Origin of the sequence: Cronobacter sp. EKM101R, assembly GCF_963888145.1 — a bacterium.
Classification (GTDB): domain Bacteria; phylum Pseudomonadota; class Gammaproteobacteria; order Enterobacterales; family Enterobacteriaceae; genus Cronobacter; species Cronobacter turicensis.
Genome location: NZ_CAWPHW010000007.1, coordinates 1 through 57671, shown reverse-complemented (window position 1 = coordinate 57671; position 57671 = coordinate 1). Strand labels below are relative to the sequence as shown.

Annotated in this window: 48 protein-coding genes and 1 riboswitch (1 of these 49 running past the window's edge); of the genes, 26 read left to right on the top strand and 22 right to left on the bottom strand. The window is 58.2% G+C overall.

The annotated features are described in order from the left end of the window. The 3 genes in view from rhaD to rhaB are tightly spaced (at most 9 nt apart) and all read right to left on the bottom strand, a layout consistent with a single transcriptional unit that may run on beyond the window. Positions 1–563 carry the 5' portion of a rhamnulose-1-phosphate aldolase gene (gene rhaD / locus AACV31_RS07135; protein ID WP_075197803.1) on the bottom strand. The gene continues 262 nt to the left of window position 1, outside the view, so 563 of the gene's 825 nt are visible here — the first part of the coding sequence; the start codon lies at positions 561–563; its stop codon lies off the left edge, out of view. A gap of 9 nt (positions 564–572) precedes the next feature. After that, positions 573–1829, bottom strand: coding sequence for an L-rhamnose isomerase (locus AACV31_RS07130; protein WP_165156640.1), 1257 nt, complete (start codon positions 1827–1829; stop codon positions 573–575). After that, entirely contained in the window at positions 1826–3298 is a 1473-nt protein-coding gene (rhaB, locus tag AACV31_RS07125; RefSeq protein ID WP_165156642.1) for a rhamnulokinase, read from the bottom strand. Before rhaB ends, AACV31_RS07130 begins: the two co-directional genes overlap by 4 nt. A 300-nt stretch (positions 3299–3598) precedes the next feature. Here rhaB and rhaS point away from each other — a divergent pair, with 300 nt between their 5' ends. Together rhaS and rhaR are read left to right on the top strand one after the other, a co-directional pair. Continuing rightward, positions 3599–4435 (top strand): HTH-type transcriptional activator RhaS, encoded by an 837-nt coding sequence (rhaS, locus tag AACV31_RS07120; protein ID WP_165156644.1) that lies wholly within the window; start codon positions 3599–3601, stop codon positions 4433–4435. Positions 4436–4506: 71 nt separating this feature from the next. Next, positions 4507–5358 (top strand): HTH-type transcriptional activator RhaR, encoded by an 852-nt coding sequence (gene rhaR, locus AACV31_RS07115; RefSeq protein WP_165156646.1) that lies wholly within the window; start codon positions 4507–4509, stop codon positions 5356–5358. On the opposite strand, the gene rhaT is transcribed toward rhaR, so the two are convergent. Beyond that, complete coding sequence (gene rhaT / locus AACV31_RS07110; protein WP_075197799.1) at positions 5355–6392, bottom strand: L-rhamnose/proton symporter RhaT; 1038 nt, start codon at positions 6390–6392, stop codon at positions 5355–5357. The two genes, rhaR and rhaT, sit on opposite strands and share 4 nt — an antisense overlap. Positions 6393–6764: 372 nt before the next feature. On the opposite strand from rhaT, the gene sodA reads away from it, so the two are divergent. Both sodA and yiiM read left to right on the top strand, forming a co-directional pair. Continuing rightward, a complete protein-coding gene (sodA, locus tag AACV31_RS07105; protein WP_032807625.1) occupies positions 6765–7385 on the top strand; it encodes a superoxide dismutase [Mn] in 621 nt (206 codons plus the stop codon). A gap of 70 nt (positions 7386–7455) precedes the next feature. Next, the gene (gene yiiM, locus AACV31_RS07100) at positions 7456–8133 is read left to right on the top strand and encodes a 6-hydroxyaminopurine reductase (RefSeq protein WP_165156648.1); all 678 of its coding nucleotides are present in this window, start codon (positions 7456–7458) and stop codon (positions 8131–8133) included. A gap of 196 nt (positions 8134–8329) precedes the next feature. On the opposite strand, the gene lldD is transcribed toward yiiM, so the two are convergent. From lldD to lldP, 3 genes are read right to left on the bottom strand one after another with little or no spacing between them, the layout of a single operon-like run. Further along, on the bottom strand, positions 8330–9535 hold the full coding sequence (gene lldD / locus AACV31_RS07095; RefSeq protein ID WP_007766168.1) for an FMN-dependent L-lactate dehydrogenase LldD: 1206 nt from the start codon (positions 9533–9535) through the stop codon (positions 8330–8332). Next, positions 9532–10320 (bottom strand): transcriptional regulator LldR, encoded by a 789-nt coding sequence (lldR, locus tag AACV31_RS07090; RefSeq protein ID WP_165156650.1) that lies wholly within the window; start codon positions 10318–10320, stop codon positions 9532–9534. Before lldR ends, lldD begins: the two co-directional genes overlap by 4 nt. Then, a complete protein-coding gene (gene lldP, locus AACV31_RS07085) occupies positions 10317–11972 on the bottom strand; it encodes an L-lactate permease (protein WP_165156652.1) in 1656 nt (551 codons plus the stop codon). The genes lldR and lldP overlap by 4 nt, the downstream gene beginning before the upstream one ends. A gap of 403 nt (positions 11973–12375) precedes the next feature. Here lldP and AACV31_RS07080 point away from each other — a divergent pair, with 403 nt between their 5' ends. Together AACV31_RS07080 and AACV31_RS07075 are read left to right on the top strand one after the other, a co-directional pair. Continuing rightward, the gene (locus tag AACV31_RS07080; protein ID WP_165156654.1) at positions 12376–12696 is read left to right on the top strand and encodes a type II toxin-antitoxin system RelE/ParE family toxin; all 321 of its coding nucleotides are present in this window, start codon (positions 12376–12378) and stop codon (positions 12694–12696) included. Continuing rightward, complete coding sequence (locus AACV31_RS07075; protein ID WP_165156656.1) at positions 12686–12970, top strand: helix-turn-helix domain-containing protein; 285 nt, start codon at positions 12686–12688, stop codon at positions 12968–12970. Before AACV31_RS07080 ends, AACV31_RS07075 begins: the two co-directional genes overlap by 11 nt. Positions 12971–12999: 29 nt before the next feature. Here the strand turns inward: AACV31_RS07075 and AACV31_RS07070 are convergent, their stop codons facing one another. From AACV31_RS07070 to AACV31_RS07060, 3 genes are all read right to left on the bottom strand, one after another. Beyond that, a complete protein-coding gene (locus tag AACV31_RS07070) occupies positions 13000–13362 on the bottom strand; it encodes a YibL family ribosome-associated protein (protein WP_007766184.1) in 363 nt (120 codons plus the stop codon). A 129-nt stretch (positions 13363–13491) separates the two neighbouring features. After that, positions 13492–15009: a glycerol kinase GlpK gene (gene glpK / locus AACV31_RS07065; RefSeq protein WP_165156658.1), complete on the bottom strand. Its 1518-nt coding sequence runs from the start codon at positions 15007–15009 to the stop codon at positions 13492–13494. Between the two features lie 18 nt (positions 15010–15027). Next, positions 15028–15876 (bottom strand): MIP/aquaporin family protein, encoded by an 849-nt coding sequence (locus AACV31_RS07060; RefSeq protein ID WP_007766188.1) that lies wholly within the window; start codon positions 15874–15876, stop codon positions 15028–15030. 435 nt (positions 15877–16311) lie between these two features. Here AACV31_RS07060 and zapB point away from each other — a divergent pair, with 435 nt between their 5' ends. Beyond that, on the top strand, positions 16312–16551 hold the full coding sequence (zapB, locus tag AACV31_RS07055) for a septal ring assembly protein ZapB (protein WP_007766190.1): 240 nt from the start codon (positions 16312–16314) through the stop codon (positions 16549–16551). A 50-nt stretch (positions 16552–16601) separates the two neighbouring features. On the opposite strand, the gene rraA is transcribed toward zapB, so the two are convergent. From rraA to priA, 7 genes are all read right to left on the bottom strand, one after another. After that, positions 16602–17087, bottom strand: coding sequence for a ribonuclease E activity regulator RraA (gene rraA / locus AACV31_RS07050; RefSeq protein WP_012814843.1), 486 nt, complete (start codon positions 17085–17087; stop codon positions 16602–16604). A 92-nt stretch (positions 17088–17179) separates the two neighbouring features. Further along, positions 17180–18112 carry a 1,4-dihydroxy-2-naphthoate polyprenyltransferase gene (gene menA / locus AACV31_RS07045; RefSeq protein WP_161589974.1) on the bottom strand — a complete coding sequence of 311 codons (933 nt, stop codon included), beginning with the start codon at positions 18110–18112 and terminating at the stop codon, positions 17180–17182. 178 nt (positions 18113–18290) lie between these two features. Beyond that, on the bottom strand, positions 18291–19625 hold the full coding sequence (gene hslU, locus AACV31_RS07040; RefSeq protein ID WP_012814845.1) for an HslU--HslV peptidase ATPase subunit: 1335 nt from the start codon (positions 19623–19625) through the stop codon (positions 18291–18293). A 9-nt stretch (positions 19626–19634) separates the two neighbouring features. Continuing rightward, the gene (hslV, locus tag AACV31_RS07035) at positions 19635–20165 is read right to left on the bottom strand and encodes an ATP-dependent protease subunit HslV (protein ID WP_007704206.1); all 531 of its coding nucleotides are present in this window, start codon (positions 20163–20165) and stop codon (positions 19635–19637) included. Positions 20166–20255: 90 nt separating this feature from the next. Next, positions 20256–21281, bottom strand: coding sequence for a cell division protein FtsN (ftsN, locus tag AACV31_RS07030; RefSeq protein ID WP_075197795.1), 1026 nt, complete (start codon positions 21279–21281; stop codon positions 20256–20258). Between the two features lie 86 nt (positions 21282–21367). Then, complete coding sequence (gene cytR, locus AACV31_RS07025) at positions 21368–22402, bottom strand: DNA-binding transcriptional regulator CytR (protein ID WP_165156660.1); 1035 nt, start codon at positions 22400–22402, stop codon at positions 21368–21370. Between the two features lie 158 nt (positions 22403–22560). Then, complete coding sequence (gene priA, locus AACV31_RS07020; protein WP_105537464.1) at positions 22561–24756, bottom strand: primosomal protein N'; 2196 nt, start codon at positions 24754–24756, stop codon at positions 22561–22563. A 203-nt stretch (positions 24757–24959) separates the two neighbouring features. On the opposite strand from priA, the gene rpmE reads away from it, so the two are divergent. Continuing rightward, the gene (gene rpmE, locus AACV31_RS07015; protein ID WP_004385728.1) at positions 24960–25172 is read left to right on the top strand and encodes a 50S ribosomal protein L31; all 213 of its coding nucleotides are present in this window, start codon (positions 24960–24962) and stop codon (positions 25170–25172) included. A gap of 92 nt (positions 25173–25264) precedes the next feature. Here the strand turns inward: rpmE and metJ are convergent, their stop codons facing one another. Then, entirely contained in the window at positions 25265–25582 is a 318-nt protein-coding gene (metJ, locus tag AACV31_RS07010) for a met regulon transcriptional regulator MetJ (protein WP_004385727.1), read from the bottom strand. A 281-nt stretch (positions 25583–25863) separates the two neighbouring features. Here metJ and metB point away from each other — a divergent pair, with 281 nt between their 5' ends. From metB to AACV31_RS06965, 9 genes are all read left to right on the top strand, one after another. Further along, positions 25864–27018: a cystathionine gamma-synthase gene (gene metB, locus AACV31_RS07005; RefSeq protein WP_007766213.1), complete on the top strand. Its 1155-nt coding sequence runs from the start codon at positions 25864–25866 to the stop codon at positions 27016–27018. Positions 27019–27027: 9 nt separating this feature from the next. Further along, positions 27028–29460, top strand: coding sequence for a bifunctional aspartate kinase/homoserine dehydrogenase II (locus AACV31_RS07000; RefSeq protein ID WP_165156662.1), 2433 nt, complete (start codon positions 27028–27030; stop codon positions 29458–29460). Between the two features lie 334 nt (positions 29461–29794). After that, the gene (metF, locus tag AACV31_RS06995) at positions 29795–30700 is read left to right on the top strand and encodes a methylenetetrahydrofolate reductase (RefSeq protein WP_012814851.1); all 906 of its coding nucleotides are present in this window, start codon (positions 29795–29797) and stop codon (positions 30698–30700) included. 346 nt (positions 30701–31046) lie between these two features. Next, on the top strand, positions 31047–32336 hold the full coding sequence (locus tag AACV31_RS06990; protein ID WP_165156664.1) for a methyl-accepting chemotaxis protein: 1290 nt from the start codon (positions 31047–31049) through the stop codon (positions 32334–32336). A 273-nt stretch (positions 32337–32609) separates the two neighbouring features. After that, complete coding sequence (mqo, locus tag AACV31_RS06985; protein WP_105596883.1) at positions 32610–34268, top strand: malate dehydrogenase (quinone); 1659 nt, start codon at positions 32610–32612, stop codon at positions 34266–34268. A 658-nt stretch (positions 34269–34926) separates the two neighbouring features. Further along, a complete protein-coding gene (locus tag AACV31_RS06980) occupies positions 34927–35484 on the top strand; it encodes a fimbrial protein (protein WP_075197789.1) in 558 nt (185 codons plus the stop codon). Positions 35485–35538: 54 nt separating this feature from the next. Further along, a complete protein-coding gene (locus tag AACV31_RS06975) occupies positions 35539–36237 on the top strand; it encodes a fimbrial biogenesis chaperone (protein ID WP_165156666.1) in 699 nt (232 codons plus the stop codon). 45 nt (positions 36238–36282) lie between these two features. Then, positions 36283–38952, top strand: a complete 2670-nt coding sequence (locus tag AACV31_RS06970; protein WP_075197787.1) for a fimbria/pilus outer membrane usher protein — start codon at positions 36283–36285, stop codon at positions 38950–38952. A 108-nt stretch (positions 38953–39060) separates the two neighbouring features. Beyond that, positions 39061–40152, top strand: coding sequence for a fimbrial protein (locus tag AACV31_RS06965; protein WP_165156680.1), 1092 nt, complete (start codon positions 39061–39063; stop codon positions 40150–40152). Positions 40153–40220: 68 nt separating this feature from the next. On the opposite strand, the gene ppc is transcribed toward AACV31_RS06965, so the two are convergent. Next, entirely contained in the window at positions 40221–42872 is a 2652-nt protein-coding gene (ppc, locus tag AACV31_RS06960) for a phosphoenolpyruvate carboxylase (protein ID WP_075197785.1), read from the bottom strand. 712 nt (positions 42873–43584) lie between these two features. Continuing rightward, on the bottom strand, positions 43585–44736 hold the full coding sequence (argE, locus tag AACV31_RS06955; protein ID WP_161589983.1) for an acetylornithine deacetylase: 1152 nt from the start codon (positions 44734–44736) through the stop codon (positions 43585–43587). 180 nt (positions 44737–44916) lie between these two features. On the opposite strand from argE, the gene argC reads away from it, so the two are divergent. The 5 genes from argC to oxyR all read left to right on the top strand — a co-directional run bounded on the left by argC (position 44917) and on the right by oxyR (position 50749). Next, positions 44917–45921 (top strand): N-acetyl-gamma-glutamyl-phosphate reductase, encoded by a 1005-nt coding sequence (gene argC, locus AACV31_RS06950; RefSeq protein ID WP_165156668.1) that lies wholly within the window; start codon positions 44917–44919, stop codon positions 45919–45921. A 14-nt stretch (positions 45922–45935) separates the two neighbouring features. Then, positions 45936–46712: an acetylglutamate kinase gene (argB, locus tag AACV31_RS06945; RefSeq protein ID WP_105537472.1), complete on the top strand. Its 777-nt coding sequence runs from the start codon at positions 45936–45938 to the stop codon at positions 46710–46712. A 26-nt stretch (positions 46713–46738) separates the two neighbouring features. Continuing rightward, positions 46739–47956: an argininosuccinate synthase gene (locus tag AACV31_RS06940; protein WP_004386940.1), complete on the top strand. Its 1218-nt coding sequence runs from the start codon at positions 46739–46741 to the stop codon at positions 47954–47956. Positions 47957–48164: 208 nt separating this feature from the next. Beyond that, positions 48165–49538: an argininosuccinate lyase gene (gene argH, locus AACV31_RS06935; RefSeq protein ID WP_007766270.1), complete on the top strand. Its 1374-nt coding sequence runs from the start codon at positions 48165–48167 to the stop codon at positions 49536–49538. Positions 49539–49831: 293 nt separating this feature from the next. Next, a complete protein-coding gene (gene oxyR / locus AACV31_RS06930; protein WP_007766273.1) occupies positions 49832–50749 on the top strand; it encodes a DNA-binding transcriptional regulator OxyR in 918 nt (305 codons plus the stop codon). Here oxyR and sthA read toward each other — a convergent pair. Further along, entirely contained in the window at positions 50732–52132 is a 1401-nt protein-coding gene (sthA, locus tag AACV31_RS06925) for a Si-specific NAD(P)(+) transhydrogenase (protein WP_007766278.1), read from the bottom strand. The genes oxyR and sthA overlap by 18 nt on opposite strands. Positions 52133–52325: 193 nt before the next feature. Between sthA and fabR the strand changes: the two genes are divergently transcribed. Both fabR and AACV31_RS06915 read left to right on the top strand, forming a co-directional pair. Beyond that, positions 52326–52964: an HTH-type transcriptional repressor FabR gene (fabR, locus tag AACV31_RS06920; protein WP_007779290.1), complete on the top strand. Its 639-nt coding sequence runs from the start codon at positions 52326–52328 to the stop codon at positions 52962–52964. A 10-nt stretch (positions 52965–52974) separates the two neighbouring features. Next, positions 52975–53334, top strand: a complete 360-nt coding sequence (locus tag AACV31_RS06915; protein ID WP_007766281.1) for a YijD family membrane protein — start codon at positions 52975–52977, stop codon at positions 53332–53334. Between the two features lie 26 nt (positions 53335–53360). On the opposite strand, the gene trmA is transcribed toward AACV31_RS06915, so the two are convergent. Next, positions 53361–54464: a tRNA (uridine(54)-C5)-methyltransferase TrmA gene (gene trmA / locus AACV31_RS06910; protein WP_165156670.1), complete on the bottom strand. Its 1104-nt coding sequence runs from the start codon at positions 54462–54464 to the stop codon at positions 53361–53363. Positions 54465–54582: 118 nt separating this feature from the next. Beyond that, a riboswitch (cobalamin riboswitch) is annotated at positions 54583–54767 on the top strand. A 70-nt stretch (positions 54768–54837) separates the two neighbouring features. Here trmA and btuB point away from each other — a divergent pair. Beyond that, positions 54838–56688 (top strand): TonB-dependent vitamin B12 receptor BtuB, encoded by a 1851-nt coding sequence (gene btuB / locus AACV31_RS06905; RefSeq protein WP_165156682.1) that lies wholly within the window; start codon positions 54838–54840, stop codon positions 56686–56688. Continuing rightward, positions 56633–57484, top strand: a complete 852-nt coding sequence (gene murI, locus AACV31_RS06900; RefSeq protein ID WP_032805105.1) for a glutamate racemase — start codon at positions 56633–56635, stop codon at positions 57482–57484. Before btuB ends, murI begins: the two co-directional genes overlap by 56 nt. The last annotated feature ends 187 nt before the right edge of the window (positions 57485–57671 follow it).

Sequence of the window (57671 nt, the reverse complement as noted above, 5' to 3'; positions counted from 1 at the left end):
GGCACCATCCATGGCACGATGCCGATGCCGTCCGGGAACACCACCAGACACTCGGTGCTGCCCTCCCACAACAGGCGCGTAAAGCGCGCTTCATCGAGCTCCAGCACGAAACTCAACGCAATCAGGTTGGTGGCGTGGCAGTGCATGATCACCCGGTCCTTGTCGCCGGAGACGGCTTTGCGCACCGCGTGCGACTGAAAATGCGACGCCAGCTCAGACGTCGGCAGGCCGCCATTGGCGAGCCCCCAGTGAATGTGGTACGCCATACCGTCATCGGTGATTTGCAGCAGCACCAGCGTGTCTGCCGGGTCGAGCTGCACGTTGCGGAAAAACTTCCCGGAACCGGTCACGAGAAACCAGCAGCCCGCGAGCTCTGTACGCGGCTGGCTCAGCTCCACGCTGCGCGGGGCCGGGTAGAATTCGTCGCGGTAAGGCTCCACGTCGGCCGCGTCAAGGCGCAGGCTCACGTTGCCGCCGTTACGTTCGTCCCAGCCTTTCAGCCACATATCGCTGGTGGCTTTAACCATTCCCTGAACAAACCAGGAAGAAAGAATGCGTTGCATGAGTGCTCCTTAGCGCGTGCTTAAAACGTGTTGTTCATAATGACGGACGGCGGAGAGCCACGCCGCGTCGGCCGGAGTGTCGTGGCGCTCGCAGTACATTTCCCAGACGGCCTGCCACGGCAGCGATTTCTGCTCTTCGAGCAGCGCCAGACGGGCGGTGTAATCGCCGTCAAGCTCCAGCTGACGCAGTTGCGCGGTCGGCTCCAGCAGCGCGCGCAGCAGCGCTTTTTTCATGTTGCGGGTGCCAATCACCCACGCCGCGATGCGGTTGATGGAGGCATCGAAGAAATCGAGGCCGATATGCACGCGGTCAAACAGATCATGGCGAATGATCTCCCCGGCGATGGCCTGCGTTTCATCATCCAGCAGTACGACATGATCGCTGTCCCAGCGCACCGGACGGCTCACATGCAGCAGCAGACGCGGCACGTAAAGTATCGCGGCGGAGATTTTGTCGGAGATAACTTCGGTCGGGTGGAAATGCCCGGCGTCGAGGCACAGCGCGGTCTGGCGACTGGCGGCATAGCCCAGGTAAAACTCGTTAGAGCCGACGGTGTAGCTCTCAGCGCCAATGCCGAACAGCTTGCTCTCTACCGCGTCGATGTGGTGCGCCGGGTTGAGTTTCTCGCGGATAACGTCATCCAGCGCGGCGAGCAGACGGCGTCGCGGCGCCAGGCGGTCCACCGGCGTATCTTTCATGCCGTCCGGGATCCAGATGTTCATGACCGACGGCGTGCCGAGCTGTTCGCCGAACGACGCCGACACGCGGCGGCTCGCCTGACAGTGTTCAATCCAGAACTGGTGAATTTCCGGGTTAGGGTGCGAGAGCGTAAAGCCGTCGGCGCTCAGCGGGTGCGAGAAGCAGGACGGGTTAAAATCGAGCCCCAGCTGGCGCTCGCGCGCCCACGTCACCCAGTTCGCGAAGTGCGCCGGTTTGATTTCATTGCGGGCGACCGGCGTGTCGGATTCCAGATAGATGGCGTGCAGGTTGAGGCGTTTGGGGCCGGGGATCAGGCGCAGCGCCTGGTCGAGATCGGCGCGCAACTCTTCGGCGTTGCGCGCCTTGCCCGGGTAGTTGCCGGTCGCCTGAATGCCGCCGGTGAGTTGCCCCTGCGGGTTTTCAAACCCGGCCACATCGTCGCCCTGCCAGCAGTGCATGGAAACCGGCAGGCGATCAAGCTGGCGCAGCGCGGCTTCGGCATCGACGCCAACGGCGGCGAAGCGTTGCTTCGCCAGTTCCCATGCCTGGTGAATATGAGTGGTCATGCGTAAAGCTCCTTCCTGGTTTGACGACCCGGCGATAACCGCGCCGCCTGGCGCGCTATCTCGCTGTCAGTCTGAGGTTGAAAAGGGGTCAGCGTCTGGCTGGCGGTCACGACGCGGCGAAACGCGTCGACATCGGCAATCTCATCCAGCGCCATCAACTGGCAGCCGATGTTGCCGAGCGTGGAGGCTTCCACCGGGCCCGCCAGCACCGGGATGCCGCAGGCATCGGCGCAGAGCTGGTTCAACAGCGGGTTCTGGCTGCCGCCGCCGACGATGTGCAGCACCGTAAACGGACGCCCGCGCAGGGCGGTCAGTTCTTCCAGCACGCGGGCGTAAAGCAGCGCCAGGCTGTCAAAGATGCAGCGCGCCAGTTCTGCCGCGCTTTGCGGCGCAGGCTGGCCGCGCTCAAGGCAGGCGGCCTGAATTTCGCGGCTCATGTTTTCGGGGTTGATAAAACGGTCATCGTTGGGGTTCACGACAAAGCGGCAGGGCGCAAGCGCGCGCGCCTCGTCGATAAGCGCGGGCAGGTCGTTAACCTGTTGCTCCTGGCAGACGCGCTGCAACAGCCACAGGCCCATGATGTTCTTCAGCACCCGGTAGCGCCCTTCAGCGCCGCCTTCGTTGGTGATATTGGCCGCGAGCGCACGGTCGTCGGTGTACGGCGTTTTGCTCTCAAAACCCATCAGCGACCAGGTGCCGGAGGATAGCCAGGCCGCGTCCGGCGTCGCCAGCGGCGCGGCGATCACGGCGCTGGCGGTGTCATGCGTCGCCACGGATACCACCGGCACCTCCACGCCCTGCGCGCTGCGCCAGTGGCCGATGACGTTGCCCGGATGCGTCGGCGCGCCGAGCCAGTGGTGCGGCACGCCCGCCCAGTCGAGCAGCGTCTCGTCCCAGTTATCGGTATTGATGTTGATAAGCTGCGTGGTGGTCGCGTTGGTGTAATCCCAGTTCAGCGCGCCGGTCAGCCGGTAGCAGAGGTAATCGGGGATGAGCAGCGCGTGCGCCACGCGCCCGACCAGCTCCGGCTGCTGTTCCACCAGCGCGCGAAACTGATAGAGAGTATTGAACGGCAGGAACTGGATGCCGGTGCGGCGGTAAATCGCCTCGCGGCCCACCTGTTGCTCTGCGCGGGCCATGATGCCGTCGGTGCGGCTGTCGCGGTACGATACCGGCAGGCCGACGCGCTCGCCGCGTGCGTCCAGCAACACATAATCGACGCCCCAGGTGTCGATGCCGATGCTGTCGATAGCGACGCCGCGCGCGCAGGCTTTTTCAAGGCCCGCGCGCACTTCACGCTCCAGCGCGTCCACATCCCAGGTGTCGAAGCCGTCCACGCGGCGCAGGCCGTTGGCGAAACGGTGGATTTCTTCAAGCGTCAGGCGCTGTCCGTGGCTGTCGTAGCGGGCCAGCATTACGCGACCGCTGGAGGCGCCCAGATCGACCGCGACGCTATGGCGAATAGTCATGGTTAGGGTCCTGTTGGAATCTCTGACGCCAGTCTAGGGAGCGGCACGGCGGCGCACCTTCACTCCACGGACAGCGTGTTCACCGCGCTGGCAAGGAAGCAAAGATGAACGTGAGGAAGTTCACAAAATGGCGTCTGGCCGCCCGGCAGGCAGGGGTGTGAGCCGCGCCGCATTTCCAGAAATTTCACGGTGTTTCTTAAAAAATCGACGGGCTTTGCGCGTTTTGGCGTCGAAAATTTAAGGTCTGAGTGAGAACCGTTATCTACTATCAGACAGGCTTTACAGAACGCGGGGGCGATGATGACGGTACTACAGGGCATTGATTTTTTCCCATCCGGCGCGGCGTCGGTCACCATTGAACCGCGTCTGCCGCAGGCGGCCTTTCCTGAGCATCATCATGATTTCTGGGAGATTGTTATCGTCGAGCACGGCACCGGCACGCATGTGTTTAATGGTCAGCCGTATACGCTCAGCGGCGGCTCCGTCTGCTTTGTGCGCGACCACGATCGTCATCTCTATGAGCACACCGAGAATCTCTGCCTGACCAATGTGCTGTATCGCTCTCCGCAGGCGTTCAGTTTCCTGTCGGGGCTTGAAAAGCTCCTGCCGCAGGAGCAGGACGGCCACTATCCGTCGCACTGGCGCGTCAGCCAGCAGACGCTGCATCAGGCCAGCCCGCTGGTGGAAAGGCTGGAAGCGCTGCGCGAATGCAGCGACGTACACGCCATCGCCAGCATGGAGATGCTCTTTATGCAGCTGTTGATTTTGCTGCGAAGCGGCAGCCAGCTGCAGGGCGGCGGCCATGCCGATGAGCGGCTGAACCAGCTTATCGCCTGGCTTGAGGATCACTACGCGGAAGAGGTCTGCTGGGAGCAGCTCGCCGACAAACACATGCTGTCGCTGCGCACGTTACACCGGCAGCTTAAGCAGCGCACCGGCCTGACGCCGCAGCGTTACCTTAACCGCCTGCGCCTCATGAAAGCGCGCTATCTGCTGCGCCACAGCGAAGAGAGCGTTACGGATATCGCCTACCAGTGCGGCTTTGGCGACAGCAACCATTTCTCCACGCTGTTCCGGCGTGAATTTTCGTGGTCGCCGCGCGACATTCGCCAGGGGCGCGACGAACAGATGCAGTAACGCGAAGGGAATCACCGTTTTCTGCGGCAAAAAAGGGGATACTTTGCAGCTATTTGCCCCGGAGATACGCTGTGGCCTCTCAGTTAGTGCTCAGGAAAGCGGATTTCTTCGCGACACCCACCCAGCCGGTCGTCGTGGCGGATCGCTACCCTCAGAATGTCTTTGCCGAGCATACCCACGAGTTCTGCGAACTGGTGCTGGTGTGGCGCGGCAACGGGCTGCATGTGCTGAATGACCGCCCGTATCGCATCACCTGCGGCGATCTCTTTTATATCCGCGCCGAAGACCGCCACAGCTATCAGGCGGTCAACGATCTGGTGCTGCACAACATCATCTATTGCCCTGAACGGCTGCAACTGAACGTTAACTGGCGCGATTTGCTGGAAAACCCGCGCGGCGTGAACGGCGATCCGCGCTGGCGGCTCAGCAGCCAGGGCATGGTGCAGGCGCGACAGGTCATCGACCAGCTGGAGCATGAGAGCCCGAAGCACGACGCGCTCTCGCACTGTTTAGCCGAAAGCCTCTTTTTACAGCTAGCGATTACGCTGCGCCGTCATCGTTATCAGCCGTCGGGCGGCACGGGGCCGGGCGAGGGCGAAACGCTGGATCTGCTGATGGCGGCGCTGGGCAACAGCCTTGACGTGCCGTTCGATTTGCAGCACTTTTGCAGCCATTACCAGATTGCCGAACGCCCGCTGCGCCAGCTGTTCCGTCAGCAGACGGGCATGAGCATCAGCCAGTATCTGCGCCAGCTGCGCATCTGCCAGGCGCAGTACCTGCTGCGTCACTCCTCGTTGCTGATAAGCGATATCGCCGCGCGCTGCGGCTTTGAAGACAGTAACTATTTCTCGGTGGTATTTACCCGCGAAACGGGCGTGACGCCACGGGTGTGGCGTCAGCAGTGGGGCGCAATGACAGGTTAGTTCGCCGCCATGCCCAGCCCGACGATATTCGCCGCCACGATAATCACCACGCAGCCCAGGCTCAGCACGCTGACCGGGCGACGCCCTGCGGCTTTCCACTCGCGCAGCACCAGCCCGACGATCCCGCCGCACAGCACGTAAAAGCTCATGTGCAGCATCCAGCTGATGTAGTCATACTGCGCCGGGATGCGCGCATGTCCCCAGGCGTAGAAGAAAAACTGCAAATACCACATCAGCCCGCCCAGCGCTGAGAGCAGCACGTTGCTGATAAGCAGCGGTTTCGCCAGCGAGAAATCGGCTTTCAGCGACAGCGTTTTCACCTTCGCGAGGCGAATAAAACAGAAGCCGAGGTTGATGAGCGCGCCGCCGCCCATGATAACGACATAGCTCGGCAGGCCGACATACAGCGGGTCGACGCCCAGCGCCGCGGCGGCTTCATGCATCGGTTTTGCGGCGTCCATCGCAAACGACATGCCCGCCGAGAACACGCCGCACATCACCGCCAGCACCAGCCCTTTCTTCAGGTTAAACTCTTCGGCCCTGATACCCATCTGCCGCTCTTTCAACTGGCCCGCGCGGGTGACGATGGCGACGCCAATCAGGGCGACGAACACGCCAAGCAGCGTCATCCGCCCGCCGGGCGTGCCGACGAGCAGCCCGAATTTGCCGTTCAGCAGCGGCGTCATCAGCGTGCCGACAATCAGCGTAATGCCAATCGCGATGCCGATGCCCATCGACATGCCGAGATAGCGCATGGTCAGGCCGTAGTTAATGTTGCCGATGCCCCACATCGCGCCGAATAAAAACACCGGCAGCAGCGTGGCGGCGCTGAACGAGCGGTAATAGGCCCAGAAATCGGGCAGCAGCAGAGCGCTGACTACCCACGGCAAAATCAGCCACGACACCACGCCGCCCACTGACCACATGGTTTCCCAGGACCAGTGCCGCACCTTCTTAAACGGCGCATAAAAGCAGGCGGCGCTCGCGGCGCCAATCAAATGCCACAGTATTCCCATGGTTATTGCGTTACTCATGCTGTCGTCCTCGTTTCCGTCATAAGGCCAGACGGGAGCGAAAGCCGCCCCCTAACCGAAACGAGTCTATTGAGGCGCTCAATCTTTCACCTTCGGGGCGCTGCCGCGAAGCGCAGGCGGGTGGCAAAAAACAGGGGGTAAGCCGAACGGGGATCACACTTTGTGGTGAATTCAGACGATGCCTAAGACATGGAAATCTGTGTAAAAATCAGCGCCAGGTGTCCATTTTCAGCCATTATTGCGTTAAGTTATAACCATATAAAAACTGCGGCATTGATAAACATTTTCAATATCATTTAATTAACTATAATGAACCCACTGCTTACGCGGCGTTAACACCTCTGCCGCCCGATAATAATGGAGATGATGAATATGAGTTATACACTGCCATCCCTGCCGTACGCCTATGACGCGCTTGAACCGCATTTCGACAAGCAGACGATGGAAATCCATCACACCAAACACCACCAGACTTACGTCAACAACGCCAACGCGGCGCTGGAAAGCCTGCCGGAGCTGGCGAACCTGCCGGTTGAAGAGCTGATCGCGAAACTGGATCAGGTTCCGGCTGACAAGAAAACCGTTCTGCGTAACAACGCGGGCGGCCACGCGAACCACAGCCTGTTCTGGAAAGGCCTGAAAAAAGGCACCACCCTGCAGGGCGATCTGAAAGCGGCTATCGAGCGCGATTTCGGCTCCGTTGAGAAATTCAAAGAAGAGTTCGAGAAAGCGGCAGCGACCCGTTTCGGCTCTGGCTGGGCGTGGCTGGTGCTGAAAGGCGACAAACTGGCTGTCGTGTCCACCGCAAACCAGGATTCCCCGCTGATGGGCGAAGCTGTCTCCGGCGCTTCCGGCTACCCGATCCTGGGCCTGGACGTGTGGGAGCACGCGTACTACCTGAAATTCCAGAACCGTCGTCCGGACTACATCAAAGAGTTCTGGAACGTGGTTAACTGGGACGAAGCCGCAGCGCGTTTCGCTTCTCAGAAATAAGGTTGCAACCTGACCTCTAAAAAGCGAGCCTGATGGCTCGCTTTTTTTATATCCGCAAAAGGAGGCGCGTATGTATTTCCCGGTGCAGGTTTATGCCGGCAAAATCCGCGACTATGAAGGCAGCAGGCCCAGCGCCATCGGCAAAGTGCAGGTGGAGGGCGAACTGTCGCTCACCAGCCGCGGACTGGTTGGCGATCAGCAGGCGGAGAAGAAAATTCACGGCGGGGCGGACCGCGCGCTGTGCCATTATCCGCGCGAGCATTACGCCGTCTGGGCGCGTGAATACCCGGAACAGGCGGAGTGGTTCGCGCCGCCCGCGTTTGGCGAGAATCTCTCAACGCTGGGGCTGACCGAAGAAAACGCGTTTATCGGCGATATCTTTCGCTGGGGCGAGGCGCTGATCCAAATTACCCAGCCGCGTTCGCCGTGCTTTAAGGTCAATTTTCACTCCGGGATTAGTGAACTTTCCGGCCGGATGCAGGATACCGCGCGCTGCGGCTGGCTGTACCGGGTGATAGGCGAGGGCAAGGTGTTCAGCGACGCGCCGCTGGAGCTGGTGTCGCGGGTGAGCGCCATTTCCGTGCGCGAGGCCGCCGCCATCGCGTGGCATACGCCGTTCGATGACGAGCAGTATCACCGGCTGCTGAGCGCCGGCGGCCTTTCCGCCAGTTGGGCGAAAACGCTGCAAAACCGGCGTCTTAACGGGAAGATCGAGAGTTTTTCGCGCAGGTTGTGGGGCCGGGGGTAGTGCGCGCGGTTATCCGAATGTAATTGGTGGGTGCGCTGCGCTTACCCACCCTACGCAAAGTGGAGCGGTATTTGTTGGTGGGTGCGGCTTCGCTTACCCACCCTACGGGAAAACTTGTCTCTATGCGTTGTAGGGCGGGTAAGCGCAGCGCACCCGCCATCGTCACTTAACCCGCCATCGTCACAACACCCACGATTTACGCCGCGTCATCCTGCTTAGGTTTCGCGCTGGCGGCGGGCAGGTCCGCTAAAACCGACGTAAATTCCGGGGACGGCACCAGCGATTCGCGGGTGATCTCCTTAATCGACTTCGCGCCGGTCAGCGTCATCGCCACCCGCATCTCCTTCTCAATCAAATTCAGCAGATTCGCCACGCCCTGCTCGCCGTGGGTCGCGAGCGCGTAAAGATACGCGCGGCCCAGCAACACGCTGTCGGCGCCGAGCGCTATCATACGCACCACATCCAGCCCGTTACGGATGCCGCTGTCGGCAAGGATCGTGATATCGCCTTTCACCGCATCGGCGATGGCGGGCAGCGCGCGGGCTGACGAGAGCACACCGTCAAGCTGGCGGCCGCCGTGGTTGGAGACCACAATCCCGTCGGCGCCGAAGCGTACCGCGTCGCGGGCGTCTTCCGGGTCGAGGATCCCCTTGATAACCATCGGGCCATCCCAGAATTCGCGGATCCACTCCAGGTCCTTCCAGGAGATGGACGGGTCGAAATTGTTCGCCAGCCAGCCGATGTAATCCTCAAGCCCGGTCGGCTTGCCAAGATAGGCGGAAATATTGCCGAGATCGTGCGGGCGGCCATGCAGACCCACGTCCCACGCCCACTGCGGGTGCGTTACCGCCTGCCAGTAACGGCGCATGGCGGCGTTGGCGCCGCTCATGCCCGAGTGGGCGTCGCGGTAGCGCGCGCCGGGCGTTGGCATATCAACGGTAAACACCAGCGTCGAGCAGCCCGCCGCTTTGGCGCGCTCCAGCGCGTTACGCATAAAACCGCGGTCGCGCAGCACATAGAGCTGGAACCACATCGGGCGATTGATAGCGGGCGCCACTTCTTCAATCGGGCAGACGGACACCGTCGAGAGCGTAAAGGGAATGCCTTTCGCCGCCGCCGCGCGCGCCGCCTGAACTTCGCCGCGTCGCGCATACATGCCGCACAGCCCGACCGGCCCGAGCGCGACCGGCATCGAGAGCGTTTCGTTAAACAGCGTCGTCTCAAGACTTAAGTCCGACATATTTTTCAGCACGCGCTGGCGCAGCGCCACCTGCGAGAGATCGTCCACGTTGCGCTTAAGGGTATATTCCGCGTACGCGCCGCCGTCGATGTAGTGAAACAGAAACGGCGGCAGGATACGCTGCGCCGCTGCGCGATAGTCGCTGGCTGCGGAAATAATCATTCTTCATTCTCCCTGGACGGTTTTATTAGATCGTCGGGCAGGCGGGTGACACGCGCCTGGCGGGCGACATCTTCATCAAGCTGTTTAATCGTGGAGTGGACAAAGCCGAGGTGGCGCAGCGTCGCGTTGCGCGCCCGTTCGGCATCGCCGGTTTCTATCGCCTCCAGCATCTCGCGGTGCTGGCCGGTGAGCTGCGCGAAAATCGGCTGCTGTTGATACATCCGCTGACGGCTCTCCATCACGGAAGACTGCAGCAGATCGAAAAAGCCGCGCATGGTCTGGAGCAGCACCACGTTGTGCGACGCCTCGGCAATCGCCAGGTGAAAGCGCACGTCGGCCTGCGAGGCGAGATCCGGGTCGTCGCGCTCGGTGAACTGCAACATCGCGTCGAAGCAGTAGCGCAGCTTTTCTTTATCCTGCGTGGTGGCGCGCAGCGCCGCATACCACGCGGTGCTGGCCTCAATGGCGTGGCGGGCTTCTAAAATGTCGTAGCGATAACCCGGATCGTCCGCCATCAGGTTACGAATGGGCTGGACGATGCGCTGTTCCGACCACGGCTCCAGCTGATAGCGCACAAAGGTGCCACCGCCGCGACGGCTTATCAGCAGCCCGTCGCGAATCAAAATCTGCAACGCTTCGCGCAGCGAATTGCGCGAGACGCCAAGCTCCTGCGCCAGCTGTCGCTCCGAAGGCAGGCGCATTCCGGCTTCCAGACCGCGCTCTGCGATGAGCGCACGAATGCGCTCCACCAGATGGTCGGCCAGTCGCCGGGTCATTAATGTCATGGGATCATCCAGGTAAAGTAGTAAGCCTGAAGCAGCGTAATAAGCCCCACCATACAGGTGAACGCCAGGCTGTGTTTCACGGTAAAGCGGAAGAGATCCGACTCTTTGCCCACCAGCCCCACCGCCGCGCAGGCGATAGCGATAGACTGCGGCGAAATCATCTTGCCGGTCACGCCGCCGGTGGTGTTCGCCGCCACCATCAGAATATCCGAGACGCCGGTCTGCTGCGCCGCCGTGGCCTGGAGCGCCGCGAACAGCGCGTTCGACGAGGTATCCGAGCCGGTCAGGAACACGCCAAGCCAGCCGAGGAACGGCGAGAAGAACGGAAACGCGCTGCCGGTGTGCGCCAGCGCGAGCGCCAGCGTCGAGGAGAGCCCGGAGTAGTTAGAGATAAACGCGAACGCCAGCACCATGCCGATGGAGTAAATCGGCAGCGCCAGCTCTTTCATCGTCTGGCCGAAGGTTTCCACGGCGGCTTTCGACTTCATGCGCAGCCAGATAATCGAAATGATAGCCGCCACGAAAATCGCGGTGCCGGTGGCGGAGAGCCAGTCGAATTTATAAACCGCTGCGTAGGAGGTGGCCTTTGCGACGACCGGCGGCATACGGGCCACGAGGCCATCCAGGAACGGCACGGAGAAGTTAAACACCAGATCTGACAGCGGGCCGCCTTTAGCAAACAGCGCTTTAAACGGCGGAATGCTCCAGAGCGTGACCGTGGCGGTCAGGAACAGGAACGGCGACCAGGCGCGCACCACCTGGCCTGCGGTGTAGTTCTTGCGCGCCAGCGTCTGATCGACCACCGAGGCGCCCACATCGCCGAAGCGGAAAATACGCACCGGCTGCCAGCGTTTGAGAAACAGCGTCAGCCAGATCAGGGATACCAGCGAAGAGATAATGTCCGGCAGCTCCGGCCCGATAAAGTTCGAGCTTAAATACTGGGCGATAGCAAACGAGCCACCGGCCACCAGCACCGCAGGCCAGGTCTCTTTAATGCCGCGCCAGCCGTCCATAATCGCCATAATCCAGAACAGCACGATAATCGTCAGGAACGGCAACTGACGGCCCACCATCTGACCAATCTGGAAGCTGTCGAGCCCGGTCACCTGGCCTGCCACCAGAATCGGGATGCCCATCGCGCCAAACGCCACCGGCGCGGTATTCACAATCAAGCACAGGCCGGCGGCGTACAGCGGGTTAAAGCCAAGCCCCACCAGCAACGCGGCGGTGATCGCCACCGGCGCGCCAAAACCCGCGGCCCCTTCCAGAAACGCCCCGAACGAGAAACCGACAATCAGCATTTGCAGGCGCTGGTCCGGCGTGATGGAGAGAATGGACGAGCGGATGATGTCGAACTGCCCGGTTTTCACCGAAATTTTATAAACGAACACCGCAGCGATGATAATCCATGCGATAGGCCACAGGCCGTAGAAGAAGCCGTAAATAACGGACGCGAACGCGCGTTCCGCCGGCATCTTGTAGAAAAAGAGCGCCACCAGCAGGGCGATGACGACGGTAATGGTCGCCGCCAGATAGCCTTTCAGCTTGAGCTTAATCAGCGCGAAAAAGAAAAACAGGATCGGCAAAGCGGCAATCAGGCTTGAGAGCCAGATATTCCCTGCCGGGTCGTAATTCTGCTGCCAGAGGTGCATAGCGAATCTCCTGCGGGCCTTCATTCGTGCCGGAAGTCTGTGCTTCTGTTAGCGCGGATTTGTAAAAGTGGCCCAACCAATGTGTTGTTGTAGGGTGAATGACAACAAAAGGTTAACCATTTGTTAGGTATCGGCAACACGTTGGTTACGCTTTTTTGGGGTTTTGTGATTGGGCGGTAAGTTTGCGAGGGAATTGGTAGGGCCAATTCAGGCGGTGTCTGGCGAGTCAGCGCCACTCCCACTTCGAAACGAGAAATCGTGGAAGGCGTCTCGCAATACCCGCACATAAAACGTTTCGCTTTCGTTTACAGCAGTAAAATCATTTCCGATTTCATGGGCAGGAAGCCCAGAAGGTATGACAGAGAGTGATGCTGGAGAGTAACTATGTGCAGGGAAGCGCGTCATGTTTGAATTAATTTTTCATCCAGGCGCCGCGGGAGAACTGTACTCGCTTGATCCCGCTATGCAGGCGAAGGTGTTGAGAGGGCTGGAAAAGCTTGAACGAGAAGGTTTCCGGCTGCGTTATCCGGACACCCGCGTGTTAAGTGGGGGCTTGTACGAACTGCGGGTTGGCGGTAAAGATATCGCACGCACGTTTTTTGCTTTCGCGGTGGGTCAGCGCATTTTTATTTTGCGTACTTTTATAAAAAAGACGCAAAAAACGCCGCAGCGTGAAATCGAAATTGCACTCAAACGATTACAGGAGCTCAGCCATGTCGGTTAAAGGGGTCACCTTTGCGCAGGTGAAAGCATGCGCCTTTGAAAACGCGGCGGTTCAGGCAGCTTACGAGCAGCAAATACGGGAAGAAGAGCTAAGCGCATTGCTCATCGCGATGCGTACTCAGGCGGGACTGACAAAAGACGACGTTGCCGAAAGGATGGGCATCTCACCGCCAGAAATCACCCGCCTGGAAGATCACGCGCTATGCGCCAACGTCGACACGCTTCAAAGGTATGCGCAGGCGTGCGGCGTTAAATTAAAGCTTCCTTTCATTTAACACGGCCGCCAGACGGCGGCCCGCCACGCTTAAAACGCGCTTTTCGCAAAGCCGGTCATCTCTTTCAGGCCCATTTCACGGCCAAGCTCGGTCATCGGGTGAACGACCACCAGCCCGCGCACGCTTTTTTTCAGCTTGCCCATATCGGCCTGCTCTTTTTTGGTGATGGGGCGTTTAAACGGCATCGCCATCAGCTTCTGCGCTTCTTTGCTGAGCTTGTCGGTACGCACATCTTTCAGGCGCGCGATTTCCGCTTCCAGCGTGGCGATTTCCTGCTCCAGCTCCGCGTATTTGTCGGCGGCTTCCGTCAGGGAAACAGCGGCCTGCTGGTGACGTACGGCATCAAGGCGGTCGCTCAGGCGTTTAATTTCAGCTTTTTCGATCTCTTTCATTCACACAAACCATCAGAAAAGGGGGTATTGCTGCAAAGGATACACTAATTGCGGGGGACGAATGAAAAAAGCGGGAAAAGTCTCCCGCCCGAAGGCGGGAGAAAAGGGGGAGACCAATGAGGTTAACGCTTACTCTTTGTCGTGCTCTTCCCAGGCCATGGCGCGTTTCACCGCTTTGCGCCAGCCTTCGTAGCGGTAGTTACGCTCGGTGGTTTCAATACCTGGGCGGAATTCACGCTCAATCACTGCTTTTTCCTGAAGTTCATCCAGATTCTGCCAGTAGCCGACCGCAAGACCAGCCAGATAGGCCGCGCCCAGCGCGGTGACTTCGCGCACTTCCGGGCGCTCCACGCGGGTGCCCAGAATGTCGGACTGGAACTGCATCAGGAAGTTGTTCGCCACGGCGCCGCCGTCCACGCGCAGCGCGTGCAGACGAATGCCGGAATCCGCCTGCATCGCTTCCAGCACGTCGCGGGTCTGGTAGGCGATGGATTCCAGCGTTGCGCGAATAATGTGGTTAGCGTTCACGCCGCGAGTGAGGCCGAAAATCGCGCCACGGGCGTACGGGTCCCAGTATGGCGCGCCGAGGCCGGTAAACGCCGGTACTACATAAACGCCGTTGGTGTCTTTCACTTTGGTCGCGAAATATTCGGAGTCAAACGCGTCGCTGATGAGCTTCATCTCGTCGCGCAGCCACTGAATCGACGCGCCCGCCATAAACACCGCGCCTTCCAGCGCATAGTTCACTTCACCGCGCGGGCCGCAGGCGATGGTGGTCAGCAGGCCGTGGGTTGAGGCCACCGCTTTTTCGCCGGTGTTCATCAGCATAAAGCAGCCGGTGCCGTAGGTGTTTTTCGCCATCCCTTCTTTCACGCAGAGCTGGCCAAACAGCGCCGCCTGCTGGTCGCCCGCGATGCCGGCGATAGGAATACGGGTGCCGCCTTTACCGCCGATGTTGGTCTGGCCATACACTTCAGACGACTTACGCACCTGCGGCAGCATGGCGCGCGGAATATCCAGCGCTTCCAGCATTCTGTCATCCCAGTCAAGCTCGTGGATGTTGAACAGCATGGTGCGCGAGGCGTTGGTGTAGTCGGTGACATGCACGCGGCCCTGGGTCATTTTCCAGATAAGCCAGGTATCGACGGTGCCGAACAGCAGTTCGCCGCGTTTAGCGCGCTCGCGGGCGCCCTCGACGTGGTCGAGGATCCACTTCACCTTGGTGCCGGAGAAGTACGGGTCGATTACGAGGCCGGTCGCCTGGCGCACGTAATCTTCCATGCCGTCGCGTTTCAGCTTCTCGCAAATCTCCGAGGTGCGGCGGCACTGCCAGACAATCGCGTTATGGATCGGTTTGCCGGTTTCACGCTCCCAGACCACCGCGGTTTCGCGCTGGTTGGTGATGCCGATAGCGGCAATCTGATCCGAACTGATATCCGCTTTCGCGAGGGCTTCCACCAGCGTGGAACTCTGGGAGGCCCAGATTTCCATCGGGTCGTGCTCTACCCAGCCTGGACGCGGGTAGATTTGTTCGAATTCACGCTGGGAGACGCTGACGATGTTGGCGTCATGATCCAGCACGACGGCGCGGGAGCTGGTGGTGCCCTGGTCGAGCGCAACGATATATTTTTTTTCTGAAGTCATCATTTTTATCCCGTAAATCGGTTACAGCGAAGCTTTCTGTTGTGCGCTGGTGGCAGAAGGTTTATCCGCTTCTGGCTCACAGGTGTCGCACGGTAAATGGCGGCCAATCAGTTTGCGGTAGCCAAACGCGCCAAGCGCCGCGCCGACGACCGGGCCCAGGGCCGGCACCAGGAAGTAAGGAATATCACGCCCGCCGGTAAAGGCCACGTTACCCCAGCCTGCGAGCCACGCGAACGCCTTCGGTCCTAAATCGCGCGCCGGGTTCATGGCGAAGCCGGTCAGCGGGCCCATTGACGCGCCGATAACCGCAATCAGCAGGCCAATCAGTAACGGCGCCAGCGGGCCGCGCGGGATGCCGTTGCCGTCGTCGGTCAGCGCCAGGATAACGCCCATCAGAATGGCGGTAATGATCATTTCAACCGCAAACGCCTGAATCAGGTTGATGTGCGGGTTTGGATAGGTGGAGAAAATACCGGCCAGATCGAGACTTTCGACGCTGCCGCGAACCATGTGGTGAGTCTGTTCGTAATCGAGGAAAAGATTGTAGTAAAGCCCGTAAACTAACGCCGCTGCGCAAAAGGCGCCGGCAAACTGAGAAATAATAAAAGGAACAACTTTGCGCCCGTCGAAACAGGCAAACAGCCACAACGCGATGGTTACCGCCGGGTTAAGATGCGCGCCGGAAACGCCTGCGGTCAGGTAGATGGCCATCGCCACGCCCAGACCCCAGATGATGCTGATTTCCCACTGTCCGAAACTGGCTCCTGCCACTTTCAGCGCCGCCACGCAGCCCACACCGAAGAAAATCAACAACCCGGTACCGAGGAATTCGGCGATGCACTCGCCTTTTAAGGTTGATGTTTGACTCATAATCGGGTCCTGAAGGCTAATTGATGATTATTGTAAGCATGGTGTCGAAGACGACCACGATGTCATGTAGACATGGTGTTAACTTATCGTTAACGAACAAAAACGAGAAATATCGAAATCAAAATGTGTGTGTCACGTCAAGAAAATGAGCGTTTTCGCGCTCGAAAGCGTGTTTTTCGGACAGAGGGAAGTGAGAGCTGAATCATTTCATTAACGCATATGTTAACAATTTACCGCAGTGTGAAGCGAATACACTCGGTTTAGACTGAAAAAGCGCGCAAACCGCAATCCGTGCGGGTTGTCGCTGGACAGGGGCACAAGGGCTTCATACAATCGGGACTAGTGTTGTGCGCACAGATTAATTTAAGGCGTCGCCGGGCACCGGGACGAGGATAGTTATCCATCAACGCCTTGCAATTCAGGAGAGGTAGGACGATGTCATTTGAAGTGTTTGAGAAACTGGAAGCCAAAGTACAGCAGGCTGTTGATACCATCACCCTGCTGCAGATGGAAATCGAAGAGCTGAAAGACAAGAATAATCAACTTGCTCAGGAAGTTCAGAACGCCCATGGCAGCCGCGAAGCGCTGGAGCACGAAAACCACCAGCTGCGCGAACAGCAGCATGTCTGGCAGGAACGCCTGCAGGCGCTGCTGGGAAAAATGGAAGAAGTGTGATTAACGCACATTGAACCAAAAAGAACGGGCGCTCAGGGCGCCCGTTTTTGTTACTCGATATCCAGCGGATCTTCAGAAAGGATAATACCGGTATTGTCGGCATAGAGATGGTCGCCGGAGAAGAAGGTCACGCCGCCGAAATTGACGCGCACGTCGCTTTCGCCAATGGCTTCACCTGCCGCGCCCACCGGGATCGCCGCCAGCGCCTGAATGCCGACATCCAGCTCCGCCAGATCGTCCACCTGACGCACCGCGCCGTAGACGACAATACCTTCCCACTCATTCTGCACCGCAAGGCGCGCCAGTTCCGCATCAATCAGGGCGCGGCGTACCGAACCGCCGCCATCGACCAGTAAAACGCGTCCGCGGCCATTTTCTTCGAGCAGCTCATACAGCAACCCGTTGTCCTCGAAACATTTCACCGTGATGATTTGCCCGCCAAAAGAAGAGCGACCGCCGAAGTTGGAGAACAGAGGCTCCACAACGTTGACCTCTTCCTGGTAGATGTCACAAAGCTCAGAAGTATCGTATTTCATAGGTTTAACGTTCAGTTGCTGCAAGAGTTGTCAGTATATCGCTTAACGCGCGCTGTTGGCAAAATCATCAATTGTTAATTGATGCGGGTCAGTTAACGCAGAGGCTGGCTGACGATAAGCCCGATGATAAACAGCAGATTAACCAGCAGCGCCGCTTTGACGGTACGTTCGAGCATCGGACGCATCGCCGCAGGCTCGGTTTCGCGCAGCACAAAACGCGCCTGGCGCGCCAGCAGCGGCGTGGCGAGCAGAAACAGCCAGCCCCAGAGACTATGCAGCCACAGCAGATTAAACGCCGCGAGACAGCCCAGCGCGCCGACTAATAGCCCGACGTGGTAACGACGCGCGGCGACGGGGCCGAGGCGCACCGCCAGCGTGTTCTTGCCGTTGCGGCGGTCGCTGTCGATATCACGCAGATTATTGATATTAAGCACCGCTGCCGCCAGCAATCCGCAGGCGGTCGCGGGCAGCCAGACCGGCGCAATCAGCATATGCGCCTGGAGATACCAGCTGCCGAGCACGCTCAGCCAGCCGAAGAAGACCAGCACAGAGATATCGCCAAGGCCCATATAACCGTACGGGCGCGTGCCGACGGTGTAGGTAATGGCGGCGAGGATCGAGAGCGCGCCGAGCGCCAGGAACCCGAGCACATCCGCCATGCTGCGACAGGCGACATAGACCAGCGCCAGCCCGGAGATACAAATCAGCGCCACGGTGAGCTGGATGGCGCGCTTCATCTGTGGCGCGTTAATCGCCCCTTTTTGCATACCGCGCAGCGGGCCGAGGCGGTCCGGTTGGTCACTGCCTTTGACGGCGTCGCCATAATCGTTGGCAAGATTAGAGAGAATTTGCAGCAGCCCGGCGGTCAGCAGCGCCAGCAGCGTAATCACGGGATCGAAATAGCCCTGCCACCCGGCGAGCGCGCTGCCGACGAGAATGGCGGAAAAAGCCAGCGGCAGCGTGCGCGGACGCAGGCTTTCAAGCCAGGCCTGGGTACGGCTTACCGTGTGTGTCGATGTATTCATAAAGGGATCTGAGCCAATAAAAAATGAGGGCCTGCCTGCCTGATGAAGCTGCGGATGGTTGGCGTCGCCTGACCAGCCCGGCGCATGAACGCCGGGAGCAGACTTACCGCCTTACCGCACTTCACCTCGGACAGGGCAAAAGCCCTCATCAAAAGTGATGAAAATGCGTTGAGCGCGATTATAAGATAAAACGGCTCAGATCTTCATCTGCGACCAGCGCATCCAGGTGCTTGCTCACATAATCCGCGTCGATAGTGATGGTCTGGCCGCCCAGATCGCTCGCGTCATAGGAGATATCTTCCATCAGACGTTCCAGCACCGTGTGCAGACGGCGCGCGCCGATGTTTTCGGTGGTTTCGTTCACCTGCCACGCCGCCTGGGCGATACGCTTGATGCCGTCGTCGGTGAATTCGATGTGCACGCCTTCGGTTTCCATCAGCGCTTTGTACTGGACGGTGACAGAGGCATTCGGCTCGGTCAGGATGCGCTCGAAATCGTCGGCGGTCAGCGCCTGCAGCTCAACGCGGATCGGCAGACGACCCTGAAGCTCCGGGATGAGATCGGACGGGCTTGCCACCTGGAACGCGCCGGAAGCGATAAACAGAATGTGGTCGGTTTTCACCATGCCGTGTTTGGTGGAGACGGTGCAGCCTTCCACCAGCGGCAGCAGGTCGCGCTGTACGCCTTCACGGGAGACATCCGGGCCGGAGACGTTGCCGCCGCGCTTACAGATTTTATCAATCTCGTCGATAAACACGATGCCGTGCTGCTCAACGGCTTCGATAGCCTGTTCTTTCAGCTCTTCCGGGTTCACCAGCTTGGCGGCTTCTTCTTCCACCAGCAGTTTCATCGCATCTTTAATTTTCAGCTTGCGCGGTTTTTGCTTCTGGCCGCCCAGGTTCTGGAACATCGACTGCAACTGGCTGGTCATCTCTTCCATGCCCGGAGGCGCCATGATTTCAACACCCATCGGCGCGGCAGCGAGATTGATTTCAATCTCTTTGTCGTCGAGTTCGCCTTCGCGCAGTTTTTTGCGGAACGCCTGACGCGCCGCGGACGGCTCCTGCTGCTGTTCCGGCTGGCCCCAGTTGTTTTTAGCCGGCGGGATCAGCGCGTCGAGAATGCGCTCTTCAGCCATCTCTTCGGCGCGGTAGCGGTTTTTCTCGATCGACTGCATGCGCACCATTTTAATGGCGGAATCGGTCAGATCGCGGATGATGGAATCCACTTCTTTACCGACATAGCCCACTTCGGTGAATTTCGTCGCTTCTACTTTGATAAACGGCGCGTTGGCGAGCTTCGCCAGACGACGGGCGATTTCGGTTTTACCGACGCCGGTCGGGCCGATCATCAGGATGTTTTTCGGGGTCACTTCATGACGCAGCTCTTCGTTAAGCTGCATACGACGCCAGCGGTTACGCAGGGCAATAGCGACAGAACGCTTCGCCGCGTCCTGACCAATAATGTGTTTGTCGAGTTCGCTGACAATCTCGCGTGGGGTCATTTCAGACATGTAGGGTCCTTACGCTTTGGAGTTCAATTCTTCGATGGTGAGGAAGTGGTTGGTGTAGATGCAGATATCGCCCGCAATCCCCAGCGACTTCTCGACGATGTCACGAGCGCCAAGCTCGGTGTTTTCCAGCAGCGCGCGTGCCGCAGCCTGCGCGTAAGGCCCGCCGGAACCAATGGCAATCAGATCGTTTTCCGGCTGCACGACGTCGCCGTTGCCGGTAATAATCAGCGAGGCGTTTTCGTCGGCTACCGCCAGCAGGGCTTCAAGGCGGCGCAGCATACGGTCGGTCCGCCAGTCTTTCGCCAGTTCCACGGCGGCTTTCACCAGATGGCCCTGGTGCATTTCCAGTTTGCGTTCAAAGAGTTCAAAGAGGGTAAAGGCGTCGGCGGTGCCGCCTGCGAAGCCCGCGATAACTTTATCGTTATACAGACGGCGGACTTTCTTCACGTTGCCTTTCATTACGGTGTTGCCCAGGGTGGCCTGGCCGTCGCCACCGATCACTACATGGCCGTTGCGGCGCACACTTACTATTGTTGTCACGAGCAAACCCCTTATTGCATAAGCTGAAGACAGCGCCCTGCGGTTATGCAGGGCAGAATGCAATTATAGATGGGGGATGTTTTGGGGGTTTCAACCCCCGGAGGCGAGACGAATGCAGTTTGAGTGACCCGCCATCTTCAGGCGGTTAAGGGTGCCGTCGGCGTTATCTTTGCCTTTAATCGGGCCAATCACCACGCGGTTCCAGCCATTGTTGGACGTAATGCGTGAGTCAAACCCTTCAAACGCCAGCTGGGCGCGCACGGTTTCCGCCTGCTCGGTGCCTTTAAACGAACCGCACTGCACCATCCAGCGGCGATCGTCTTTCTTCTCGGCCGGTTTCGCGGCTTCCGTCTCGCGCGTCACCGGCGCGGTTTGCGCAGGCTTGCTCTGAGCGGTTTCACGCTGCGTGGTGGTATGCGGCGGCGTCTGGAGCAGATCCTGATACGGCGCGCTGTTTGTCTGCTGCTGACGCGGCTGTTGCGCCGGTTGCGTGGCGGCGCGCGCGGGCTGCTGCGTCTGCACGGTGCGGGACTGCGGCTGCTGATACCGCGTTTCTGTGCGCGGGGTTTCCGCACGCGGCGCGGTGCGTACCGGCTGCTGCGCCGTGTTGTTCCACTGCTGCATCTGCTGTTGTTGCTGAAGCTGCTTCTGGCGTTGCAGCGTTTGCTGACGCTGCGCCGGGGTCTGTTCGTTCCACGGCACTTCGTTAAGCTGCGTCGGCTGCTGGCGCATATCCGCCTGCATCTGATCGAGCAACTGACGCTGTTCGTTGGTCAGCTGATCCTGATTCATGATTTCACCGCCGGCGGAAGGCTCGGTCGGCTTCAGCACGCCAGGCTGGCGGCTCTCCAGCTCTTTGATATAGCGCCAGCGCTCTTCAGGCTTCGGCGGCAGACCGTTGCCGGTGACTTTATGGCCCGGCAGGGTCTCTGACTCTTCTTTCTTGTGATGCGTAATAAAGTACAGACCACCAATAAAGGCGACCAGCGCCGCCGCTGCGATAGCGACCATCGCCGGTGAAACAGCAGGCAGGTTACGTTGCTTTTTGCGGGGACTGGTTTTCTTGCGCCGCGCGGGTGTCGGCTGTCCGCGGCGTACATAATCTCGTTGTGCCACTATCGTTTCGCTGTATCCATTCGTTATCAGCCCGCCATGTTACTTAAGGGACGGGCCTTTGACCAGATAAGGAGTCTTAAAGGCGGTTATTTTCGCGGCTTCGGCGCGCGCGTGGTGCCGCGCAGCACCAGTTCGCAGTCCAGCAAACGCGAGCCGCTGCTGACGGTATGTCCGTTGAGCTGGCTGAGCAGTAACAGCATGGCTTCGCGGCCGATATCAAAACGCGGCTGCGCCACCGTGGTGAGCGGCGGATCGCAAAATTCCGCTAACGCGATGTTATCAAAGCCGATGATGGAGAGATCGTCCGGCACGCGGAAGCCGCGGCGTTTCGCCATCGACAGCGCGCCGAGCGCCATCACGTCGCTGTGGCAGAAAATCGCCGTCGGCGGCTGCGGCAGGCTTAACAGCTGTTCCAGCGCCTGCGCGCCCGCTTCATAGGTGAAATCGCCGCGGGCGATATAATGCGGGTCCACCGTCATGCCGCTGCGGCGCAGCGCCTGAACGTAGCCCTGAAGGCGGTAGTGGCACAGCGGCATCTCTTCCGGCCCGGCGATACAGGCGATGCGCTGGTGCCCTAGCTCATGCAGATAATTCACGGCGTTGAACGCGGCGGTGAGGTTGTCGATATGCACCGTCGGCAGCTCCAGCTCCGGCGCGAATTCGTTCGCCATCACCATTGGCGGCAGATTGCGCTGCTCCTCTTTGCTGGCGTCAAACGGCAGACGCGAGCCCAGCAGCAGCATGCCGTCTATCTGTTTGGTGATGATGAGATCGATGAAGGTTTTTTCCTGTTGGTTCTGGTGCGCGCAGTCGCCAATCAGCACCAGATACCCCTGGTCCGCCGCGGTGACTTCAATACCACGAATGATTTCGCTGAAAAACGGATCGCAGATGTCCGGGACAATCACCAGAATGGTGCGCGATTCATTGCGCTTCAGGTTGCGGTTGAGCGATCCGGGCAGATAACCCACGTCAATGGCGGCCTGCTCCACGCGGTTGCGGGTGGCCTGTGACACTTTCTCCGGATTCATTAACGCACGGGATACCGTCGCGGTAGAGACCCTGGCGCGAACGGCGACATCTTTCATGGTTGCGGCGGCAACCTGCTTTTTGGACTTCACTTCATCTCCTCGTAGCGGTCCGCAGGCGCAGACTCGTCCTGTAATCTGACACGCCTCACATTCTTAGCAGATATTGGGCGCGCCAGTTACAAAAATTACATCGGAGATGTGACGGATATTAAATTTTACGATCCGTTTCGCAGAAGCGGGGCGGGCAGTCAGCCTTCGGTCGGGTCGACGTCGAGCGTCCATTTCACTTTACGGGCGGCGGGAAGCGTGCCTACCAGCGGCAGGCTGCCCGCGACAATCCGTTGCAACTGTAAGCGCGACGGGTGTTGCAGCAGCAACTGCCAGCGATAACGACCGCCGCGCTTGGGTTGCAGCGCAGGCACCGGCCCGAGCAGCCAGAGTTTTTGATCGGCAAGCGGGCTTGCCTGGAGCAGATTGCGCAACTGCTGGAGAAACGCGGGCGCGTCCTGGTTATGGTGATCTTCGGCGCGAATCAAAATATGGCTGCTGTAGGGCGGAAGCGAGACGCTGCCGCGCTCCGCCAGCGCCTGATCGGCAAACGCGTCATAACCCTGATGCAGCAGCGTCTGTAACAGCGGATGTTCCGGGTGGTGCGTCTGGAGCACCACTTCGCCCTGTTTACCTGCGCGTCCGGCGCGGCCCGCCACTTGCGTATAGAGCTGGGCGAAACGCTCTGCCGAGCGGAAATCGGCGCAGAACAGCGCGCCATCGACATCCAGCAGCGCCACCAGCGTCACATCGGGGAAGTGATGGCCTTTGGCCAGCATCTGGGTGCCGATAAGAATGCGCGCGCCGCCGCGGTGAACTTCCGCCAGTTGCTGTTCGAGCGCGCCCTTGCGGCTGGTGGTGTCGCGGTCGATACGCGACAGCGGCACGCCGGGGAATAGCGGCGCCAGGCTCTGTTCCAGCTGTTCGGTGCCAAGCCCCACCGGCACCAGATGCGTGGAGCCGCACTGCGGGCACTGGCGCGGCACGGGGCGCTGGCTGTCGCAATGGTGGCAGCGCAACTGATGCTGTGACTGGTGCAGCGTGTAGTAGTGATCGCAGCGCGGGCATTCGGCTATCCAGCCGCAGTCGTGGCACAGCAGCGCGGGCGCGAAGCCGCGGCGGTTAAGAAACAGAATCACCTGGTTATCCGCCTGCAAGTGCTGGCGCATACGGGCGACCAGCGCAGGCGCGAGGCCCGCCTGTAACGGCTGGCCTTTCAGATCCAGCACGTGCTGCTGCGCCGGGCGCGCGTTGCCCGCGCGGTGCGTCAGCTTCAGCACGCGGTATTTACGCTGGCGCACGTTGTGCAGCGTCTCCAGTGCCGGCGTCGCGGAGCCTAAAATAATCGGGATCTGCTCGCTGTGCGCCCGGTAGACCGCCAGATCGCGCGCATGGTAGCGCCAGCCTTCCTGCTGTTTATAGGAGCTGTCGTGCTCCTCATCGATAACGATCACCCCGAGGTTTTTAAAGGGTGTAAACAGCGCCGAGCGCGTGCCGATGACAATCGCCGCCTCGCCGCTTTTGGCTTTCAGCCAGGCCGCCAGCCGCTCGCTGTCGTTCAGCGCCGAGTGCAGCACTTCGACGGGCGCGTTGAAACGCTCGCGAAAGCGGGCGATGGTCTGGGGCGTCAGGCCAATCTCCGGCACCAGCACCAGCGCCTGTTTGCCCTGCGCGAGCGTGTTTTCGAGCACGCTTAAATAGACTTCGGTTTTCCCGGAGCCGGTCACGCCCGCCAGTAGCCAGGCGCAGAAGTTATCGGCTTCGCCGCGAATGGCGCCGACCGCCGTCGCCTGCTCGGTATTAAGCCGCAGCCTGTCGCCTGACACCGAAAACTGCCCACGCCAGTCGGCGACCGGCGGCAGTTCGCTGCCCAGCTCGCAAAGCCCTTTAGCGCGCAGCGCCTGAAGCGCGGCGTCGTTAAACGCCATTTGCGCCACTTCATGCCGCCAGAGTCTGCCCTGACGCAGCGCCGCCAGCGCCTGCTGCTGCTTTGGCGAACGCTTGAGGCTGTTGAGATCGACCGCCTGGCCCTCTTCAGTGGCGAACCAGTACCAGAGCGGCGCGTGGCTGGCGGGTTTGCCCTGGCGCAACAGCACCGGCAGCGCGTGGAACAGCACTTCGCCAATCGGGTGATGATAGTAGTCGGCCGCCCACAGCAGCATGCGCCAGAGCACAGGCGGGTAGAGCGATTCGCTATCCAGCACCTCCACCACGCTTTTCAGCTCGGCAAGCGGCAGCTCGCTCTCATCGCCAACCGCCACGACCACGCCGACGCGCTGCTGGCGACCGAACGGCACGCGCACGCGACAACCCGCCGTCGCCGTCATCGCATCGGGCAGCAGATAGTCAAAGGTGCGGGCAAGCGGAACGGGCAGAGCGACGCGGGCGACAGGCATGAAGGCATCCGGGCTGAGAAAAGGAGCGTCATAGTGTACACTGTGTGTTCATCAATTTGCGGATCAGTTTGCATGGGGCGGTTATTTTCTGTATGATTCGCCGCCTTTGATGCCCTTTAAAAGTATCAAACCGACTTTATCAACATCGCGTGGTGTCTGGCGTAAGGGCTGGAAGAGCGACGCGGCCTTAACTGAGGTTTCCCATGAAAAAAGATATTCACCCGAAATATGTTGAAATCACCGCTACCTGTTCTTGCGGTAACGTGATCAAAACTCGCTCCACCGTTGGCCACGACCTGAACCTGGACGTGTGCGGCAACTGCCACCCGTTCTTCACTGGTAAACAGCGTGTTGTTGATACCGGTGGTCGTGTTGAGCGTTTCAACAAACGCTTCAGCATCCCGGGCAGCAAATAAGTTTCCCGAAAAAAGGCGCCAGACGGCGCCTTTTTTGTTGCTCTCGAGCATAAAACAAAGGCGCCGGTGGGCGCCTTTGTCGTTGATGCGAATCAGTATTCCCAGGTATCCGGGTCGATACCCATTTCACGCATGATTACCTTTGCCTCTTCCGGGATCTCATCGCTGCGCTCTTTGCGCAGGTCATCGTCATCCGGCAAGGGCTGGCCGGTAAAGGCGTGAAGGAAAGCCTCGCACAGCAGCTCGCTGTTGGTGGCATGGCGCAGGTTGTTCACCTGACGACGGGTGCGTTCATCGGTGAGGATTTTTAACACCTTCAGAGGAATGGAAACCGTAATTTTTTTGACCTGTTCACTCTTCTTGCCGTGCTCAGCGTAGGGGCTGATATATTCGCCGTTCCATTCAGCCATGAGATACCTTTAATCCTCTCAGTCATTAGAAAAAGATTAAAACCGGATAGGTCTCACGGTCTTAACCCGATAGTCTGTTGTGCAGCAGCGTAGAATAATACCGCGACTTCCGTACCGATGCTGCATCACTACCCTATAAAACACATGATTTTAACGGCTAATCCTGTTTTGCTCAATCTATACGCAAAGAAGTTTAGATGTCCAGATGTATTGACGTCTATATTGGCAATGTTTACTCTGTCACCTGACTTTTCTCCGATAATGCCAGGAAACGACTCATCATGACGCGTAAACAGGCCACCATCGCAGTGCGCAGCGGGCTCAATGACGACGAGCAGTACGGCTGCGTCGTCCCACCGATTCACCTCTCCAGCACCTATAACTTCACCGGCTTTAATGAACCGCGCGCGCACGACTACTCCCGCCGCGGCAACCCGACGCGCGACGTGGTGCAGCGTGCCCTGGCGGAGCTGGAAGGCGGCGCGGGCGCCGTACTGACCAACACCGGCATGTCGGCGATTCATCTGGTCACCACCGTTTACCTGAAGCCCGGCGATCTGCTGGTGGCGCCGCACGATTGCTACGGCGGCAGCTATCGCCTGTTCGACAGCCTCGCGAAACGCGGTTGTTATCGCGTGAAATTCGTCGATCAGGGCGATGAGGCAGCGCTGAAAGCAGCGCTTGCCGAGCGACCGAAACTGGTGCTGGTGGAAAGCCCGAGTAATCCCTTGTTGCGCGTGGTGGATATTGCGAAAATTTGCGAACTTTCGCGCGCGGCTGGAGCCATAAGTGTGGTGGATAATACGTTCCTGAGCCCGGCGTTGCAGAATCCGCTGGCGCTGGGCGCCGATCTGGTTTTGCACTCCTGCACCAAATACCTCAACGGGCACTCCGATGTGGTGGCGGGCGTGGTGATTGCGAAAGATCCGGAGCAGGTTACCGAGCTTGCCTGGTGGGCGAATAACATCGGCGTGACTGGCGGCGCGTTCGACAGCTATCTCCTGTTGCGCGGCCTGCGTACATTGAGCCCGCGTATGGAAGTAGCGCAACGCAACGCTAGCGCGATTGTCGATTTCCTTAAACAGCAGCCGCGGGTGAAAAAGTTGTATCATCCGTCGCTGCCGGAGAATGCGGGGCATGAGATAGCGGCCCGCCAGCAAAAAGGCTTCGGCGCGATGCTGAGTTTTGAACTGGATGGCGATGAAGAGACGCTGCGTCGTTTTCTCGGCGCGCTGGAGCTGTTCACGCTGGCGGAATCGTTAGGTGGGGTGGAGAGCCTGATTTCCCACGCCGCGACGATGACTCACGCCGGCATGGCACCGGAAGCGCGCGCCGCCGCGGGCATTTCCGAGACGCTGCTACGTATTTCGACCGGGATTGAAGATAGCGAAGATTTAATTGCCGACCTGGAAAAAGCATTCCAGGCGGCGAGCTAAGGGGTAAGCATGAGTGTTACAGCGCCTGCAGGGACGAACGGTCGTCAGCTGCACAAATTTGGCGGCAGCAGTCTCGCCGACGTGAAATGTTACCTGCGCGTGGCGGGTATCATGGCCGACTATTCCCGCGCCGGGGATATGATGGTGGTGTCAGCGGCGGGCAGTACGACCAACCAGCTGATCAGCTGGCTGAAGTTAAGCCAGAACGATCGCCTCTCTGCGCATCAGGTGCAACAGGCGCTGCGCCGTTATCAGAGCGAGCTTATCTCCGGGCTGTTGCCTGCCTCGGTCGCCGACGGCCTGGTCAGCGAATTTATCCGCGACCTGGAGCGTCTCGCGGCGCTGCTTGACGGCGCCATCACCGACGCGGTTTACGCAGAAGTGGTCGGCCATGGCGAGATCTGGTCCGCGCGCCTGATGGCCGCGGTGCTCAATCAGCAGGGCATCGACGCCGCCTGGCTCGATGCGCGCGATTTCCTGCGTGCAGAGCGCGCCGCGCAGCCGCAGGTTAACGAGGGTCTTTCCTTCCCGCTGTTGCAGCAGTTACTGGTTCAGCACCCGAATAAACGTTTAGTCGTCACCGGGTTTATCTGCCGCAACGACGCGGGCGAAACCGTGCTGCTCGGCCGTAACGGCTCCGACTACTCGGCAACACAAATCGGCGCGCTGGCGGGTGTGTCGCGCGTCACCATCTGGAGCGACGTGGCGGGCGTTTACAGCGCCGACCCGCGTAAAGTTAAAGACGCCTGTCTGCTGCCGCTGCTGCGCCTCGATGAAGCGAGCGAGCTGGCGCGGCTGGCCGCGCCTGTGCTGCACGCCCGCACGTTGCAGCCGGTTTCCGGCAGCGATATCGATTTACAACTGCGTTGCAGCTACAGCCCGGAGCAGGGCTCCACGCGCATTGAGCGCGTGCTGGCCTCCGGCACCGGCGCGCGTATCGTCACCAGCCATGACGACGTTTGCCTTATCGAATTTGAAGTGCCGTCGCACCAGGATTTCAAACTGGCGCATAAAGAGGTTGATGCGCTTTTAAGGCGCGCTCAGCTGCGTCCGCTGTCGGTGGGCGTGCACCCCGATCGCCGCCTGCTGCAACTCTGCTATACCTCGGAAGTCGTCGGCAGCGCGCTCAAATTGCTGGAAGACGCCGCGCTGCTTGGCGAGCTGCGCCTGCGTGAAGGGCTGGCGCTGGTGGCGCTGGTGGGGGCGGGCGTCTGCCGCAATCCGCTGCACAGCCACCGCTTCTGGCAGCAACTGAAAGATCAGCCGGTAGAGTTTATCTGGCAGTCGGAAGACGCCATCAGCCTGGTGGCGGTGCTGCGCGCGGGCCCGACGGAGAGCCTGATCCAGGGGCTGCACCAGTCGCTGTTCCGCGCCGAAAAACGCATCGGGCTGGTGCTGTTCGGCAAGGGGAATATCGGCTCGCGCTGGCTGGAGCTGTTCGCGCGCGAGCAGGAGACGCTCTCTGCCCGCACCGGGCTTGAGTTTGTGCTGGCGGGCGTGGTGGACAGCCGCCGCAGCCTGCTGAATTACGACGGCCTGGACGCGAGCCGCGCGCTGGCGTTCTTTAATGATGAAGCGGTGGAGCAGGATGAAGAGTCGTTGTTCCTGTGGATGCGCGCGCACCCGTACGACGATTTAGTGGTGCTGGATGTGACCGCGAGCCAGGATCTGGCAGACCAGTATCTCGATTTCGCCAGCCATGGTTTTCACGTGATCAGCGCCAATAAACTGGCGGGCGCGAGCAACAGCCAGAACTACCGTCAAATCCGCGACGCCTTCGCCAAGACGGGCCGCCACTGGCTTTATAACGCGACCGTGGGCGCGGGCTTACCCGTGAACCACACGGTGCGCGATTTGCGCGACAGCGGCGATTCGATTCTCTCCATCAGCGGGATTTTCTCCGGCACGCTGTCGTGGCTGTTTTTACAGTTTGACGGTACGGTGCCGTTTACCGAGCTGGTGGATCAGGCCTGGCAGCAGGGCCTGACGGAGCCGGACCCGCGTGTAGATCTGTCCGGGAAGGATGTGATGCGCAAGTTAGTTATCCTGGCGCGCGAGGCGGGCTACGATATCGAGCCCGATCAGGTGCGCGTGGAGTCGCTGGTGCCCGCCGGGTGCGAAGAGGGGTCGGTGGACCATTTCTTTGAGTATGGCGACGCGCTGAACGAGCAGATGGTGCAGCGTCTTGAAGCGGCGCGCGAGTTGGGTCTGGTGCTGCGCTATGTGGCGCGCTTTGACGCCAACGGCAAGGCGCGCGTCGGCGTTGAGGCGGTGCGTCCTGAGCATCCGCTGGCGTCGTTGCTGCCGTGCGATAACGTGTTTGCCATCGAAAGCCGCTGGTATCGCGATAACCCGTTAGTTATCCGCGGGCCGGGCGCCGGGCGCGATGTGACCGCCGGCGCGATTCAGTCGGATCTTAATCGTCTGGCGCAGTTGCTCTGATTCACCGTGGTGGGTGCGCTGCGCTTACCCACCCTACGTAATGCCTGCGTTTTATTTTGTAGGGCGGGTAACACCCCACGCCACATCTCCTGTAGGGCGGGTAAGCGCCAGCGCACCCGCCATGACAGATAACACCGCACGCCTTTCTTCCGCTGTACAACCTTTGCGCGTTTCCCCGTCATGAGCCTTTTTCATCTTCGCTGAAAAATACTCACATCAAGTGATGATTTACCTGTTGACGCCATCGGGCTTTTCCGTCATTTTTACATCTGGACGTCTAAACGTATAGAAGTCAACACACGCGACCACGACACAGCGATTGATGAGGTAAGGTATGAGCTTTTTTCACGCCAACCAGCGGGAGGCCCTGAATCAGAGCCTCGCAGAAGTGCAGGGACAGATTAACGTCTCGTTTGAGTTTTTCCCGCCGCGAACCAGTGAAATGGAGCAGACCCTGTGGTCCTCTATCGATCGCTTGAGCAGCCTGAAGCCAAAATTTGTGTCGGTGACCTACGGCGCTAACTCCGGCGAGCGCGACCGCACCCACAGCATCATCAAAGGCATCAAAGACCGCACCGGTCTTGAGGCGGCGCCGCACCTCACCTGCATTGACGCCACGCCGGATGAGCTGCGCACCATCGCGCGCGACTACTGGAACAACGGCATTCGCCATATCGTCGCGCTGCGTGGCGACCTGCCGCCAGGCAGCGGCAAGCCGGAAATGTACGCCAGCGATCTGGTGGCGCTGTTAAGAGAGGTCGCCGATTTCGATATCTCCGTCGCCGCGTACCCGGAAGTGCACCCGGAGGCGAAAAGCGCGCAGGCGGATCTGCTGAATCTGCGCCGTAAAATCGACGCGGGCGCTAACCGCGCCATTACCCAGTTCTTTTTTGATGTCGAAAGCTATTTGCGCTTTCGCGACCGCTGCGCGGCGACGGGCATTGATGTGGAAATCATTCCCGGCATTCTGCCGGTCTCTAACTTTAAGCAGGCGAAAAAGTTTGCCGACATGACCAACGTGCGCATTCCGTCCTGGATGTCGCAGATGTTTGCGGGCCTTGATGACGACGCCGAAACCCGCAAGCTGGTCGGCGCCAACATCGCGATGGACATGGTGAAGATTTTAAGCCGCGAAGGCGTAAAAGATTTCCACTTCTATACGCTCAACCGCGCGGAAATGAGTTACGCCATCTGCCATACGCTGGGCGTCAGGCCTGGGCTGGAACTGAAAACCGCATAACCCTGCGGGTTGATGAAGAGGAGGCGCGAGCCTCCTTTTTTCTGTCCTGGGTTAACGCGATTGTTACAAAACATATATTTCAGAGCGCTCAAAAACTTGTACAACGACAATATTGCCTGTACAGTTTGTTTTTCCTTAAGCTAAATCGGGGCGCTTTTTCTCTCCCTTCAACGACGTTCAAGCGCGTCGCTGCTATTTCTGACTGTTAGCAAACATATTATTGCGCGCTATTGCTTATTATTAAATAAACCAGGGGCGGCGGCTATCGTAGCGATATAAAAATACACGTTATGTATAAACGCGTATTGCCGATATGCTGTGTAAGAAACCTTCCTGGATAGCAATAATGATTAGCAAGATAACCAATATTTTAAAAAATCACGCGGCGTTTGCTGCGATAAAAGAACATATGGCGGTTATTCTTTTCCGCCCTGATGGCACTATCGTGGAGGCGAATCCGGCTTTCCAGAATGCCATGGGATATTCGCTTAATGAACTGGTGGGTAAGCACCACCGCATGTTCTGCTCGCCGGAATATGCGGCGAGCCCGGAATATAAACAGTTCTGGCACCGTCTCGGACGCGGCGAAACCTTCAGCGATAAATTTCAGCGTTATAAAAAAGACGGCAGCGAAATGTGGCTGGAGGCGAACTATATTCCGGTCATCGGCAAAAACAATAATGTTGAGTATGTTCTTAAACTGGCGCGTGATATCTCGGGAAGGATCCATGACGCGCTGAACAAAGACGCTATTCTCAAGGCGGCGCACCGCTCAATGGCGATTATTGAATTTACGCCGGACGGACATATCGTCTCTGCCAACGAGAACTTCTGTAAGGCTTCCGGGTACACGCTGAACGAAATTATCGGCAAGCATCACCGTATCTTCTGCGAGCGCGACTACGCAATGAGCGCGGAGTATGCGGAGTTCTGGCGCAAGCTGAACCACGGTGAGTTCGCCTCCGGGGATTTCCGCCGCATCACCAAACACCGTCATGAACTCTGGCTGCGCGCCAGTTACAGCCCGGTTTTTGATGACAAAGGCCGTCTTTATCGCGTGGTGAAATTCGCCTATGACGTGACGGCTGAAGTGCAAAAAAGCCGTGACGAGCGACAGGCCACGGAAAGAGCGGAAGCGGTTTCCCGCGAGACGCTGACCAAAACGGTTGAGATAAGAAAGACCTTAGATGACTGCGTCACCGCGATGGAGAATATCCAGCGCAATATGGAGCAGGTTATCGCTATCGTGACCAACCTGAAAAATGACTCTGAAAGCATTATGGATCTGTCGTCGGTTATCGCCCAGATAGCCACCCAGACCAAACTGCTGTCATTAAACGCCTCGGTAGAAGCGGCGCGTGCAGGCGATGCGGGTAAAGGGTTCTCTGTCGTGGCGACGGAAGTCAAATCGCTGGCTGACCGTATCGATGACGCGACCGGAAAAATAACGCGTATTACTGAGCAGAACGATCACCTGACGAAAAGCGCGCTGGATTCCATCTGTCGCAGCGGTAAAGAAGTAGCGTCTACTACCGTTATTTCTCGCGAGGCGCTGATGCTGACCAAAGAGATTGAAGGCCATGCCAGAAATATTCTCGAAGCCGTCAATGCGATCGGTAAAGCCATTAATGCCTGACGACCTGCGGCATCATCGGGAATAATCGCAACGATGGTAAGGGTTTTTGGCGTGATATACCTGCTGCCGCCCGGTATACAGCCATTTCGACGATAACCTGAAATGGCTGATTATTTTAACGAAATGATTCGTCGCTATTTAGAGTGCAGACGTGCGAAACGTCTGATATAACCGCACGTTTTTTGAGGTTGTTAATTTTTTGTTTTAATATTTTTAAAAATTTAATTGATGCGTTAAAATAATCAGCTAAATTTTCAATGATAGTTGATTGTGATGTCTAAAATGGTTTTCAGCAGAAAGCAGGCTCCGGCTTTCTCTCTTATTGCTTTACTTGTCAGTTCAGCCGCTTATGCGGATAACTCCACGGAAAAAACTGATGTCCTGCTGATTGGCGGCGGCATCATGAGCGCGTCGCTCGGCACGGTCCTTCAGGAGATCCAGCCGGACTGGAAACAGCTGATGGTGGAAAAGCTCGACGGCGTGGCGCTCGAATCCTCAAACGGCTGGAATAACGCCGGAACCGGCCACTCCGCGAACATGGAGCTGAACTACACGCCAGAGCGTGAAGATGGCTCGATTGACGTGACCAAAGCGCTGGAAATCAATGAAGCGTTTATGATTTCGCGTCAGTTCTGGTCTTCTCAGGTGAAGCGCGGCGTGCTTAATGACCCGCACTCCTTTATTAACTCCACGCCGCACATGAGCTTTGTCTGGGGCGATAAAAATGTGGAGTACCTGACCAAACGTTATCAGGCGTTGCAGCAGACCACGCTGTTCCAGGGGATGCAGTTCTCCACCGATCAGCAGCAAATCAAAAAATGGGCGCCGCTGATTATCGAAGGCCGCGATCCGAAGCAGAAAGTCGCCGCCACCTGGACGCCGGTCGGCACCGACGTCAACTATGGCGAAATCACTCGCCAGCTGGTGGGTAGCCTGAAGAAAACCAGCAACTTCAAACTGGAAACCTCTTCGGAAGTCACCGATTTTAAACGCAATGCCGATAACTCCTGGCACGTGACGATCACCGACGTGAACAGCGGGAAAGAGCACGCCGTGGACGCGAAGTACGTGTTCATCGGCGCGGGCGGCGGCGCGCTGAAGCTGCTGCAAAAAACCGGCATTCCGGAAGCGGATAACTATGCAGGCTTCCCGGTTGGCGGCTCGTTCCTGGTGTCTGAAAACCCGGAAATCGCCCGTCAGCATGGCGAGAAAGTCTATGGCCAGGCCTCCGTTGGCGCGCCGCCGATGTCCGTGCCGCACCTTGACGCCCGCTTCCTGGACGGCAAGCGCGTGGTGCTGTTCGGGCCGTTCGCCACGTTCTCTACCAAATTCCTGAAAAACGGTTCGTTCTTTGATCTGCTGAGCACTACCACGACCAGCAACTTTATGCCGATGACCGATGTGGGCCTTGATAACTTCGATCTGGTGAAATACCTGATTGGTCAGGTCATGCTGAGCGATGAAGACCGCTTTGAGGCGCTGAAAGAGTACTACCCGACAGCGCGTAAAGAAGACTGGAAACTTATCCAGGCGGGCCAGCGCGTACAGATCATCAAGAAAGATCCGGAGAAAGGCGGCGTGCTGAAGCTGGGTACTGAAATCGTCACCGACCAGCAGAAAACCCTGGCGGCGCTGCTTGGCGCATCACCAGGCGCCTCCACCGCGGCACCGATTTCCATTAACGTTATCAAACAGCTGTTCCCGGAGCAGTACAAATCAGAAGCGTGGCAGAGCAAGCTGCGTGAGATTGTGCCGAGCTACGGTCAGAAGCTGAATGGCAATGTGGCGCTGACCCAACAGGTATGGGATGAGACGGCCTCTACGCTGCAACTCACCAAACCGCCGGTGATCCAGATGAAAGACGCGAAGCCTGCCACGCCGGAAGCCAAACCGGCACAGGCGGCCAGCCCGCAGCATGATATGGCGCTGTAAGCACAACCGCGTGATACAAGAAAGGAGGCCACTGGCCTCCTTTCTTTTTTGTGCGTCGCTGGTGCTGTTAATGGTCAATGTAAGATAAATGCCTGACAAAACTCCCACATCACCGCCGCAACGGGATCGTCTTTCTGGTTTTCATTCAAATTAATGATAATGAATAAGGCTGTTTGCCGCGTCGATAATTATTAGCCCTCAATTTTTCTTATTATCTGGGGAATAAAATATTGTTGGTCTTTCTCTTTTTTACGTTTTACTGATATTTAGGAAATAGTCCCGGTAATTTACAGGTGGTTATTTTTAAAAGTATTTTTTATGGCGCATGGGTTTGTTCATTGATGCCGGTAAAGGTTCGTCTATTGTTACGTGAATGATGATTTTTATAATGAGCACATCATCGTGACGTCGTTAATAATGCTTTCGGTTAAAACAGGGCTCGTCACTACTCACCAGACATTAATAAAGCGTAGTGCTCGAAAATGATGGTAAATGATCGCGTAATAATGAAAGGTAGCGCGCTTTTTAACGGCAGATATGTACCCGTTTTGTCCTGATACGCAGGGCGCATTCGGGGCGAAAATTATATTCACAGGCTGTGAATATAGTCCGGCTATTTTTATAAATAGCCTAACTTTTAATGTAATTAGGATGATATATGAAAAAGTTAGCACTTGGTCTTTCCCTGGCGGCGGCGATGGGGTTTGCCGCTACCGCGCAGGCTGCGTCTACCGGGACGATCACGTTTGAAGGAGAGCTGACGGCAACATCATGTGACGTAACCGTAGACGGTCAGGGCGCTGATGCGACCATTACGCTGCCGACGCTGGGTATTAATCAGCTTGAAGCCGCTGGCAAAACGGCGGGCCGCACCAATTTCGTAATGGAGCTTGCCAACTGCGAAGGCACGCTGACTACGGTTGCTGCCTACTTTGAAGCGGGCGCTTCTGTCGATCCGATTACCGGTCGCCTGAAAAACGCCACCGGCACGGATAATGCCAAAAATGTCAGCCTCCAGCTGCGTGATGCCTCCAGCTCCTCTTATGCCGTGATTAAAGCGGGTAGCGCCAGTCAGGCGACCGATACCACGTATATCGCCTATGACACGACCGATGGCTCCGCCACGCTGCCTTATGCGGTGGAATATTACGCAGAAGATACGACCACTGCCGGTAAGGTGAATAGCAGCGTCGTTTACTCACTGATGTATAAGTAAAAACGCGACAGGAAGGGGCAACCCTTCCTGTATTTCCTTAAGGGAGTGAATAGCATGGCGGATACCCTTTCCTGGAAAGGCGCGTTGTTTGCGCTGGCGGCGTGGTTCGCCTGCCCGGCGGCCATCGCCAGTATTGTGATTACCGGCACCCGGGTTATCTATCCGAGCGATGCGTCGGAAGTCAGCGTTAAGCTTGATAATAAAGGAAGCTCGCCGGTCTTAATTCAAAGCTGGATCGATGACGGCAATGCCGATGCCGCGCCAGAAACCATTCAGGTGCCGTTTGTGTTAACGCCGCCCATTAACCGGGTTGAGCCGGATAAAGGCCAGACGCTGCGTATTACTTTTACCGGTAAATTACTGCCGGCGGATCGTGAATCCGTTTACTGGCTTAACGTGCTGGAAATTCCTGCCCGAAAAGCGTCGGCGGTGAGCGATAACTATTTGCAGGTGGCATTTCGTTCACGCATTAAATTATTTCTTCGTCCAAAAGGCCTTGAAGGTAATGCCAATGAGGCGGTAACGCATGTGACCTGGCGCGCTAACGGTCAGACTATCGAGGCGATAAACCCTACGCCTTATTTTATTTCCCTGGTCAATCTGAAGGTTAACGGGAAAACCATTAATGCTGACATGATGTCGCCAAAATCCACCATGACGGTAAAGTTACCCGGCAGCCCGGGGAATAAACTCGCAGGCGTCCTTGTCAATGATTATGGCGCGCTGAATGAATTCGAGGCGACGCTGAAATAAGTCGTCGCTCTGTTTATTCAAGTATCACCCTAAAAGAGAAGCGTGATGAAAAACAGGATGCGCCAGGGAAATGCAGCGACGCGCGCGCCCGGCATTATGGCTGTGATGGTTTTTTTGCTGGCGACGCCGGGAGAGGCGGAAAACCTGCCGGGAAAGCCCGCTGAAAAGCCGACCGATATCGCCGAGCGCGTCGAATTCGATAATATTTTCCTGAATCTGGAAAATAAAAATGCGGTGGATTTGAGCCGTTTCGCCAATGGCGCGACGGCGCTGCCGGGCCGCTATCGCGCGTTGATATATATTAACGGGCAGGCGACGCTCACCAGTGAAATTGACGTGGTGGCGCAGCCGGATAAAACCAGCCGCGTCTGCCTGACGCCGGATCTGATTAAAACTATTCCGTTTAATTACGAAAAAGTGCCCAAGGATTTTCTGGCGACATTTCAGCAGGGTCAACCGTGCCTCGATCTCGAAAAGAAGCTCCCACATTCGGAAGTCGTCTTTGATACCAGTGAGCAGCGGCTCGATATTTCGGTCCCGCAAATTTATCTGCTGCATAACGCGCGCGGCAGTGTAAACCCTGAGCTGTGGGACAGCGGTATTCCGGCGCTGATGCTCGGGTATAACATGAACGGCTACTCCAGCCATGCCAACGGCGAAACGCTTAACTCTTTTTACTCAAGCCTTGAAGGCGGGTTGAACGTCGGCGCCTGGTATCTTCGCCATAATGGCTACTACAGCTATATGGAAGAGGGCGAGCGGCAATACAACAGCATCAGCACCTATCTGCAACGTGATATTCCGGCGATTAAAGGACGTGCGCTGGTTGGAGAGACCAATACGCAGGGCCAGGTGTTCGATACGCTGCCATTCAAAGGCGTTCAGGTCGCGAGCGATGAACGGATGCTGCCGGAATCGCAGCGCGGCTACGCGCCGGATATTCGCGGCGTCGCCCGTACCAATGCCCGCGTCACGGTACGCCAGAGCGGGCAGACCATCTATGAAACCACCGTCGCGCCCGGCGAATTTGCGATCAACGATCTCTACCCGACGGGCTACGGCGGCAATCTTGACGTGACCGTCTATGAAGCGGACGGCAGCGAACAGCATTTCCAGGTGCCTTACGCCTCGGTGGCGCAACAGTTGCGCCCCGGCGCGCTGCGCTATTCCGTCGTGGCGGGGGAGTATCGCAATGATTCCCTGCGCAGCAAACCGGCGCTGTATCAGGCGACTTACCAGTACGGGATCTCCAACCGCCTGACCAGTTATGGCGGCGTGCAGGTGAGCCAGGGCTATTACGCGCTGCTGTTTGGGATGGCCTTCGGTACGCCGCTGGGTTCGCTGGCGCTGGACATCACGCAGGCGCGCACGCATCTGGATAACGGCACTTACGTGAATGGTCAGCGTCAGGCCGACAGCCTCAGCGGGCAGAGCTACAAACTCAGCTTCAGCAAAGATATCACGGAGACGCGTAGCAATATTTCGCTGGCGGCCTATCGCTTCGCGACCAGCCAGTACATGGATTTTCAGACCGCGATGCTGACGCGCGACGCGGTCGATCGCGGTGATTCGCCGGACAGTATTCTGCGCATGAAAAACCAGTTTGTGGCGACGGTCAGCCAGGGGCTGGATGACGGTTGGGGGCAGTTTTACCTCAGCGGCTCGCTACAGGATTACTGGAACAAAGCGGGCTCCGATAAACAGTTTCAGGTCGGCTATAACAACACCTATAAAAGCCTGACGTACGGCCTGACGGTGAGCCGCACCTACAGCAAAGAGAACGAAGGGCAGACTAACTATTTGCTGACCATGAGCTTCCCGCTGGGTCAGGACTTTGAGCAGCACACGCCCCATGCGCATATCGATTTAACGCGTGACAGCAACGGCCATGACGCACAGCAGCTTGGCATCTCCGGCTCGCTTGGCGAGTACAACCAGATGAACTACAGCATGACCGCGATGAACGGCGATCAGGGAGAAGGCACCAGCGGCTCCTTTAACGCCGATTACCGCAGTCAGGTCACGTCACTGAGCGGCGGCTATAGCGTGGGCGATAACTATAGCAGCGTGTCGCTCGGCGCCACCGGCACTATTCTCGCCCATTCGGGCGGACTGACGTTTACGCCGTATAACTCAGATACTTTCGCGCTGGTGGAGGCGAAAGGGGCGCGCGGCGCGGCGGTGTCGTCCTATCCTGGCGTGTTTGTGGATGGCCGTGGCTACGCCGCCGTGCCGTATCTCGACCCGTACCAGTTCAACGACATTACTGTCGATCCGAAAACCGCGCCGGTGAATGTGGAGCTGGAGAACACCTCGCAGAAAGTGGCGCCTTATCTGGGGGCGGTCGTCAAGCTTACCTACAAAGCCAATACCGGCACACCGGTCCTTATCGCCTCGCGCTATCAGGGCGAGCCGGTGCCGTTCGGCGCGATGGTGTTTGACGCTGAAGGCAATCAGGTGGGCTCGGCAGGGCAGGGCGGGCTGGTCTATGCGCGCGTTGGCAATAACCAGGGACAGCTGACGGTTAAATGGGGCGAAAGCGTCGGCATGCAGTGTCTTATCAGCTATTTACTGATGCCGCAGGCGGAAGGGCAGCGGCCGTCTATTCAGCGCTTCGATACGCCGTGTCTGCCGCCTGCCGGGGCCGTGTCGCCCTCGTCATCGCTACAGATCTCCACGGAGAGACGCCGCCAGGCTGCTTTTGCGGCCAGATAACCCCGGCCTGACGGGCCGGGCAATAACACTTTTCCTGTGACAGGAACGATGCACTGTAAAGAGGGAATTATGGCTGTAAGGAAAACGGTTTTAACTCTCCGGGCCGGAATGCTTTTGCTGCTGGCGTTCGGTAGCCACGCGCTGGCTTCAACGTCGTGTTCTTATCACGCCGGCTCGCACGCGATGAGCGTGACGCTGCCGATTAACGGGACGATTTCAGTCGGCTCTGACGCCTCTGACGGACGCACGCTCTACCGGCTGCATTACATGCCCAGCACACCGGTCAAAATTGACTGTTTATCAACCGGTAGCACGCCTTATGACGTCTCGTATGATTACCGCTGGACCAGCACGCCGCACGGGCTTTCACCCTGGAACGGGCCGCCGTATCCGGGCAAGGTCTGGGATACCAACCTGCCGGGGGTGGGCGTCGCGGTATGGGCGCAGGGCGCAAAAGATGTCGCTATTCCGGGAACGTATTACATCGACACCATTCACCCGCAACCTAATCAAAACGTTAACCACACGGTGAATAGCGAGTTCTGGCTCTATCTGATTAAAACCGGCCCCGTTCAGCCGGGATATGTGAACGGGCAGGATCTGCCGTCGATGGCGGTCGATTTCATCGCGTCGGGGGCCGCTGGCAGCCCGCTAAATGCGCTGAAAATCAACTTCACCGGGTCGGTGAATATCGCCGCGCTCTCCTGCACCACGCCGGATGTCAACGTGAAGCTCGGCACCTGGAGCGCGGAGAATGATTTCAGCGGCGTAGGCAGCGGGACGGAGTGGCGCGATGCGTCGATTACCCTGACCAACTGTCCACGCGCCTGGGGTATCCGCACCAATATCAACGCCAATGACAGCGGCATCACCTCCATGGGCAACGCCTCGCCGAACCCGGTGTGGATCACGATGAAGCCTTCCACCACGGTGATTGACGCCAGTAACGGTATTTTCTCCGTCACGCCGGGTAACGACAGCGCCAGCGGGGTCGGTATTCAGATAGCCAAAGGCAACGTGTCGGATGCGACGCATGAACCGATGGCGCTGAACACCTATACCAATAACTACTGGGATCTCAGCACCGACGATGTCTCCACGCACCGCATTCCGTTTGTGGCGCGCTATGTTCAGACGGAAGATCGCCTGCGCCCCGGCAAGGCGAACGGCGCGATTACGTTTACGGTGCTCTACTACTGACGCGTTATATTGCGCACAACGTAAAAAGCCCCGGCACGCCGGGGCTTTTTACGTTGTGCGGCGTGGCATCAGCCGGTGTTGCGCATCCCGGCCGCGACGCCTGCGATGGTGACCATCAGGGCCTGTTCAACGCACGGGTCTGCCGGTTTGCCTTCTTCTTCCGCCTGGCGTGAGCGGTGCAGCAGCTCTGCCTGAAGGACGTTCAGCGGGTCGGTGTAAATATTGCGCAGCTGGATGGACTCGGCAATCCACGGCAAGTCCGCCATCAGATGCGAGTCGTTGGCGATATCCAGCACCACTTTGATATCCGCTTCCAGCAGCTGGCGCAGCTCCTGGCCGAGCGGCCAGAGTTCCTTTTTCACCAGACGCTGATCGTAGTAGTCCGCCAGCCACAGATCCGCTTTGGCAAACACCATCTCCAGCATGCCGAGGCGCGTGGAGAAGAACGGCCAGTCGCGGCACATGGTTTCCAGCTCATCCTGTTTGCCATCTTCCACCACTTTTTGCAGCGCGGCGCCCGCGCCCAGCCAGGCGGGCAGCATCAGACGGTTTTGCGTCCAGGCGAAAATCCACGGAATGGCGCGCAGCGACTCAACGCCGCCGGTCGGGCGACGCTTGGCCGGACGTGAACCGAGCGGCAGTTTGCCGAGCTCCTGCTCTGGCGTGGCCGAGCGGAAGTACGGCACGAAATCTTTGTTTTCACGCACATAGCCGCGGTACATGGTGCAGGAGATGTCGGACAGCTCGTCCATGATGTGACGCCAGGCGGCTTTCGGCTCCGGCGGCGGCAGCAGGTTGGCTTCCAGAATGGCGCTGGTGTAGAGCGACAGGCTGCTGATGGTGACTTCCGGCAGACCATATTTAAAGCGGATCATCTCGCCCTGTTCGGTCACGCGCAGGCCGCCTTTCAGGCTGCCCGGCGGCTGGGAGAGCAGCGCCGCGTGCGCTGGCGCGCCGCCACGGCCAATGGAGCCGCCGCGTCCGTGGAACAGCGTCAGCGCGATACCCGCTTTCTCACAGGTTTTGATCAGCGCGTCCTGCGCCTGGTACTGCGCCCAGGAGGCGGCCATCACGCCCGCGTCTTTCGCGGAGTCGGAATAGCCAATCATCACCATCTGTTTGCCCTGGATAAAGCCGCGATACCAGTCGATATTCAGCAACTGGGTCATTACGTCGTTGGCGTTATTCAGGTCATCAAGCGTTTCAAACAGCGGCGCCACCGGCAGCGCGAAGCCAATACCCGCCTCTTTCAGCAGCAGGTGAACGGCCAGCACGTCAGACGGCGTTTTCGCCATGGAAATCACATAAGCGGCGATCGAGCCTTTCGGCGCTTCGGCGATCACTTTGCAGGTTTCCAGCACTTCGCGAGTGTTGTCGCTCGGCTCCCACTGGCGCGGCAGCAGCGGACGTTTGGAGTTGAGTTCGCGGATAAGGAATGCTTGTTTGTCGGCTTCCGACCAGCTTTCGTAGTCGCCGATGCCGAGATAGCGGGTCAGCTCGCCCAGCGCTTCGGTGTGGCGGGTGCTCTCCTGGCGGATGTCGATACGCACCAGCGGCACGCCGAAGGCTTTAACGCGGCGCAGGGTGTCGAGCAGTTCGCCATTGGCGATAATCCCCAGCCCACAGGCGACAAGCGATTCATAGCAGGCGTAGAGCGGCTCCCAGAGCTGTTCGTTCTGGGTCAGCAGGCCCTGCGGCTTCGGCAGCTTCTGGCCTTTCAGGCGCGCTTCAAGCCAGGCCTGGGTCGCGAGCAGCTGCGCGCGCAGCCCTTTCAGCAGGTAACGGTAAGGCTCCTGCGCGCCCTCGGTGCCGACGTAGTCGCGCAGCGCGTCGCTGCACTCCACCATCGAGAGTTCGGAAATCAGCACCTGAATATCTTTCAGGAACAGATCGGTCGCTTTCCAGCGGCTCAGCAGCAGGACGTGGCGGGTTATATCCGCGGTGACGTTCGGGTTGCCGTCGCGGTCGCCGCCCATCCAGGAGGTGAAACGCACCGGCACGAAATCCACCGGCAGTTTGTAATCGAGATGCGCTTCGAGCTGTTCGTTCAGCTCACGCAGGTAATTCGGCACGCCTTCCCACAGGCTGTTTTCCACCACCGCGAAGCCCCATTTGGCTTCGTCCACCGGGCTTGGGCGGTTTTTGCGAATTTCATCGGTATGCCAGGACTGCGCGATAAGCTGGCGCAGGCGGCGCGTAATCTGGTTGCGCTCGTAGTCGGCGATATCTTTGTGGTCGAGCTGTTTTAAGCAGTTGTTCACTTCGACCATTTTGTGGATAAGCGTACGGCGGGTGATCTCGGTCGGGTGCGCGGTCAGCACCAGCTCCAGCGACAGCGATTCCACGGCCTGACGAATCGCGGTTTCGTTGATGTCCGGCTGATCTTTGAGCTTACGCAGGGTGCGGGCGATAACTTCCGGGTTGCTGGCGGCTTCGCCTTTCGGCGAAATGCTGTGGTATTGCTCGGCGGTATTGGCCAGATTCAGGAACTGGCTGAATGCGCGGGCCACCGGCAGCAGTTCATCATTGGAAAGGTTTTGCAGCGTGGTTAACAGCGCCTGGCGGTCGGCCTCATTGCCAGCACGGGACGACTTCGACAATTTGCGGATTGTTTCTACGCGGTCAAGGATGTTTTCTCCCAGCGCATCCTTGATGGTATCCCCGAGCAACTTGCCGAGCATACTGACATTGCTTCGCAAAGCGGAATATTGTTCGTTCATATAACCCCAGACACCCCATCTCAATTATGTTTAATACCCGTCGTCTTTCGCGCCGCAGGCGCGTTGGCCGCGCCTGGCGATCCCGGTCACTTACCGATGTAAGCTCCCGGGGCTCACCAGGCTTGCCGCCTTCCTGCAACACGAAATCCTTGGGTATAGGTTCTGCAAAAAATCAGGACACCGAAAAGCGATAGCTTTTACTTACGTCCGAAAGTTCAGGCTTGAATGACTTCTTACTTTATAAAGCCACGTGAAATCCCGTTCGTCAATTGCTGCGAAATCGCTTCAGCAAGTGAATAAAGCGCGGCAATTTATGAAAGTTAATTCACGTTATTGCAGATAAGTAACGCTTATGAAAATAGCGTGCAGGCGCCAGGAGCGATATGCAGTCGCACGCGCTGCGTGAGAGGGTAAACGCAGTGGAATGGGCTGAGTGTGCCTGGCAGACTGGCGGGTGCGCGTGGCTTACCCGCCCTACGATGAAACGGTGGCGCTACAACGGCGGGTGCGCGAGCTTACCCGCCCTACGGTGAAACGGCGGCGCTATTTGGGTTTTGTCGTTTGTAGGGTGGATAAGCGTAGCGCATCCACCGTTGGTTTGATGGCGGGTGCGCTTCGCTTACCCGCCCTACGGTGAAATCGGCGGCGCTATTTGGGTTTATCGTTTGTAGGGTGGATAAGCGTAGCGCATCCACCATGACATTCAGGGCATTCAGTGCCAGCAGAAGTGGTGCACCACCTGCGAAATTAATTCGCGGGTCGGCTTGATGAACCGCGTTTCCAGATATTCATCCGGCTGGTGGGCCTGATTAATCGAACCGGGGCCGAGCACCAGCGTCGGGCAAATCGTCTGAATAAACGGCGCTTCGGTGCAGTAGTTCACCACATCGGTTTGCGCGCCGAGCAGCTTTTCCACCACCTGCACCAGCTTGTGATCCGGCGGACATTCGTAGCCGGGGATCGGCGGATGCAGATCGTAGACCGTCAGGCGGCCCGGCCAGCGCAGGCTCACCGGCTCCAGCGCCTCGTTCAGCAGGCCGCTCAAATCGTCAAGCGTCATGCCCGGCAGCGGACGAATATCCATGTGCAGCTCGCAGCAGGCGCAGATACGGTTCGACGCGTCGCCGCCGTGAATATGGCCGAGGTTAAGCGTCGGGTAAGGCACCGTAAACGCGTCATAGTGATAACGCGCTTTGAGCGAATCGCGCAGCTGCATAATGCGCCCGATGGCGTCATGCATCAGCTCAATGGCGTTGATGCCGCGCTCCGGGTCGCTGGAGTGGCCGGATTGACCCTCTACGCGGATAGCGCTGGAGATATGGCCTTTATGGGCGCGGATCGGCTGTAGCGAGGTCGGCTCGCCGATGATGGCGCAGTCCGGACGAAGCTGGGTGGTTTCAGCGAAATAACGCGCGCCCGCCATGCTCGTCTCTTCATCGGCGGTCGCCAGGATGTAGAGCGGTTTTTTCAGCTGCGTCACATCCACGTCACGCAGCGCATCGAGAATAAACGCGAAAAAGCCTTTCATATCGGCGGTGCCGAGCCCGAACAGTTTGTTGTCATGCTCGGTCAGCGTGAAAGGATCGCGCGTCCAGCGCCCGTCGTCGAAAGGCACGGTATCGGTATGCCCGGCCAGCAACAGGCCGCCCGCGCCGCTGCCGGCGCTCGCCAGCATATTGAATTTATTGCGCGTACCGGGAACCGGCTGCACTTCGACCTGGAAGCCGAGACTGCCAAACCATTCCGCCAGCAAATTGATTAAAGTCGCATTGCTCTGATCGAGCGCGCTGTCGGTAGCGCTGATGGATGGCGTAGCGATAAGCGTGCGGTAAATCTCGATAAAAGGCGGTAATTTCATTTTCACTGTTGACAGACCTCAGGTCGTGATAGTATCAATATTCATGCAGTATTAGTGAATAAAAATACATTAACGTTGAGCGTAAGGGAACCGCCGGGTTCCGGTGAAGACGATACGCTCGCGGACGCGGCAACGGCCCGGAGGCCCGCGCCTGAAATACATGACGGTAAAAGGTATCCAGCCCCGATGTTGAACACGCTGATTGTTGGCGCCAGTGGTTATGCCGGCGCAGAGCTTGCGACCTACGTGAATCGCCACCCGCATATGAACATAACCGCATTGACGGTCTCAGCGCAAAGCAATGATGCGGGAAAGTTAATCTCCGATCTGCATCCGCAACTGAAAGGCGTGCTTGACCTGCCGCTGCAGCCGATGGGCGACATTCGCGAGTTCACCGACGGCGTGGATGTGGTGTTTCTCGCCACCGCCCATGAAGTCAGCCACGATCTCGCGCCGCAGTTTCTCGACGCGGGCTGCGTAGTGTTCGACCTCTCCGGCGCCTTTCGCGTTAACGACGCCGCGTTCTATGACAAATTTTATGGTTTCACGCATCAGCACCCGGAGTTGCTGGCGCAGGCAGTGTATGGCCTGGCGGAGTGGAACCACGAGGCGCTGAAAGAAGCGACGCTGGTGGCGGTGCCGGGATGCTACCCGACCGCGGCGCAGCTCTCGCTGAAACCGCTGATTGACGCCGGTTTGCTGGATCTGAGCCAGTGGCCGGTGATTAACGCCACCAGCGGCGTGAGCGGCGCGGGGCGTAAAGCGGCTATCTCCAACAGCTTCTGTGAAGTGAGCCTCCAGCCTTACGGCATTTTTACGCATCGTCATCAGCCGGAAATCACGAGCCACCTGGGCGCGGAGGTGATTTTCACGCCGCACCTCGGCAACTTCCCACGTGGCATTCTGGAAACCATCACCTGCCGCCTGAAGCCGGGTGTGAGCGCGCAGCAAGTCGCCGCAACCTTCCAGGACGCTTACGGCGACAAACCGCTGGTGCGGCTGTATGACAAAGGCGTGCCCGCGCTGAAAAACGTAGTGGGCCTGCCGTTTTGCGATATCGGCTTCGCCGTGCAGGGCGAACATCTGATCGTGGTCGCCACGGAAGATAACCTGCTGAAAGGCGCCGCCGCGCAGGCGGTGCAGTGTATGAATATTCGTTTTGGCTTCGCCGAAACGCAGTCACTTATTTAACCGAGTCAGGTGTGATGATGAATCCGTTAATCATTAAGTTAGGCGGTGTGTTGCTCGACAGCGAAGAGGCGCTGGAGCGTCTTTTTACCGCCCTCGTTAACTATCGCAAGGAGCATCAGCGTCCGCTGGTTATCGTTCACGGCGGCGGCTGCCTCGTTGACGACCTGATGAAGCAGCTCAACCTGCCGGTGAAAAAGAAAGACGGCCTGCGCGTCACGCCTGCCGATCAAATCGACATTATTACCGGCGCGCTGGCGGGTACCGCCAACAAGACGCTGCTCGCCTGGGCGAAAAAACACGGTATCGCCTCCGTCGGCCTGTTTCTGGGCGACGGCGACAGCGTCAGCGTGACGCCGCTGGATGAAGAACTGGGCCATGTGGGCCAGGCGCATCCGGGTTCGCCGACGCTGATTAACACGCTGCTGGAAAACGGCTTTATGCCGGTGATTAGCTCGATTGGCGTCACGGACAACGGCGACCTGATGAACGTGAACGCCGACCAGGCGGCCACGGCGCTCGCGGCAACGCTCGGCGCGGATCTGATTCTGCTCTCTGATGTGAGCGGCATCCTGGACGGCAAAGGCCAGCGCATCGCCGAGATGACCTCCGCGAAAGCCGAGCAGCTTATCGCGCAGGGCATTATCACCGACGGAATGATTGTCAAAGTGCATGCGGCGCTGGACGCCGCCCGCACGCTGGGCCGCCCGGTGGACATCGCCTCCTGGCGCCACGCGGAGCAGTTGCCTGCTTTATTTAATGGCGTGTCTATCGGCACGCGCATTTTGGCCTAATTACAAGATTTTAAAGGAAACAGACAATGCAAAATCACGGCATCAAAAAAGTTGTTCTCGCTTACTCCGGCGGCCTCGATACCTCTGCCATCATTCCGTGGCTGAAAGAAAACTATGAAGGCTGCGACGTGGTCGCCTGCGTGGTCGATATCGGCCAGGATCGTGACGATCTGAAAGGCGTTGAGCAGAAAGCGCTGCGCTCTGGCGCGTCTGAGTGCTATGTGGTCGATGCGCGTGAAGAGTTCATCAAAGATTACGTTTACCCGGTGCTGCAAACCGGCGCGCTGTATGAAGGCAGCTATCTGCTGGGCACCTCAATGGCGCGTCCGCTGATCGCCAAAGCGCTGGTGGACGTGGCGAAGAAAGTCGGCGCCGACGCGCTGTGCCACGGCGCGACGGGTAAAGGCAACGACCAGGTGCGTTTCGAATCCGCCTGGGCGGCGCTGGCTCCGCACCTGAAAGTCATCGCCCCGTGGCGTGAGTGGAACCTGCGTTCCCGTGAAGCGCTGCTCGATTACCTGAAAGCGCGCGATATCCCGACCACCGCGTCGCTTGAGAAAATCTACAGCCGTGACGAGAACGCCTGGCATATCTCTACCGAAGGCGGCGTGCTGGAAAGCCCGTGGAATGCCCCGAACCAGGATTGCTGGGTCTGGACGGTCGATCCTAAAGACGCGCCGGACGAGGCGGAGCAGGTGACCGTGACCGTTGAGAAAGGCAATGTGGTTGCTGTTAACGGCGAACACCTGACCCCGTTTGGCTGCCTGGAAGTACTGAACAAAATCGGCGCGAAGCATGGCGTGGGCCGTATCGATATCGTGGAAAACCGCCTGGTGGGCATTAAATCCCGCGGCTGCTACGAAACCCCGGGGGGCACCATCATGATGGCGGCGCTGCGCGGCGTTGAGCAACTGGTGCTGGATCGCGATAGCTTTAAATGGCGTGAGCAGGTTGGTCTTGAGATGTCTTATGTCGTGTATGACGGCCGCTGGTTCGCCCCGCTGCGCCAGTCTCTGCAGGCGGCGGCGCAGTCGCTGGCCGAGCAGGTGAGCGGCGAAGTGGTGCTGGAACTCTATAAAGGCCGTGTCACCGCGATTCAGAAGAAATCGACCAACAGCCTGTATAACGAAGAGTTCGCGACCTTCGGCGAAGACGAAGTGTACGATCACAGCCACGCGGGCGGCTTTATCCGTCTGTTCTCCCTCTCTTCACGCATCCGTGCGCTGAATGAGCTGAAGAAGTAATCTGCTGTTGCGTGTGTGGCGGGTGCGCTGACGCTTACCCGCCCTACGCGCGGTAAGCGGGTCACGGGGCAGCAAAGCGCCCCCGTCGCAGAAAAGCAGCACACTATTTGTAGGGCGGGTCACCCGCCATTTAAGAGATAACCAGAACAGTTGTAGTGCGGGTAAGCAAAGCGCACCCGCTATTGCAAGACAGATAACGGAGCGGATTATGGCACTTTGGGGCGGACGTTTTACTCAGGCGGCAGACGGGCGGTTTAAACAATTTAATGACTCTCTGCGCTTTGATTACCGACTCGCCGAGCAGGACATTATCGGTTCCGTGGCCTGGTCTAAAGCGCTGGTTACCGTCGGCGTGCTGACCGCGCAGGAGCAAAGCCAGCTCGAAGGCGCGCTCAATACGCTGCTGGAAGAGGTGCTGGAAAACCCGCACGCGATTCTGGAAAGCGACGCGGAAGATATTCACAGCTGGGTGGAAGGCAAGCTTATCGACAAAGTCGGCCCGCTCGGCAAAAAACTCCATACCGGACGTAGCCGTAACGATCAGGTCGCGACTGATCTGAAACTCTGGTGTAAAACCCAGGTGCATGCGCTGCTGAGCGCCACGCGTCAGCTCCAGCAGGCGCTGGTGGTCACCGCCGAAGAAAATCAGGACGCGGTAATGCCAGGTTACACCCACCTGCAACGCGCCCAGCCGGTGACGTTCGCGCACTGGTGCCTGGCGTATGTCGAAATGCTGGCGCGTGATGAAAGCCGCCTGAAGGATACGCTGAAACGTCTCGACGTCAGTCCGCTCGGCAGCGGCGCGCTCGCCGGTACGGCGTATGAGATTGACCGTGAGCAACTGGCGGGCTGGCTCGGCTTCGCCAGCGCCACCCGCAATAGTCTGGACAGCGTTTCCGATCGTGACCATGTGCTGGAATTGCTGTCGGATGCCGCCATCAGCATGGTGCATCTGTCGCGCTTCGCGGAAGACCTGATTTTCTTTAACTCCGGCGAAGCGGGCTTCGTCGAGCTGTCCGATCGCGTGACGTCCGGCTCCTCGTTAATGCCGCAGAAGAAAAACCCGGACGCGCTGGAGCTGATTCGCGGCAAGTGCGGCCGCGTGCAGGGCGCGCTCACCGGCATGATGATGACGCTGAAAGGCCTGCCGCTCGCGTACAACAAAGATATGCAGGAAGACAAAGAAGGGCTGTTCGACGCGCTCGACACCTGGCTCGATTGCCTGCATATGGCGGCGCTGGTGCTGGACGGCATTCAGGTGAAACGTCCGCGTTGCCAGGAAGCCGCGCAGCAGGGCTACGCCAACGCCACGGAGCTGGCGGATTATCTGGTCGCCAAAGGCGTCCCGTTCCGCGAAGCGCACCACATTGTGGGCGAGGCGGTGGTGGAGGCGATTCGTCAGGGCAAACCGCTGGAAGATTTGACGCTCGCCGACCTGCAAAAATTCAGCCCGGTAATCAATGACGACGTTTACCCGGTGCTGTCGCTCCAGTCGTGTCTCGATAAACGCGCGGCGCAGGGCGGCGTCTCGCCGGTACAGGTGGCGCAGGCGATTAGCGCGGCGAAAGCGCGACTGGCGTAAGCGTTACTGGCAGGAGAAAGCCCGGCGGATGTCGGGCTTTTTTTATGGGCACCCGAAATACCTTCCCGAAAAATGGGCAAAAAAAAGCGGACTTACTGTCCGCTAAATAGTTCACGTTGGCTTTAGTTATACGGCTAACAGAGAGACTCTGTTTGCGGGTTATCACTCAGTGAGGGTAACGAGTGATGTTCTCCGCGGCTGAGGCTATTATTCACTTTCGGGCTTGATAGGGATAATCGTTGGTTGCTATGCTATCTATCGCCATGAACTATCATGGCGGCGGAGGATGAAGAATGAATATTCGTGATCTTGAATACCTGGTGGCCCTTGCCGAACATCGCCATTTCCGGCGTGCGGCGGATGCCTGCCACGTGAGTCAGCCAACCCTGAGCGGTCAAATCCGCAAGCTTGAAGATGAACTCGGCGTGATGCTGCTGGAACGCACCAGCCGCAAAGTGCTGTTCACCCAGGCGGGGCTGCTGCTGGTAGACCAGGCGCGTACCGTTTTACGTGAAGTCAAAGTGCTTAAAGAGATGGCGAGCCAGCAGGGCGAAACCATGTCCGGCCCGCTGCATATTGGCCTTATCCCGACCATCAGCCCCTATCTGCTGCCGCAAATCATCCCGATGCTGCATCAGACGTTCCCCAAACTCGAAATGTATCTGCACGAAGCGCAGACGCATCAGCTGCTGGCTCAGCTCGACAGCGGCAAGCTCGACTGCGCGATCCTGGCGCTGGTAAAAGAGAGCGAAGCCTTTATCGAAGTGCCGCTGTTTGATGAGCCGATGCTGCTGGCGGTCTATGAAGATCACCCGTGGGCCGGACGCGAGCGCGTGCCGATGGGCGAACTGGCCGGCGAAAAACTGCTGATGCTGGAAGACGGCCACTGCCTGCGCGATCAGGCGATGGGCTTCTGCTTCGAAGCGGGCGCGGATGAAGACACGCATTTCCGCGCGACCAGCCTTGAAACGCTGCGCAATATGGTGGCGGCAGGCAGCGGCATTACGCTTTTGCCTGCGCTCGCCGTACCGCCGGAGCGCCATCGCGACGGCGTCGTTTATCTGCCCTGCGTGAAGCCGGAGCCGCGACGCACCATCGGTCTGGTGTATCGTCCGGGCTCGCCGCTGCGTAGCCGCTATGAGCAGCTCGCAGAGGCCATCCGCAAACAGATGGATGGCCGCTTCGACAGCGCGTTAAAACAGGCGGTTTAAGCCGTTCAGCGCGGCGACCCGATAGGCTTCCGCCATGGTCGGGTAGTTAAAGGTGGTGTTAACGAAGTACTCAATGGTGTTACCGCCACCTTTCTGCTCCATAATCGCCTGGCCGATATGAATAATCTCGGCCGCGCGCTCCCCAAAACAGTGAATGCCCAGAATCTCTTTGGTTTCGCGGTGGAACAAAATCTTCAGCGTGCCCACGTTCATCCCCACGATTTGCGCGCGCGCCAGATGTTTAAACTGCGCGCGACCCACTTCGTAAGGCACCTTCATGGCGGTGAGCTGCTGTTCGGTTTTGCCGACGGAGCTGATTTCCGGAATGGTATAGATGCCGGTTGGAATATCTTCCACCAGATGCGCCGACGCCACGCCTTTCACCAGCGCCTGCGCGGCGATGCGGCCCTGATCGTAGGCGGCGGAAGCCAGGCTCGGATAACCGATGACATCGCCCACGGCGTAGATATGCGGCAGCGCGGTCTGGTACATGCTGTTCACTTTCAGCAGCCCGCGGCCATCGGCCTCAAGACCGATATTCTCCAGCGCCAGCGAATCGGTGTTGCCGGTGCGTCCGTTCGCATAGAGCAGACAGTCGGCTTTCACTTTTTTGCCTGACTTCAGGTGCACTATCACGCCATCGTCCACGCCTTCGATACGCTCATATTCTTCGTTGTGGCGAATCACCACGCCGCTGTTCCAGAAGTGGTATGAGAGCGAATCTGACATCTCCTGATCGAGGAACGCCAGCAGACGGTCGCGGGTGTTGATGAGATCCACCTTGACGTTCATCCCGCGGAAAATCGACGCGTACTCACAGCCGATGACGCCCGCGCCGTAAATAATCACGTGACGCGGCTCATGATGCATGCTGAGAATGGAGTCGCTGTCGTAGATGCGCGAGTGGTTGAAATCCACATCGTCCGGGTGATAGGGACGCGAGCCGCAGGCAATCACAAATTTCTCGGCGGTCAGGGTCTCTATCGAGCCGTCCTGGCAGGTGAGCTCAATCGTGTGTTCATCAATAAAACGCGCGTCGCCCTGCAGGATCTGACAGCGGTTGCGCTCATAAAAGCCCTGGCGCATGTTGGTCTGCTGATTGATCACGTTGTCGGCGTGGTTAAGGATGTCGGCGAAAGAGGAACGGAGAGGACGGGAGTGGGCGCTGTATAACGGGTTCTGGTTAAATTCAATGATACGGCTGACGGCGTGGCGTAGCGCTTTCGACGGGATGGTGCCCCAGTGGGTGCAACCGCCGCCGACATTATGGTAGCGCTCTATTACGGCTACCGTGGCGCCCTGTTTCACCAGGCCCATTGCAGCACCTTCGCCGCCGGGACCAGAGCCAATCACTATTACATCATAATCGTAGGTTTGTGGCATGGTAAGGCTTACCTTGTTCTTATACATAAAAGCAACAGAATAGTAACATCACCCAGAGAATAACCCAATTCTCGCTGTGCGTTTTGCCATCTCTGGTCGCCTGCGTTTCGTAAACAATCATTCACAATCCGTTATAAACCCGGTAGTTTTAAAACTGGTATAGTGCCGTTTCAACAGGAAGAAAGCAGGCAAGGTGATGGGCGTCAGAGCGCAACAGAAAGAACGAACCCGGCGGTCGCTGGTGGAAGCCGCGTTTAGCCAGCTAAGCGCGGAAAGAAGTTTCGCCAGCCTGAGCCTGCGCGAAGTGGCGCGCGAGGCGGGCATTGCGCCGACCTCGTTTTACCGGCACTTTCGCGACGTGGATGAGCTGGGCCTGACGATGGTGGATGAAAGCGGTCTGATGCTGCGCCAGTTGATGCGCCAGGCGCGCCAGCGTATCGCTAAAGGCGGCAGCGTGATCCGCACGTCGGTTTCCACCTTTATGGAGTTTATCGGCAACAACCCGAACGCGTTCCGGCTGCTGCTGCGCGAGCGCTCCGGCACGTCAGCGGCGTTTCGCGCCGCGGTGGCGCGTGAAATCCAGCATTTCATCGCGGAACTTGCCGATTATCTGGAACTCGAAAATCATATGCCGCGCGCGTTTACCGAGGCTCAGGCGGAGGCGATGGTGACTATTGTCTTTAGCGCCGGCGCTGAAGCGCTGGACGTGAGCCCGGAACAGCGCGGGCAATTAGAAGAGCGACTGGTCTTGCAGCTGCGCATGATTTCTAAAGGCGCTTACTACTGGTACCGTCGCGAGCAAGAAAAGATGGCGCAAAATTCCGATAAGTGAAGGACGAGCAATGAGAACCACGACACAAGAAAAGGGTACGCTGCTGCTGGCGCTGATCGCCGGTCTGTCGATTAACGGCACCTGTGCGGCGCTGTTTAGCTCCATCGTGCCTTTCTCGATTTTCCCGATTATTTCGCTGGCGCTGACGGTTTACTGTCTGCATCAGCGCTACCTTAACCGCACGATGCCGGTGGGCCTGCCCGGCATCGCCGCCGCCTGCTTTATTCTGGGCGTATTGCTTTATAGCGCCGTGGTGCGCGCCGAGTATCCGGCGATTGGTTCTAACTTCCTGCCGTCGGTGCTGTCGGTGGTGCTGCTGTTCTGGATTGGTTTTCGCCTGCGTCGGCGTAAAGCGCGCTACGAAGAGTGAAGAAAAGGGCGCCGCGGCGCCCTTTTTTATGAGCGACGCGTTAACAATACGCCGCATTCCATATGGTGGGTGTAAGGGAACTGATCGAACAGCGCGAGGCGCTCGACGCGGTGCGTCTGGCTCAGCGTTTCGAGGTTTTCACAGAGCGTCTGCGGGTTGCAGGAGATATAAAGGATGTGCGGATACGCCTGCACCATTTTTACCGTTTCCTGATCCAGCCCGCTACGCGGCGGATCGACGAAGATCGTCTCGCACTGGTAGCTTTTCAGATCGATCCCCTGCAAGCGGTTAAATTCACGCACGCCGTTCATCGCCTGAGTAAATTCTTCCGCCGCCATGCGGATAATCTGCACGTTGTCGATGTGGTTGGCCGCAATGTTGTACTGCGCGGCGGCGACGGACGGCTTGGCGATTTCCGTCGCCAGGACGCGGTTAAAGTTGCGCGCCAGCGCCAGCGAGAAGTTGCCGTTACCGCAATAGAGCTCCAGCAGATCGCCTTTTGAACCCTGAGTGGCATCCAGCGCCCACTCCAGCATATGAATGTTCATCGCCGCGTTCGGCTGGGTAAAGCTGTTCTCTACCTGGCGGTAAATCATCTCTGTGCCCGCCACCGGCAGGCGCTCGTCGATGTAGTCCTGATCGAGCATGATTTTGGTTTTCGTCGCGCGACCGATGAAGTGCACGTCAAAACCCTCGGCGCGCAGCGCATCGCGAAGACGCGTCGCCTCTTCACGCCAGTCGTCACCCAGCGCGCGGTGATAAAGCAGCGAGACAACCGCCTGCTGGCTGCGGGTGGTCAGGTAGTCAATCTGGAACAGCTTATGGCGCAGCGTACGGTTGCCGCGAATTCCCTCGATCATGCGCGGCATCAGGGCGTTAATCAGCTCGCTCGCCGCCGGGAAACTGTCGACGCGAATGCGGCTGCGGGTCTCCTGATCGAAAATGATGTGGTAAAGGTCGTCGCCGTCATGCCAGAGGCGGAACTCGGCGCGCATGCGGTAGTGGCTTACCGGCGAGCGGAACACCTCCGGCGCTGGCGCAGCGAAAGGCGCCATCATGCTTTGCAGGCGCTCTGTTTTTTCGGCCAGCTGTGCGTCGTATTGATCGATAGGGAGATGTTCAGGGGTCATCATGCGTCCTGGGTGATAAAAATTTACGCCGGGATTGTAGGGAATGCGGGCGTGATGTCCAGCATTGATTGTTTTTGCATCATCACAGATGGAAGTCTGGACTTCTGTCCGGCGCACCATGTAGCATGCCGTCTCCGGTCTCCTGTGAGTGAAAAGGGAATCCAGTGCAAATCTGGAGCTGACGCGCAGCGGTAAAGACAGGTGGGATGAACGCGTTCGCAGACACTGCCGGCCTGCCGGTGGGAAGTCCTCATCCGTAACACACCTCCAAGCCCGAAGACCTGCCGGAGTCACGTCGCAACTCGCGCACTTATCGCGTTCTATCAAGTGCGCCTGCGGCATCCTACAAGTTAAGCGGATGCTTACGTTAATGATGATAAAAAAAATCTCGCTGCTGACGGCGCTTTCCGTCACGGCGTTTTCTGGCTGGGCGCAGGATAGCGGCTCAGATACTCTGGTGGTGACCGCAAACCGTTTTCAGCAGCCGGTCAATACGGTGCTGGCGCCGACCTCTGTCGTTACGCGCGAAGAGATCGAACGGTGGCAACCAAAAAGCCTGACGGAAGTCTTAGCGCGCTTACCGGGCGTGGATACGGAACAGAGTGGCGGCCTTGGCACCCTTTCTAACTTACATATTCGTGGTACTGAAACCCGTCATGTATTGCTGCTCATTGATGGCATTCCGTTAAATGACGCAGGCATTAGCAACGCGCCGGATATCAGCCAGATCCCGCTTTCGCTGGTGCAGCGCATCGAATACATTCGCGGCCCGCGCTCTGCCTTATATGGTTCTGACGCCATTGGCGGCGTAATCAACATTATTACCGGGCGCAGTAAGCCGGGCGGGGAAATTAACGCAGGCATCGGCTCTCACGGATATCAAAATTATGATGGTGCGGTGCAGCAGGTACTGGATAAGACCAAAATTACGCTGGCAGGTAATTACACTTATACAAAAGGATTTGATATCGCCGCGCTGGATGCGCCGCGCCAGCCCGATCGCGACGGCTTTATGAGTAAATCGCTTTATGGCGCGATTGAGCAGCAGATAACGGATAACCTGAGCGGCTTTTTCCGTGGGTTTGGGTACGACAACCGGACGGCGTATGACGGTTACGATTCTTATAATACTTCTTATACAGAGCTTCTCGGACGGCCGGATACGCGTCAGCTCTATGCCCAGAACTGGAATACGGGCCTGCGTTATGAACAGGATATATGGCAGTCTCAGTGGGTTGCTGGCTATGGGCGCAGTAAGGATATTAACTACGACCCGAAAAAAGGCCGTTACGCCGCCGCTACCACGATTGATGATGTGAAACAGTACACCGCACAGTGGCTGAATACCTTTACGGTAGGGCAAGGGAATATTGGCGCGGGCGTGGACTGGAAAAAGCAGACGACGCAAGCCGGCACGGGATACATGCAGGATGGATACCATCAGCATAATACCGGCGTGTTTGTTTCCGGAGTGCAGCAAATCCAGAGTGTGACGCTGGAAGCGGCCGCGCGTCGTGATGATGACTCTAATTTCGGCAACCATGCTACCTGGCAGACCAGCGCGGCGTGGGAGTTTATCGACGGTTATCGCCTCATTGGCTCTTACGGCACCGCCTATAAAGCGCCGACGATGAGTCAAATCCATAGCCCTAATTATGGTAATCCTGATCTTCAACCTGAAGAGAGTAAACAATGGGAAGGGGGTTTCGAAGGATTGACCGGGCCAGTTAACTGGCGCGTGACGGGCTATCGCAACGACATCGATAACCTTATCGGCTATGACGCCCAGTACCGTTTCTACAACGTTGATAAAGCGCGGATTAAAGGTATCGAAGCGACAGCGCAGTTTGATACCGGTCCGCTTAGCCATCAGTTTTCGTATGACTATGTCGACCCGCGTAACGCCAGAACGAATGCTGTGCTGAGCCGTCGCTCGAAGCAGCAGGTTAAATACCAGCTCGACTGGCAGATGTACAATCTGGACTGGAACGTGGCTTACCATTATCTCGGCACGCGCTATGACAGCGATTTTACGTCCTCCCCGACAAGACGCGTAAAAATGGGCGGCGTCAGCCTGTGGGATATCGCGGTTTCGTATCCGGTCACCTCTCATCTTACAGTTCGTGGTAAAATAGCTAACCTGTTCGATAAAGATTACGAGACGGTTTATGGCTACCAAACTGCAGGACGGGAGTACAACTTGTCAGGCAGCTACACCTTCTGAGGCCCGCCCAACCATACTGGTTTTTGACTCCGGTGTGGGTGGGCTCTCTGTTTATGATGAGATCCGGCATCTCCTGCCGGATCTGCATTACATCTATGCCTTCGATAACGTTGCATTTCCTTACGGCGAGAAGAGCGAAGCGTTTATCGTTGAGCGCGTCGTCGAGATTGTTACCGCCGTTCAGGCGCGCTACCCCCTGGCGCTCGCCGTTATCGCCTGCAACTCTGCCAGTACGGTTTCTCTCCCTGCTCTACGTGAAAAATTCGCGTTTCCTGTTGTGGGCGTGGTGCCTGCCATCAAACCAGCCGCGCGTCTGACGGCGAACGGCGTGGTGGGGCTGCTGGCCACCCGCGGAACGGTTAAGCGTCCTTATACACATGAGCTGATTGCGCGCTTCGCCAATGAATGCCAGATAGAAATGCTGGGTTCTGCGGAGCTGGTGGAAATTGCCGAGGCGAAACTGCACGGCGAACCGGTTTCGCTGGAGGCGCTGCGCCGCGTGCTGCGTCCGTGGCTGCGCATGCCGGAGCCGCCGGATACCGTCGTCCTTGGCTGTACGCACTTTCCGTTGCTGGCGGATGAACTGTTGCAGGTCTTGCCGGAAGGCACCCGGCTGGTGGATTCCGGCGCAGCGATTGCGAGACGTACCGCCTGGCTGCTGGAGCATGAGGCGCCGGATGCATGTTCTTCTGATGAGAATATTGCTTACTGCATGGCATTAACACCTGAAGTTGCGCAGTTAATGTCCGTTTTGCAGCGTTATGGGTTCAATAAGCTCGAAAAATTGCCAGTTTAAAGGCGTTTTGCACAAAAAAGAGACGGTTGAAAACTTTTTTGAAATTAGGGGTTGTCAGGCGGAAAGAACTCCCTATAATGCGCCTCCACTGACACGGCACAACGGCGAACGAGCCGGCCCGTCAGGCAGACGAAAGCGAAAATAAACGCTTGACTCTGAAAGAGGAAAACGTAATATACGCCACCTC

Bases quoted from the DNA above. Each gene is read 5' to 3' on its own strand.
- lldP (WP_165156652.1), bottom strand. From the start codon at position 11,972: ATGCACCTCTGGCAGCAGAATTACGACCCGGCAGGGAATATCTGGCTC.
- AACV31_RS06965 (WP_165156680.1), top strand. From the start codon at position 39,061: ATGCTTTTGCTGCTGGCGTTCGGTAGCCACGCGCTGGCTTCAACGTCG.
- argB (WP_105537472.1), top strand. From the start codon at position 45,936: ATGATGAATCCGTTAATCATTAAGTTAGGCGGTGTGTTGCTCGACAGC.
- rpmE (WP_004385728.1), top strand. From the start codon at position 24,960: ATGAAAAAAGATATTCACCCGAAATATGTTGAAATCACCGCTACCTGT.
- AACV31_RS07070 (WP_007766184.1), bottom strand. From the start codon at position 13,362: ATGAAAGAGATCGAAAAAGCTGAAATTAAACGCCTGAGCGACCGCCTT.
- ppc (WP_075197785.1), bottom strand. From the start codon at position 42,872: ATGAACGAACAATATTCCGCTTTGCGAAGCAATGTCAGTATGCTCGGC.
- AACV31_RS06975 (WP_165156666.1), top strand. From the start codon at position 35,539: ATGGCGGATACCCTTTCCTGGAAAGGCGCGTTGTTTGCGCTGGCGGCG.
- zapB (WP_007766190.1), top strand. From the start codon at position 16,312: ATGTCATTTGAAGTGTTTGAGAAACTGGAAGCCAAAGTACAGCAGGCT.
- oxyR (WP_007766273.1), top strand. From the start codon at position 49,832: ATGAATATTCGTGATCTTGAATACCTGGTGGCCCTTGCCGAACATCGC.
- rhaS (WP_165156644.1), top strand. From the start codon at position 3,599: ATGACGGTACTACAGGGCATTGATTTTTTCCCATCCGGCGCGGCGTCG.
- menA (WP_161589974.1), bottom strand. From the start codon at position 18,112: ATGAATACATCGACACACACGGTAAGCCGTACCCAGGCCTGGCTTGAA.
- lldD (WP_007766168.1), bottom strand. From the start codon at position 9,535: ATGATTATTTCCGCAGCCAGCGACTATCGCGCAGCGGCGCAGCGTATC.
- AACV31_RS06980 (WP_075197789.1), top strand. From the start codon at position 34,927: ATGAAAAAGTTAGCACTTGGTCTTTCCCTGGCGGCGGCGATGGGGTTT.
- murI (WP_032805105.1), top strand. From the start codon at position 56,633: ATGGCTACCAAACTGCAGGACGGGAGTACAACTTGTCAGGCAGCTACA.
- btuB (WP_165156682.1), top strand. From the start codon at position 54,838: ATGATAAAAAAAATCTCGCTGCTGACGGCGCTTTCCGTCACGGCGTTT.
- yiiM (WP_165156648.1), top strand. From the start codon at position 7,456: ATGTATTTCCCGGTGCAGGTTTATGCCGGCAAAATCCGCGACTATGAA.
- rhaT (WP_075197799.1), bottom strand. From the start codon at position 6,392: ATGAGTAACGCAATAACCATGGGAATACTGTGGCATTTGATTGGCGCC.
- metJ (WP_004385727.1), bottom strand. From the start codon at position 25,582: ATGGCTGAATGGAACGGCGAATATATCAGCCCCTACGCTGAGCACGGC.
- mqo (WP_105596883.1), top strand. From the start codon at position 32,610: ATGTCTAAAATGGTTTTCAGCAGAAAGCAGGCTCCGGCTTTCTCTCTT.
- rraA (WP_012814843.1), bottom strand. From the start codon at position 17,087: ATGAAATACGATACTTCTGAGCTTTGTGACATCTACCAGGAAGAGGTC.
- AACV31_RS07075 (WP_165156656.1), top strand. From the start codon at position 12,686: ATGTCGGTTAAAGGGGTCACCTTTGCGCAGGTGAAAGCATGCGCCTTT.
- sthA (WP_007766278.1), bottom strand. From the start codon at position 52,132: ATGCCACAAACCTACGATTATGATGTAATAGTGATTGGCTCTGGTCCC.
- hslU (WP_012814845.1), bottom strand. From the start codon at position 19,625: ATGTCTGAAATGACCCCACGCGAGATTGTCAGCGAACTCGACAAACAC.
- AACV31_RS07080 (WP_165156654.1), top strand. From the start codon at position 12,376: ATGTTTGAATTAATTTTTCATCCAGGCGCCGCGGGAGAACTGTACTCG.
- AACV31_RS06940 (WP_004386940.1), top strand. From the start codon at position 46,739: ATGCAAAATCACGGCATCAAAAAAGTTGTTCTCGCTTACTCCGGCGGC.
- rhaB (WP_165156642.1), bottom strand. From the start codon at position 3,298: ATGACTATTCGCCATAGCGTCGCGGTCGATCTGGGCGCCTCCAGCGGT.
- AACV31_RS06970 (WP_075197787.1), top strand. From the start codon at position 36,283: ATGAAAAACAGGATGCGCCAGGGAAATGCAGCGACGCGCGCGCCCGGC.
- sodA (WP_032807625.1), top strand. From the start codon at position 6,765: ATGAGTTATACACTGCCATCCCTGCCGTACGCCTATGACGCGCTTGAA.
- priA (WP_105537464.1), bottom strand. From the start codon at position 24,756: ATGCCTGTCGCCCGCGTCGCTCTGCCCGTTCCGCTTGCCCGCACCTTT.
- trmA (WP_165156670.1), bottom strand. From the start codon at position 54,464: ATGACCCCTGAACATCTCCCTATCGATCAATACGACGCACAGCTGGCC.
- AACV31_RS06990 (WP_165156664.1), top strand. From the start codon at position 31,047: ATGATTAGCAAGATAACCAATATTTTAAAAAATCACGCGGCGTTTGCT.
- argC (WP_165156668.1), top strand. From the start codon at position 44,917: ATGTTGAACACGCTGATTGTTGGCGCCAGTGGTTATGCCGGCGCAGAG.
- AACV31_RS07000 (WP_165156662.1), top strand. From the start codon at position 27,028: ATGAGTGTTACAGCGCCTGCAGGGACGAACGGTCGTCAGCTGCACAAA.
- lldR (WP_165156650.1), bottom strand. From the start codon at position 10,320: ATGACATTAATGACCCGGCGACTGGCCGACCATCTGGTGGAGCGCATT.
- AACV31_RS06915 (WP_007766281.1), top strand. From the start codon at position 52,975: ATGAGAACCACGACACAAGAAAAGGGTACGCTGCTGCTGGCGCTGATC.
- argH (WP_007766270.1), top strand. From the start codon at position 48,165: ATGGCACTTTGGGGCGGACGTTTTACTCAGGCGGCAGACGGGCGGTTT.
- glpK (WP_165156658.1), bottom strand. From the start codon at position 15,009: ATGATGACTTCAGAAAAAAAATATATCGTTGCGCTCGACCAGGGCACC.
- AACV31_RS07130 (WP_165156640.1), bottom strand. From the start codon at position 1,829: ATGACCACTCATATTCACCAGGCATGGGAACTGGCGAAGCAACGCTTC.
- metF (WP_012814851.1), top strand. From the start codon at position 29,795: ATGAGCTTTTTTCACGCCAACCAGCGGGAGGCCCTGAATCAGAGCCTC.
- metB (WP_007766213.1), top strand. From the start codon at position 25,864: ATGACGCGTAAACAGGCCACCATCGCAGTGCGCAGCGGGCTCAATGAC.
- AACV31_RS07060 (WP_007766188.1), bottom strand. From the start codon at position 15,876: ATGAGTCAAACATCAACCTTAAAAGGCGAGTGCATCGCCGAATTCCTC.